Annotated in this window: 50 protein-coding genes and 1 pseudogene (1 of these 51 running past the window's edge); 22 read left to right on the top strand and 29 right to left on the bottom strand. The window is 58.7% G+C overall.

Annotated features, from left to right (window positions below):
• The 5 genes from potE to K0F75_RS01220 all read left to right on the top strand — a co-directional run.
• Window positions 1–1,083: the 3' portion of a putrescine-ornithine antiporter gene (potE, locus tag K0F75_RS01240; protein ID WP_219059946.1), read on the top strand. The gene continues 258 nt to the left of window position 1, outside the view; only the last 1,083 of its 1,341 coding nucleotides appear in the window; the start codon falls outside the window, past its left edge; it ends in the stop codon at window positions 1,081–1,083.
• 131 nt (window positions 1,084–1,214) lie between these two features.
• Window positions 1,215–3,716, top strand: a complete 2,502-nt coding sequence (locus K0F75_RS01235) for a phosphoketolase (RefSeq protein WP_219059945.1) — start codon at window positions 1,215–1,217, stop codon at window positions 3,714–3,716.
• A 74-nt stretch (window positions 3,717–3,790) separates the two neighbouring features.
• A complete protein-coding gene (gene glgP, locus K0F75_RS01230) occupies window positions 3,791–6,307 on the top strand; it encodes an alpha-glucan family phosphorylase (RefSeq protein WP_219059944.1) in 2,517 nt (838 codons plus the stop codon).
• A gap of 99 nt (window positions 6,308–6,406) precedes the next feature.
• Window positions 6,407–8,701: an Orn/Lys/Arg decarboxylase N-terminal domain-containing protein gene (locus K0F75_RS01225; RefSeq protein ID WP_219059943.1), complete on the top strand. Its 2,295-nt coding sequence runs from the start codon at window positions 6,407–6,409 to the stop codon at window positions 8,699–8,701.
• A gap of 127 nt (window positions 8,702–8,828) precedes the next feature.
• Window positions 8,829–9,164 (top strand): DUF190 domain-containing protein, encoded by a 336-nt coding sequence (locus K0F75_RS01220; RefSeq protein ID WP_219059942.1) that lies wholly within the window; start codon window positions 8,829–8,831, stop codon window positions 9,162–9,164.
• Here the strand turns inward: K0F75_RS01220 and K0F75_RS01215 are convergent.
• The 7 genes from K0F75_RS01215 to K0F75_RS01185 are packed head-to-tail and all read right to left on the bottom strand — an operon-like array spanning window position 9,157 to window position 15,458.
• Window positions 9,157–10,524: an ATP-binding protein gene (locus K0F75_RS01215; protein WP_219059941.1), complete on the bottom strand. Its 1,368-nt coding sequence runs from the start codon at window positions 10,522–10,524 to the stop codon at window positions 9,157–9,159. The two genes, K0F75_RS01220 and K0F75_RS01215, sit on opposite strands and share 8 nt — an antisense overlap.
• Window positions 10,521–11,183 (bottom strand): response regulator, encoded by a 663-nt coding sequence (locus tag K0F75_RS01210; protein ID WP_219059940.1) that lies wholly within the window; start codon window positions 11,181–11,183, stop codon window positions 10,521–10,523. Before K0F75_RS01210 ends, K0F75_RS01215 begins: the two co-directional genes overlap by 4 nt.
• A gap of 12 nt (window positions 11,184–11,195) precedes the next feature.
• Entirely contained in the window at window positions 11,196–11,840 is a 645-nt protein-coding gene (locus K0F75_RS01205; protein ID WP_219059939.1) for a tetratricopeptide repeat protein, read from the bottom strand.
• A complete protein-coding gene (locus K0F75_RS01200) occupies window positions 11,837–12,646 on the bottom strand; it encodes an SDR family oxidoreductase (RefSeq protein WP_219059938.1) in 810 nt (269 codons plus the stop codon). Before K0F75_RS01200 ends, K0F75_RS01205 begins: the two co-directional genes overlap by 4 nt.
• Complete coding sequence (locus tag K0F75_RS01195; RefSeq protein WP_219059937.1) at window positions 12,633–13,313, bottom strand: TenA family transcriptional regulator; 681 nt, start codon at window positions 13,311–13,313, stop codon at window positions 12,633–12,635. The genes K0F75_RS01200 and K0F75_RS01195 overlap by 14 nt, the downstream gene beginning before the upstream one ends.
• Complete coding sequence (locus K0F75_RS01190) at window positions 13,310–14,791, bottom strand: AMP-binding protein (protein ID WP_219059936.1); 1,482 nt, start codon at window positions 14,789–14,791, stop codon at window positions 13,310–13,312. Before K0F75_RS01190 ends, K0F75_RS01195 begins: the two co-directional genes overlap by 4 nt.
• Window positions 14,781–15,458: a thermostable hemolysin gene (locus K0F75_RS01185; RefSeq protein WP_219059935.1), complete on the bottom strand. Its 678-nt coding sequence runs from the start codon at window positions 15,456–15,458 to the stop codon at window positions 14,781–14,783. The genes K0F75_RS01190 and K0F75_RS01185 overlap by 11 nt, the downstream gene beginning before the upstream one ends.
• A gap of 191 nt (window positions 15,459–15,649) precedes the next feature.
• On the opposite strand from K0F75_RS01185, the gene K0F75_RS01180 reads away from it, so the two are divergent.
• Window positions 15,650–16,201: a cytochrome b gene (locus K0F75_RS01180; RefSeq protein WP_219059934.1), complete on the top strand. Its 552-nt coding sequence runs from the start codon at window positions 15,650–15,652 to the stop codon at window positions 16,199–16,201.
• Window positions 16,202–16,232: 31 nt separating this feature from the next.
• Here the strand turns inward: K0F75_RS01180 and K0F75_RS01175 are convergent, their stop codons facing one another.
• Together K0F75_RS01175 and K0F75_RS01170 are read right to left on the bottom strand one after the other, a co-directional pair.
• On the bottom strand, window positions 16,233–17,495 hold the full coding sequence (locus K0F75_RS01175; protein ID WP_219059933.1) for an arsenic transporter: 1,263 nt from the start codon (window positions 17,493–17,495) through the stop codon (window positions 16,233–16,235).
• Between the two features lie 46 nt (window positions 17,496–17,541).
• Entirely contained in the window at window positions 17,542–18,804 is a 1,263-nt protein-coding gene (locus K0F75_RS01170) for an MFS transporter (RefSeq protein ID WP_219059932.1), read from the bottom strand.
• A 297-nt stretch (window positions 18,805–19,101) separates the two neighbouring features.
• Here K0F75_RS01170 and K0F75_RS01165 point away from each other — a divergent pair, with 297 nt between their 5' ends.
• The 3 genes from K0F75_RS01165 (at window position 19,102) to nahK (ending at window position 24,264) form a co-directional block, all read left to right on the top strand.
• Window positions 19,102–20,286 (top strand): porin, encoded by a 1,185-nt coding sequence (locus tag K0F75_RS01165; RefSeq protein WP_219059931.1) that lies wholly within the window; start codon window positions 19,102–19,104, stop codon window positions 20,284–20,286.
• Between the two features lie 242 nt (window positions 20,287–20,528).
• Entirely contained in the window at window positions 20,529–21,695 is a 1,167-nt protein-coding gene (nosP, locus tag K0F75_RS01160) for a nitric oxide-sensing protein NosP (RefSeq protein WP_219059930.1), read from the top strand.
• On the top strand, window positions 21,622–24,264 hold the full coding sequence (gene nahK / locus K0F75_RS01155; RefSeq protein WP_219059929.1) for a hybrid sensor histidine kinase/response regulator NahK/ErcS': 2,643 nt from the start codon (window positions 21,622–21,624) through the stop codon (window positions 24,262–24,264). The genes nosP and nahK overlap by 74 nt, the downstream gene beginning before the upstream one ends.
• Here the strand turns inward: nahK and K0F75_RS01150 are convergent, their stop codons facing one another.
• The 8 genes and pseudogenes from K0F75_RS01150 to K0F75_RS01115 form a co-directional block, all read right to left on the bottom strand.
• Window positions 24,265–24,930 carry a response regulator transcription factor gene (locus K0F75_RS01150; RefSeq protein WP_219059928.1) on the bottom strand — a complete coding sequence of 222 codons (666 nt, stop codon included), beginning with the start codon at window positions 24,928–24,930 and terminating at the stop codon, window positions 24,265–24,267.
• A 54-nt stretch (window positions 24,931–24,984) separates the two neighbouring features.
• Window positions 24,985–25,548 carry a PQQ-dependent catabolism-associated CXXCW motif protein gene (locus tag K0F75_RS01145; protein WP_219059927.1) on the bottom strand — a complete coding sequence of 188 codons (564 nt, stop codon included), beginning with the start codon at window positions 25,546–25,548 and terminating at the stop codon, window positions 24,985–24,987.
• A 121-nt stretch (window positions 25,549–25,669) separates the two neighbouring features.
• Complete coding sequence (locus K0F75_RS01140; RefSeq protein WP_219059926.1) at window positions 25,670–26,461, bottom strand: ABC transporter permease; 792 nt, start codon at window positions 26,459–26,461, stop codon at window positions 25,670–25,672.
• The gene (locus tag K0F75_RS01135) at window positions 26,458–27,225 is read right to left on the bottom strand and encodes an ABC transporter ATP-binding protein (RefSeq protein ID WP_219059925.1); all 768 of its coding nucleotides are present in this window, start codon (window positions 27,223–27,225) and stop codon (window positions 26,458–26,460) included. Before K0F75_RS01135 ends, K0F75_RS01140 begins: the two co-directional genes overlap by 4 nt.
• Window positions 27,222–28,181 (bottom strand): YVTN family beta-propeller repeat protein, encoded by a 960-nt coding sequence (locus K0F75_RS01130; RefSeq protein WP_219059924.1) that lies wholly within the window; start codon window positions 28,179–28,181, stop codon window positions 27,222–27,224. The genes K0F75_RS01135 and K0F75_RS01130 overlap by 4 nt, the downstream gene beginning before the upstream one ends.
• Before the next feature lie 35 nt (window positions 28,182–28,216).
• Entirely contained in the window at window positions 28,217–29,401 is a 1,185-nt protein-coding gene (locus K0F75_RS01125) for an ABC transporter substrate-binding protein (RefSeq protein WP_219059923.1), read from the bottom strand.
• 404 nt (window positions 29,402–29,805) lie between these two features.
• The gene (locus K0F75_RS01120) at window positions 29,806–31,401 is read right to left on the bottom strand and encodes a methyl-accepting chemotaxis protein (protein WP_219059922.1); all 1,596 of its coding nucleotides are present in this window, start codon (window positions 31,399–31,401) and stop codon (window positions 29,806–29,808) included.
• 600 nt (window positions 31,402–32,001) lie between these two features.
• Window positions 32,002–32,478, bottom strand: a pseudogene (locus K0F75_RS01115) (DUF932 domain-containing protein); the annotation flags it as partial.
• Window positions 32,479–32,914: 436 nt separating this feature from the next.
• Here K0F75_RS01115 and pedF point away from each other — a divergent pair.
• From pedF to K0F75_RS01055, 12 genes are all read left to right on the top strand, one after another.
• Entirely contained in the window at window positions 32,915–33,352 is a 438-nt protein-coding gene (gene pedF / locus K0F75_RS01110; protein WP_219059921.1) for a cytochrome c-550 PedF, read from the top strand.
• A gap of 5 nt (window positions 33,353–33,357) precedes the next feature.
• Window positions 33,358–34,233 (top strand): ABC transporter substrate-binding protein, encoded by an 876-nt coding sequence (locus K0F75_RS01105; protein ID WP_219059920.1) that lies wholly within the window; start codon window positions 33,358–33,360, stop codon window positions 34,231–34,233.
• A 40-nt stretch (window positions 34,234–34,273) separates the two neighbouring features.
• Window positions 34,274–35,059: a quinoprotein dehydrogenase-associated SoxYZ-like carrier gene (locus K0F75_RS01100; RefSeq protein WP_219059919.1), complete on the top strand. Its 786-nt coding sequence runs from the start codon at window positions 34,274–34,276 to the stop codon at window positions 35,057–35,059.
• Window positions 35,060–35,088: 29 nt separating this feature from the next.
• On the top strand, window positions 35,089–36,027 hold the full coding sequence (locus tag K0F75_RS01095; RefSeq protein WP_219059918.1) for a quinoprotein relay system zinc metallohydrolase 1: 939 nt from the start codon (window positions 35,089–35,091) through the stop codon (window positions 36,025–36,027).
• Window positions 36,028–36,159: 132 nt separating this feature from the next.
• On the top strand, window positions 36,160–37,935 hold the full coding sequence (locus tag K0F75_RS01090) for a PQQ-dependent methanol/ethanol family dehydrogenase (protein WP_219059917.1): 1,776 nt from the start codon (window positions 36,160–36,162) through the stop codon (window positions 37,933–37,935).
• A gap of 210 nt (window positions 37,936–38,145) precedes the next feature.
• Window positions 38,146–39,666 carry an aldehyde dehydrogenase family protein gene (locus K0F75_RS01085; RefSeq protein ID WP_219059916.1) on the top strand — a complete coding sequence of 507 codons (1,521 nt, stop codon included), beginning with the start codon at window positions 38,146–38,148 and terminating at the stop codon, window positions 39,664–39,666.
• A gap of 229 nt (window positions 39,667–39,895) precedes the next feature.
• The gene (gene pqqA / locus K0F75_RS01080) at window positions 39,896–39,967 is read left to right on the top strand and encodes a pyrroloquinoline quinone precursor peptide PqqA (RefSeq protein ID WP_010209364.1); all 72 of its coding nucleotides are present in this window, start codon (window positions 39,896–39,898) and stop codon (window positions 39,965–39,967) included.
• A 160-nt stretch (window positions 39,968–40,127) separates the two neighbouring features.
• Window positions 40,128–40,406: a pyrroloquinoline quinone biosynthesis peptide chaperone PqqD gene (gene pqqD / locus K0F75_RS01075; protein WP_219060334.1), complete on the top strand. Its 279-nt coding sequence runs from the start codon at window positions 40,128–40,130 to the stop codon at window positions 40,404–40,406.
• Between the two features lie 175 nt (window positions 40,407–40,581).
• On the top strand, window positions 40,582–41,745 hold the full coding sequence (ercA, locus tag K0F75_RS01070; protein ID WP_219059915.1) for an alcohol dehydrogenase-like regulatory protein ErcA: 1,164 nt from the start codon (window positions 40,582–40,584) through the stop codon (window positions 41,743–41,745).
• Entirely contained in the window at window positions 41,729–43,459 is a 1,731-nt protein-coding gene (locus tag K0F75_RS01065; protein WP_219059914.1) for a NahK/ErcS family hybrid sensor histidine kinase/response regulator, read from the top strand. Before ercA ends, K0F75_RS01065 begins: the two co-directional genes overlap by 17 nt.
• 195 nt (window positions 43,460–43,654) lie before the next feature.
• Complete coding sequence (locus tag K0F75_RS01060; protein WP_219059913.1) at window positions 43,655–44,653, top strand: response regulator; 999 nt, start codon at window positions 43,655–43,657, stop codon at window positions 44,651–44,653.
• 3 nt (window positions 44,654–44,656) lie between these two features.
• Window positions 44,657–45,610, top strand: a complete 954-nt coding sequence (locus tag K0F75_RS01055; protein WP_219059912.1) for a sensor domain-containing diguanylate cyclase — start codon at window positions 44,657–44,659, stop codon at window positions 45,608–45,610.
• Between the two features lie 82 nt (window positions 45,611–45,692).
• Here the strand turns inward: K0F75_RS01055 and K0F75_RS01050 are convergent, their stop codons facing one another.
• The 7 genes from K0F75_RS01050 to ribBA all read right to left on the bottom strand — a co-directional run bounded on the left by K0F75_RS01050 (window position 45,693) and on the right by ribBA (window position 52,790).
• Window positions 45,693–46,736, bottom strand: a complete 1,044-nt coding sequence (locus K0F75_RS01050) for an LLM class flavin-dependent oxidoreductase (RefSeq protein WP_219059911.1) — start codon at window positions 46,734–46,736, stop codon at window positions 45,693–45,695.
• A gap of 60 nt (window positions 46,737–46,796) precedes the next feature.
• A complete protein-coding gene (locus K0F75_RS01045) occupies window positions 46,797–47,282 on the bottom strand; it encodes a flavin reductase family protein (protein WP_219059910.1) in 486 nt (161 codons plus the stop codon).
• 172 nt (window positions 47,283–47,454) lie between these two features.
• Window positions 47,455–48,609 carry an ABC transporter ATP-binding protein gene (locus K0F75_RS01040; RefSeq protein WP_219059909.1) on the bottom strand — a complete coding sequence of 385 codons (1,155 nt, stop codon included), beginning with the start codon at window positions 48,607–48,609 and terminating at the stop codon, window positions 47,455–47,457.
• Window positions 48,610–48,626: 17 nt separating this feature from the next.
• Entirely contained in the window at window positions 48,627–49,436 is an 810-nt protein-coding gene (locus K0F75_RS01035; protein ID WP_219059908.1) for an ABC transporter permease, read from the bottom strand.
• Window positions 49,437–49,442: 6 nt separating this feature from the next.
• Window positions 49,443–50,387, bottom strand: coding sequence for an ABC transporter permease (locus K0F75_RS01030; RefSeq protein ID WP_219060332.1), 945 nt, complete (start codon window positions 50,385–50,387; stop codon window positions 49,443–49,445).
• On the bottom strand, window positions 50,384–51,409 hold the full coding sequence (locus tag K0F75_RS01025) for an ABC transporter substrate-binding protein (protein WP_219059907.1): 1,026 nt from the start codon (window positions 51,407–51,409) through the stop codon (window positions 50,384–50,386). The genes K0F75_RS01030 and K0F75_RS01025 overlap by 4 nt, the downstream gene beginning before the upstream one ends.
• 271 nt (window positions 51,410–51,680) lie before the next feature.
• Complete coding sequence (gene ribBA / locus K0F75_RS01020) at window positions 51,681–52,790, bottom strand: bifunctional 3,4-dihydroxy-2-butanone-4-phosphate synthase/GTP cyclohydrolase II (protein WP_219059906.1); 1,110 nt, start codon at window positions 52,788–52,790, stop codon at window positions 51,681–51,683.
• Window positions 52,791–52,877: 87 nt separating this feature from the next.
• Here ribBA and K0F75_RS01015 point away from each other — a divergent pair, with 87 nt between their 5' ends.
• Window positions 52,878–53,171: a DUF1330 domain-containing protein gene (locus tag K0F75_RS01015; RefSeq protein WP_219059905.1), complete on the top strand. Its 294-nt coding sequence runs from the start codon at window positions 52,878–52,880 to the stop codon at window positions 53,169–53,171.
• A 16-nt stretch (window positions 53,172–53,187) separates the two neighbouring features.
• Here K0F75_RS01015 and K0F75_RS01010 read toward each other — a convergent pair whose 3' ends face one another.
• From K0F75_RS01010 to K0F75_RS00990, 5 genes are all read right to left on the bottom strand, one after another.
• Window positions 53,188–53,751: an NUDIX hydrolase gene (locus K0F75_RS01010; RefSeq protein ID WP_219059904.1), complete on the bottom strand. Its 564-nt coding sequence runs from the start codon at window positions 53,749–53,751 to the stop codon at window positions 53,188–53,190.
• A 2-nt stretch (window positions 53,752–53,753) separates the two neighbouring features.
• Window positions 53,754–54,506, bottom strand: coding sequence for a GntR family transcriptional regulator (locus K0F75_RS01005; protein ID WP_219059903.1), 753 nt, complete (start codon window positions 54,504–54,506; stop codon window positions 53,754–53,756).
• A 125-nt stretch (window positions 54,507–54,631) separates the two neighbouring features.
• Window positions 54,632–56,083: an NAD-dependent succinate-semialdehyde dehydrogenase gene (locus K0F75_RS01000; protein WP_219059902.1), complete on the bottom strand. Its 1,452-nt coding sequence runs from the start codon at window positions 56,081–56,083 to the stop codon at window positions 54,632–54,634.
• A 68-nt stretch (window positions 56,084–56,151) separates the two neighbouring features.
• Window positions 56,152–56,637: a flavin reductase family protein gene (locus K0F75_RS00995; protein ID WP_219059901.1), complete on the bottom strand. Its 486-nt coding sequence runs from the start codon at window positions 56,635–56,637 to the stop codon at window positions 56,152–56,154.
• Between the two features lie 11 nt (window positions 56,638–56,648).
• Window positions 56,649–57,671: aldehyde dehydrogenase family protein (locus K0F75_RS00990; protein ID WP_219059900.1), on the bottom strand; the 1,023-nt coding region annotated here is incomplete at its 5' end.

Raw genomic sequence — 57,671 nt, 5'->3', positions numbered from 1 at the left:
TCCAACTACACCTATGGCGTGTCGCTGCTTATCGCCAACATTGCAATCGCTATTACGGCGGTGGGTTACTCGGTCGTTCTGTTCAAAACATCGCTGTCACCCGTTGCCACTGCAATAGCCGCTATCGCGCTGCTCTGGGTGACGATGTTTGCCAACTTCGGGGGGGCAAGGATCACCGGTCGGATTGGTAATATCACCATTTGGGGGGTCATCCTGCCGGTTGTCGTTCTTTCGATAATTGGCTGGTTCTGGTTCGACTTCTCAACCTATCGCGCGGCCTGGAACCCCCACAACATGCCGTTTATGGAGGCAGTAGGGGCCTCGATCTCGATCACCTTGTGGGCTTTCCTGGGGCTCGAGTCGGCGTGTGCCAACACCGATGCCGTCGAGAACCCGGAGCGTAATGTGCCGATTGCCGTGCTGGGGGGAACCTTGGCTTCAGCGGTGATCTACATCGTCTCGACCAACGTGATTGCCGGGATGATTCCCAATGCCGAGCTGGTCAGTTCGACTGCGCCCTTTGGTCTGGCGTTCGCCACGATGTTCACGCCCCTGGTGGGCAACATTGTCATGGGCCTGATGATTGTGGCCTGTATCGGTTCGTTGCTGGGGTGGCAGTTCACCATTGGCCAAGTGTTCAAGAGCTCGGCGGATGTCGGGTACTTCATGAAAATCTTCGGCAAGGTGACCAAAACCGACACGCCTGTCGCCGGCATGCTCGTATTGCTGGCATGCCAGACAGCGTTGTCGTTCATGACGATCAGCCCGGACCTGAGTGGGCAGTTCGACCGACTGGTCAACCTGGCGGTGGTGACCAATCTGGTCCCCTATCTGATGTCCATGGCGGCCTTGATGACAATTCAACAAGCCGCAAACGTAACCCCGCGCCAGGCGTTACTGGCTAATATTGTCGCTTACATTGCCGCAGCCTACAGTTACTACGCACTCTTCAGCGCCGGTGCAGACGCGATGATGCTGGGTGGCATTGTGACAATGTTGGGTTGGACATTGTACGGTACTGTTTCCCGACGTTTTATGAAGGACGGGAACCCTCAGCCAGTCGGCGAAAAGCTACCGGTTTGATAATCAAGGAACACTGAAGGGCAGTAGACAGTGTGCAACTGTCTTCTACAGTCAGGCTGCTCTCGGGCAGTCTGTTTGCAATCGACCTGCTGTTGCGGAAAACGTCTACAACGCCGTCCTATGGAGTCGTCATGTATATTTTCAACCCGCTGCTGTCCAGCGCTGATAACCCGTCAGCCGTACCGATCGCGTCGCCTGAACTTAACGACGTCGGTCCACTCTCAGCCGACCTGCTTGATCGCATGCACCGTTACTGGCTCGCCGCCAATTACCTGTGTGTCGGGCAGATTTACCTCAAGGCCAACGCGCTGTTGCGCGAGCCCCTGACTGCCGAGCACATCAAGCCGCGCCTGCTGGGACACTGGGGAACATCGGCGGGTCAGAACTTCATCTACGTGCACTTGAACAGGCTCATCAGTGAGCAGCATGTCGAGATGGTTTATATCTCTGGGCCCGGACATGGCGGCCCTACGCTCAATGCCTGCGCCTGGCTGGAGGGCACTTACAGCGAGGTGCATGCTGAGATAACGCCGGACGAGGCGGGCATGTTGCGGTTTTTCCGCAGCTTCTCCACGCCGGGCGGCGTGCCCAGCCACTGTGGTCCGCACACGCCCAATTCCCTGCATGAGGGCGGCGAACTGGGTTATTCGCTGGTGCATGCCTTCGGCGCTGCGTTTGACAATCCCGAGTTGCTGGTGACCTGCGTGATTGGTGATGGCGAGGCCGAGACCTGTCCACTTGAGGGCAGCTGGAAGAGCATCCGTTTTCTCAATCCTCGCAACGATGGTGCGGTGTTGCCGATTTTGCACCTCAATGGTTACAAAATCTCAGGCCCTACCGTGGAAGCGCGCACGGACGATGCCGACCTTGTCGAGCTGTACCGTGGACGCGGTTATGAACCGATTATTGTCGCGGGCGACGATTTGCCAGGCATGCACCAACGTTTCGCGGCGGCCCTGGACGCGTCCTACGCCAGCATACGTAACATCCAGCGCCGTGCTCGGAGCGAGGGGCTGGCCCAGCGCTTGCGTTGGCCGATGATTATTTTGCGCAGCCCCAAAGGCTGGACCGGGCCGAAGGTGGTCGATGGTCTGCCGGTCGAAGGCACGTTCCGCGCGCATCAGGTGCCACTGGCCAATGTGATCCAGAACCCACAACACCTGGCCCAGCTCGAGGCCTGGATGCGCAGCTATTCGCCACAGACGCTGTTTGATGACAACGGTGCGTTGGTGCCTGAGCTGCAAGCACTGACCCCGCCAGCCGCGTTGCGTATGGGCGCTGTTCCTCACGTCAACGGCGGGCGGGTGCTTACGGCGCTGGACCTGCCAAACTTTGCCGACTATGGCCTGGAAGTGCCAGGGCCAGGCGAGGTGATTGCTGAGGCGCCGCGCAAGCTGGGCGAATACCTGCGTGACGTGATTCGCTTCAACCCTGCCAACTTTCGCGTGTTCGGGCCGGATGAAACCAACTCCAACCGACTCAATGCGGTGTTTGAAGCCACCAACCGAACCGCTGCGGGACCGGTACTCGAAATCGACGATCACCTCGCGCCCAATGGCCGGGTGATGGAGGTGCTCAGTGAGCATTTGTGCGAGGGCTGGCTGGAGGGTTATCTGCTCACGGGGCGCCACGGCATGTGGTCGACCTATGAGGCCTTCGCCCAGGTCGTCGACTCAATGGTGACGCAACATGCCAAATGGTTGCAGCAAAGTCGCGAGTTTCAGTGGCGCCGCCCGTTGGCCTCGCTCAATGTGCTGCTCACCAGCCATGCCTGGCGCAACGACCATAATGGTTTCAGTCATCAGTCCACGGGCTTTGTCGACAATGTGTTGCAACGTCGTTCCGACGTGGTGCGGGTGTACTACCCGCCGGACTCCAACTGCCTGGTCAACGTGTTCGACCACTGCTTGCGCAGCCGTAATTACGTGAACGTGGTGACCTGCGGCAAGCAGCCGGACTTCCAGTGGCTGGATTTCGACGCCGCGCTGAAGCATTGCTCTCAAGGCGCATCGATCTGGAATTTCGCCAGCAGCGATGAGGGTGATGATCCTGATGTGGTGTTAGCGTGTGCGGGCGATGTACCGACCACCGAGGCGGTGGCGGCCGCATGGTTGCTGCAAAAGCATGTGCCCGGCATTCGCGTACGGCTGGTCAATGTCGTGGACCTGTGCATCCTCAGCAACCCGGAAACGCGCCCTCACGGTATGGACCATGGGTCGTTTGAAGCGTTGTTCACCCGCGATGCGCCGGTGATGTTCGCCTTCCACGGTTCTACCTGGGTCATCCACTCCATGGTGCATGGCCGGGCCAACGAAGCCCGCTTCCATGTTCGCGGTTTTTCTGACCGGGGCACCACGACTACGCCGTTTGACATGGTGGTGCTTAACCAGATGAGTCGCTACCAACTGGCTATCGACGCATTGAGTCATGTGCCGCGCCTGCGTGCTCATAGCCAGGACGCAGTGAGTTACTTCGAAAGCCAATTGCGCAAGCATCACACGTACATTCGCGAGCACTTCGAGGACCTTCCCGAGATTCGCAATTGGCACTGGACCGCTGACTTCAGCCAGCCGGACAGCCCGCCGCCATTAGCCAAGGGGCATGTCAGAGGCCAGCTCTTTACCGATGCCTGAGCGGTTTCGACATCCGGTCACGCTTGAGGTGTGGCCGAACCCCAGTTGTCCCCAGTTCGTATAAGGGCCAGTCCATGCAGTCTCCTTGCAACGATCTTGATCCGAGCTTTCAAACCCTGCGCCAACTGGCGTTTGATCAGTCCATCCGTTGGTCGTGTCTGAATGATGATATCTGGCGCAGTCTCGACCATGAATTATGGGAACTGACCCACAACCCTTGTGTGGTGCTCAACGCGGTTTCCGACCAGAAGATCAACGTCCTGCTGGGCAACAGTCATTTTCATGCGCGGGTTACCCGCATCGCCGAGATCCATCGGGATATCCTCGCTCAGCCCTCATGGTTCGAGCGCGAACACCCAGACGCTGATTTGCATCAAGTGGCCTACTTCTCCATGGAGTACATGCTCAGCGAGGCACTGCCGATTTACTCGGGGGGGCTGGGCAATGTCGCGGGCGACCAGTTGAAAGCCGCCAGCGACCTGGGTGTTCCGGTGGTGGCTGTCGGCATGCTTTGGCAGCAAGGGTATTTCCGCCAGGAAATCGGTTTTCAGGGTGACCAACAAGCCTTGTACCCGGTCAATGACACGCGCCAATTGCCGGTGGAGCCCTTGTTGCGCCCGGATGGCAGCTTGTTACGTCTGTCCGTGCAATTGCCAGGTCTGACGGTCTGGGTACGGGGTTGGCAGGCAACGGTGGGGCGTAATAAATTATTGCTGCTCGACAGTAACGACCCGGCCAATCCACCCCCGTTCCGGCTGATCACCGGTGAGCTGTATGGCGGCGATGTGGAGATGCGTCTTCGCCAGGAGGTGGTGCTGGGTATTGGTGGATGGCGTTTGCTGGAGGCCGCAGGCTACACGCCGGATGTCTGTCATCTAAACGATGGCCACGCCGCTTTCGCTGCGCTTGAACGGGCCCGCAGCTACATGCAAGCGAACAACGTCGGGTTCGATGTCGCGATGACCGCCACCCGTGCCGGTAATGTGTTCACCACCCATACACCGGTCGAGGCTGGTTTTGACCGTTTCCCCCCGGAGTTGATCGGCAAATACCTGGGGCGCTATGTCGAAACTGAACTGGGCCAGCCGTTGTCGGCCATTCTGGCGCTGGGACGGCAGAACGCTGGCGATGCGCAAGAACACTTCAATATGGCGTTCCTGGCGACGCGTTGTGCGGGTGCGGTCAATGCAGTGAGCCGCCTGCATGGGGTAACCAGCCGGCACATTTTCCAGGGTCTGTTTCCACGCTGGCCCCGTGATGCCGTACCGATCGGGCACGTGACCAATGGCGTTCACTTGCCGACATGGGTATCACTCGAAGCCGAGTCGCATTGGCAAGCCTTGCACGGGGGGGATTTGCCTTGGCGCGGCACCAGTGAGTCGCGGGTCAGCGAGTTGCTGGAGCAGGTCGATGATGGGCATATCTGGCGTTTGCGCGAGCAGGCCAGGACGCTGTTGTTCGAGTTCGTTCGCACCAATCTGGCACGCAGCGAGGCCATTCACGGTGCCTCACTGGAGGCCATCGAGTCGGCGGGTGCCTTGTTCAATCCGCAGGTATTGACGCTGGGCTTTGCCAGGCGCTTTGCCTCGTACAAACGGCCTAACCTGTTGTTGCAGGACCCCGACCGGCTGCTGCGCATTCTCAACCATCCAACCCGGCCGGTGCAGTTGCTCATCGCCGGCAAGGCGCATCCGGCTGACATCGTCGGGCAGCAGATGATTCGTGACTGGTACGCGTTCATTCGCCGTCCGGAGGTCAACGGGCGTGTGGCTTTCCTCGAAGACTACGATATGCGCGTGGCACGCCATTTGGTGCAGGGGGTCGACGTTTGGGTCAACACCCCACGCCGTCCGTGGGAGGCCAGCGGCACCAGCGGGATGAAAGTCCTCGCCAACGGTGGATTGAACCTGTCCCAGCTCGATGGCTGGTGGGCCGAAGCATGCTCAGAGGAGGTGGGCTGGGGGGTTGGCGATGGCGCCGAGCATACTGACGATTACGACAGTGTCGACGCTACCCAGCTCTATTCGTTGCTTGAGGATGAGGTGGTGCCTGCCTTTTATGAGCGCGATGCAGAGGGCATTCCCAGGCAATGGATCCGGCGCATGCGCTGCAGCATGGGAGCGCTGGTGACACAGTTTTCCGCTGATCGGGCCGTACGCGACTATACCCAATATTATTATTTGCCCGCCGCAACGGCCTACCGGGCGCGCGCGGCGGACGAAGGCCGACTGGCCGTGCAACTCACTCGTGGGCGCGAGGATCTGAGTGTTCGTTGGGCTCATATCCGCTTTCTGCACCTGGACATGCACCAGCAGGAGGGTCATTACGCTGCAGCGTTACACATGGACCTTGACGGACTGTCCCCGGACCAGTTGCGCGTGCAACTGTATGCCGAAGGCCTGGCGGGTGCGCCCGCTGATGTTCAGGACATGGTGGTCGACCCGATGGCACTGCCTGGAGGTGTTTTGATCTATCGCGCCGAGGTGCCTGATGATCGTCCCGCGCTGGCTTACACCGCGCGCGTGATCGTCAATGACGCCACTGGGCTGGCGGTCCCGCTGGAGGTCGGGCTCATCGCCTGGCAGCGTTAACGTGCTGTTCACCGCGCCAGCCTACAGGCGCTGAACGTCCCATACCGAGGCCTGCGCTTGCAGGCTTCGAGTCACCTTTTTATCTGTCTGGAAGACGCTATGTCCCTTGATCAGCAAAATCGCCTTGGCATGAAAGCACTGCTTATCCATGAAGATCTTGCGGCCAATACGGCGGCGGGCCGCGCCGTCAGGCAGCTGGCGCAAGAGCTGGAAAAACGCCAGGTTGAGGTCCTGCTGGCACAGTCGGCGCTGGATGCCGCGATCCTGATTCACTCAGACCCGATGGTGCAATGCGTGTTGCTTGATTGGGAGTTGGCCCTCGACGACAGCCATGCAATCGCCAACAGCGTATTGGATGCTGTGCGTGAGCGCAGCGAGACGCTGCCGATTTTTCTGTTGGCTGATCGCAACAGTGCCGCGACCATCCCGCTTGACGCCATGCAGAAATCAGATGACTTCATCTGGCTGCTGGAAGACACCACCGCGTTTATCAGCGGGCGCATCGTCGCCGCGATTCAGCGTTACCGTGAGGCCGTGCTGCCACCGATGTTTGGTGCGCTGGTGCGCTTCTCGCAAGTGTACGAATACTCTTGGCACACGCCGGGACATACCGGCGGTACAGCGTTCCTGAGGTCGACGGTAGGTCGGGCTTTTTTCGATTTTTTTGGCGAGAACCTGTTCCGTTCGGACTTGTCGATTTCAGTGGGCGAACTGGGCTCATTACTTGATCATTCTGGTCCCATCGGCGCCAGCGAAGTGTACGCAGCGAAGGTCTTCGGCGCTCATCGCACGTATCACGTCACCAATGGTTCATCGACCTCCAATCGGGTGATCCTGATGGCCAGCGTCACGCGTGACCAGGTGGCGTTGTGTGATCGCAACTGCCACAAGTCGGTCGAGCACGCCATGACCATGTCCGGGGCGATTCCGACCTACCTGATTCCCTTGCGAAATCACTACGGTCTGATCGGGCCGATACCTCCCCAGCGCCTGAGCCCCGAGGCCGTGCGCGACGCCGTGGCGAGCAATCCACTGGTGCGTGACGGGGTGGACCCGACACCGATGCACGCGATTGTCACCAACTCCACCTACGACGGCCTTTGTTACAACGTGACCCGGGTCGAGGCGTTGCTCGGCCAAAGCGTCGACCGTTTGCATTTCGACGAAGCCTGGTTCGGTTATGCGCGCTTCAACCCGATCTACCGCGAGCGTTTCGCCATGCACGGCGAGCCAGCCGACTACAGCGCGGACAGGCCGACAGTGTTTGCGACCCAATCCACACACAAGTTGCTGGCGGCGCTGTCCCAGGCCTCGATGATCCACGTTCGCGATGGTCGTCGGCCTATCGAACATGCGCGGTTCAACGAGGCGTTCATGATGCATGCCTCGACCTCGCCGAATTACGCAATCATCGCCTCCAACGATGTCAGTGCGGCAATGATGGACGGCCCTGGTGGCAAAGCCCTGACGGGCGATGCGATTCGCGAGGCGATTGCTTTTCGACGCATGGTGCCTCGACTCAACGAAGAGTTCCAGGCCCGGGGCGAGTGGTTTTTCAATGTCTGGCAGCCGGACACCGTCATCGATCCCGAGAGTGGCGAAGTGGTGCCTTTCCATACTGCCGATGAGGCCTTGCTGGCGAGTGACCCTGAGTGCTGGGTGCTAAAACCCAATGCAGCCTGGCATGGTTTCGGTGACATCGAAGACGGCTACTGCATGCTTGACCCGATCAAAGTGTCGATCACCACACCCGGGATATTGCCCGGTGGCGGCATGAGCCAGCAGGGCGTTCCTGCGGTGGTGCTCAGCGCCTACCTGGACCGGCAGGGCATCGTGGTGGAGAAAACCACCGACTTCACCATTCTGTTCCTGTTCTCCATCGGTGTGACCAAAGGCAAGTGGGGTACATTGGTCAGCACCTTGCTGGACTTCAAACGTGACTACGACGCCAACGCGCCACTGGACAATGTGTTGCCAACGCTGATCGCCGCGCACCCGCAACGCTACCGTGGCATGGGGCTGCGCACACTGTGCGACACCATGTTCCAGGCCATGTCCGAACTGCGCACCACTGAATCGATGTCTCGGGCATTCTCTACCTTGCCTGTGCCTCAATTCAGTCCGGTCGCGGCGTATGAGCAACTGGTGCGTGGCAATATCGAAGTCCTTACCCTCGAACAAATGGCGGGCCGCACCGCGGCGACCGGGGTAGTGCCATATCCGCCTGGCATCCCGCTGCTGATGCCTGGCGAGAGCGCAGGGGCGGCGGATGGTCCGATTCTCGGCTACCTCAAGGCGCTGCAAGAATATGACCTGCGCTTCCCGGGTTTCACCCATGACACCCACGGCGTCGAGGTGGAGGATGGGCGTTATTTAGTCCGATGCATTAAATAAACCCCAGAACGGACCGGGCGACAGGGAGGGCGGCTATGCTGAAATCATGGCTGCCAATCGCTATAGGCGCGCCGCTCGGTGCCGGCCTTGTTTCAGCTGATTAGCGCACGCTAAAAGGGGTTGGATCATGAAAGGTTTTCTGGTGATTTTCTTCACTCAGCAGAATCGTCGCTATCGCGGAAAAATGCTCGGTGACTGGGTCGTCGACCTGGCCAAGGAGCTGGGGCTGCGCGGCGCCACGTTGTCGACGGGCATAGAGGGGTTTGGCCATACAGGCCAGTTGCATTCAACGCACGTTTTTGAACTTGCCGATCAACCTATCGAAATTCGTCTGGCGATTAGCGAAGACGAGTGCGCGCGTCTTTTCGAGCGTCTGGAGGCCGAGGACATCTCCTTGTTCTACATAAAAGCGCCGATCGAGCTGGGGACTGTCGGCAAAAAATCCGACAAGCCCCTTAGTTGACGGGGAGTTCCAGCGTTGCGCAGAGACCGCCGCCCGTAAGGTTATCCAGACTTATCCGACCTCTCAGACGAACCGCAATCGTTTGTACAATCGTCAGTCCAAGCCCTGCGCCCTGGTCGTTACCTCGACTGTAAAAGCGCTCAAAGAGCCGCTCACGCTCCGCCTCGTTGATACCCGGACCCTGATCTTCGACAGCCAGCTGGAAGTGTCCATCGACTTTTGTCAGGCGGACGGTGATCAGGCCATGTTCCGGAGAAAAGTTCGCGGCGTTGGTCACCAGGTTATTAAGCGCGATGTTAATCGCCACTGGATCGGTGTGGGTGATGTAGGGGACATCGCTGACATCGAAAGACAGCTCAAGGCCCTTGCTCAGCAACCAGGGCGTCAGTTGAACCAGTCCCTCTCGCACAGTCGCCGTCAGGTCAACGGTTTGCAGGGGCGGTGCTATCGACTGGGGTTCAAGCCTGGCCATGGTCAGCAACTGGTTAACCAAACGGCTGGTGCGGTCTACACCGACGATCAGGTATTCGAGTGACTCTCGTTTTTCTTCCTCAGTGCCCGCTTCCAGCAAATTCTGCGCATGCACCCGAAGTACCGCCAACGGTGTACGCATTTCATGGGCCGCATCGGCAATGAAGCGTCGCTCTCGTCCCAACACCTCCTGGATTTGCGAAAGCATTCGATTCAGCGCTGCCTGCATGGGTTCGAGTTCGCTGGGCAGCGGCTCGATTTGCAGGGGCTCCAGGGAGCCGGAGTGTCGAGCGCGCAGGGTCGCGGCCAAATCAGCCAAGGGCTTGAGCCCCCAACCAATCGCCAGCCACATCACCGAGACGAGGATCAGGCTGCCCAACAGATTTGGCCAAAGGGTGTGCTGAACGATACGGTCGACCAGATCCGTTCGCACATCGTTACGCTCGCCGACCCAGATGTGCAGCCCGTACTGCACATCGTCGAGAATAAATGTTCGCCATTGATGATTTTTCAGGTCAACGACATCGCTGAACCCTGCCTGGGAAGGCGGGTGAGTAAAGGTGGGGGCGCTGGCAGTGTGTACCAACAGTTCGCCTTGATGATTCCATACCTGAAAAGCAATCTTGCTCTCATAGGGATGGCCATCGAGTTTGGGCGAGGCTTGACTGAGTGCCTGGTTAAAAGCCTGGTACAGCGCTGAGTGGTCCTTGCTGGCCATTGGCATGCGCATGACGCCTTGCAGCAGGCGAGCGTTCTGGGCTAGCTGCGCGTCATAGACTTCGGCAATTTCATGATTGCTGTCATGCAGGTTGAAGAAACTCATGATCAACAGGCCGACAAGCAACAGGCCAAGAATCAAGGTCATGGTGCGCTTTCTGATTGAGGTCATCGGCGCTCTTCAACCAGGTAGCCGACACCGCGAATGGTCCGGATTAAATCAGAACTGAATTTTTTCCGCAGATTGTGGATATGCACCTCAAGGGTGTTGCTTTCCGCTTCTTCGTTCCAGCCGTAAAGCAACTGGATCAATCGTTCGCGGGTCATTACCCGTCCTGGGGGAGACAGCAGTTCATAGAGCAACTGGTACTCCTTGGGTGTCAGCGCAACCGGTGCGCCATGGTAGGTCACCTGCTGGGTGCTTGGGTCCAGGCTGATGTCGGCATGCTCGATCAGCACCCGGGCGCGTCCCGCACTTCGGCGCAGCAGCGCGCGCAGGCGGGCTTTCAGTTCGGCAAGGTCAAAAGGCTTGACCAGGTAGTCATCGGCGCCTGCATCCAGACCGGCAATCCGGTCTTCGGTGGCATCGCGCGCGGTGAGGATCAGCACGGGCAGCGTGGAGCCGCTCTGGCGTAACTGGCGCAGCACTTCGAGGCCGTCCATGCGGGGCAGCCCCAGGTCGAGCACGGCCAGATCAAAGGTTTCGGTGAGCAGCGAATGCAGAGCGCTGCTACCGTCTTTAAGCCAGTCAACGGTGTAACCCTCTCGGGTCAAGGCCTGATGAACACCTTCGCCCAGAGCGACGTCATCTTCGATAAGCAGTAGACGCACAGCTGACTCCTGTCAGTTAATTTTCTTGTTTACCTCCCCAAGCAATGCCTGGATCTCCTGGCGGCGACCCGTATCGGCGGTTTCCCGGCCGGGACGTGGGGGCGCTTGCAAGGCTTTGAGCAAGGCTGCCTTGGCTTCGGCATAACGACCTTGACGATAAAGGTGGTCACCCCAAAAGTACAGGCTGTCTATGCCTGTCGGATTGAGTTGCAGGCCTTGTTTCAAGAGCTGTTCGGCTTTTTCCGCGTCACCGAAGCCGACGGGCCAGCCGGGAACGCGATCATAGAGTGCTGCGAGGCTGGTATAGGCGGAGCCTTGCAGCGCATTCGGGTCCAGTGCCATGGCTTTTTCGAGATCGGTGCGCGCGACCTTGACCTTGCCCAGTGCCCCCAGTCCGCCTTGAGCACCGGCCCAACTGCTGGTAACGATGCCGGACCAGATCCAGGCCTCGGCAACGGACTGCCGAGACTGAGTGAACGCCGACGCTTGTGCTGCAAGCTTTTCAAACGCAGCAGCACGTTGCTCGGCTGGCAGTTCGTACTGGATATGGGCCCAGCTTTGCTGGATGGCAGTCAGGCGCTCCTGATCTGCGCTTTCCAAGGCCCACGCCGGGCTGCTCAATACGCCGAAAAGTAGGTAGATACAGAGCTTTTTCATGGTTTTGATTTCTCTTTTTCTTGCCGGACACTGAGTCGCCGGATCAAGGGCAGTTGTTTACGCAGGCTGCGGTCCACAAGGTTCGGCAGCAGGCTGTTCAAGCGGACGAAGAAGCGTTCAGGCCAGCCCAGGTAGAGCTCGCGACGATCACCGGCAATCGCATGGACAACCGCCTGAGCGACGATGTGTGGGTCGTCGACGTTTGATTTCAGTGCATCGGTCAAGGCTTGTGCGGCGGGGCTGTTCATGGAGGTGCGCGTCGCACGGGGCGCCACGTACAGCACGCCAACCCGGGTATCGGCCAGCTCGCGACGCAGGGCTTCGGAGAACCCGCGCAGCGCGAACTTACTCGCGCAATAGCTGGCGTAACCCGGGAAACCAATGGAGCCATAGGTGGACCCCACATTGACGACCATGGCGCTTTCAGCGTCTTTCAACAGAGGCAGAAACGTGCGTGTCAGGCAGATGGGGACGCTGATGTTCAACGCCAGCATGGCGTTGATTTCTGCATCGTCCAACTGTTCAAGCATGGCGAAGTGGTTGACCCCGGCAGCATTGATCAGCATGTTCACACCGCCCATTTCCTCGGCCGTGGTGAATACCTTTCTACGGTCAGTGGTCGTTGTGAGGTCGGCTGATACCCAGCGCAGATTGTGCGGATAAAGCGCGAGTAACCGCTCAAGTGGCGCTTTATGTCGAGCCACCGCCAATACCAGAGCGCCTTTTGCGCACAGAGCATCGACGATGGCCAGGCCGATCCCGCCGCTGGCACCGGTCAGGACGACCCTGGCCTCAGAGAGTTGCATGCACATTCTCCTCGGCCGCTGCGCTCGGCAGGGCACGGAACATGTCGGCGTACAGTTTGTAGACGACTTTCGAGGCGTGGATGACGGCGGCCTGGTCGGCCGGGTCTTCCAGGCGATCCATCAACCGGCGATAGGTCTGCATGTGCGCCACGTCCAATGAACCGTGAGAACTCAAATAGCTGAAGGCAGTGGCGGGAAGCTCAAGGTGTTCGCGAATACTGTCGGCGGCATGTGTGGCCAGCGCGATGCTGGTGCCCTCGAGTACGTTGACCATCCCGAACAGGCCGACGGGATTGTCCCGCGCGATCAAGTCATAGAGGAAACTGACCATCAACTCGATCGGCAGCTCTGGACGTCCTTCGCGGACAGCATCGGCGTCGCCGCCGCAGGCCGAAATGTCATTCAGAATCCATTGTTCATGGCCGTACTCTTCGTCGATGTACTCACAGACGGCCCCACGCAGCCATTCCAGGCGGATCGGCAGGCGGGCACCACACGCCATAAGCAACGGGACCGTGTGTCGAACGTGGTAATAGGCTTGGGTCAGAAAAGCGCGATAGCTTTCCAGGCTGACCTGACCAGCAAGGGCTTGGCGAATGATGGGTAAGCTAAATAATTCCTGGCGTTCGCGCTGGGTGGCTTCTTGCAGTGTGTCGAAGAAACTCATGATGCTGATACCTCAGGGTAAACCGATGAAATGAGTTGATGCCGGTAGCGTTCGAGAATGGCTTCGCGCCGTGGACGACCATTGGCGGTGAGCAGGCCGTTGGCCGGGGTAAAGGGTTGTTCCAGACGCGTCCATTGATGAACCTGGGCGTAGTCGGGCAAGTTTTCGTTGGCCTGGGCGACGGCGGCGGTGATTTCCTCGTCGGTGCAGTCCGGTTTGTGCGGCCACAGCAGCGCGTGGTTACGCGGCATTGCTTCGCCATACACAAAAGCCTGGGCGATATGACTGCGTTGTGTCAGCTCGGCCTCGACCCATTCGGGATTGACGTTGCGACCAAAACTGGTCACGAATTGATGCTTCTTGCGGCCGTTGAGGTAGAGATAACCCTCCGCGTCAAATTCGCCCAGGTCACCGCTGTGCCACCAACCCGTGGCCTCAGGCGCTTCGCCCAGATAACCGAGCATCGGAGCGCCGCCAATCAGCACTTCCCCGTCCTCAGCAAGGCGGACCTTCACATGGGGCAAGGGCTTGCCGACACTGCCCAGGCGGTTGGCGCCGGGATGGTTCAGGCACACCACCGAAGCGCATTCCGACAAGCCATAGCCCTCAAAGACCGGCAGGCCGATCCGTTGTGCGCGCCGCAACAATTCAACCGACACCTTGGCCCCGCCCACCGCTGCGAAGCGCAGTGTCGAGGCGTTGAATGCGCCGAGCTCAGCCGCGTTGACCAATAGCAGAAGCAGTTGCGGCACCAGGATCAGACTTTCGGGACGCCGTTCGGCAAGAGTGCCGAGCAGGCGGGGGATATCCACGCCACTGGCGCCCTGAATCCCGAGTTTTTTCTGACTCGGCAAGCTTAGCGTGGCGCCCGCATAGAGCGCGGCATAGCACCCCAGGTTTTCCAGGAGAATGGCCAGGGGAAGCAGGGCGAGGTGATGGCGGGACTCGGTAGCGCGGCTGGCCAGGTCCAGTTCCCTGGCCACCCTTAGCAGGCTGTCGGCACTCAGGCATACGCCTTTTGGGGTTCCGGTGGTGCCTGAGGTGAACGTCAGCTTCGCGGTGCCTTGGGGCATGCGCGTTGTGCCGGAAAACGATCGGCGCCAGAATTCTCCGACCTGTGTATAGCCAGCCGTTGTCAGTTCAGTAGCCTGATCGGTGTCGGCGATGACCAGCTCGGCCTGGCTTTGCTCCAGGCAGTGGTGACGTTGTGCGGGGCTGAAAAAAGGCGGCAACGTCAGGCAGGTGAGCCCTTCGAACAGTGCTGCAAGATCCCAAAGCAGGGCATTAGGGCCGTTCTCCAGGGCCAGGGCAACCACGCTGACGCGTTCTTCGCTCAGGCGCTGTTGCCGATAGACGACTTCTGCGTACAGGGTGGCGTAATCCAGCCGCTGCTCATCCCCCCATAACGCCAAGGCGTCAGGTTTTTTTTCGGCATGGTGGCGAAGAATCTGTTTGAACCCTTCCAGTTCAGGCGACATGGCTGATCATCTCGGACGTCGATGGCAAACCGAGGCGATTGAATAGCCCCACATTGCGCAAATGAATGAAGCCAGCGCGAATATTGCCGACATGCACAGACGGCTGGCTTTGGTAATAACTGCCCCAGGCATGTTGCTCTTCACCCAGTCGCTGCGGGTCGGCGGCACAGAGGGTCACGGGGCGTAATCCCAGGCGATGGAAGCTATTGACCAGTCCAACGTTGCCGGTAAACGCCACCCACTCCAGTCCGCCCATGGCCAGTAGCCAGGTGAGGGTGATGATGCTCAGGCGTGCACTGCCGGTATCGCTTGCGGCGAGATTGCCGACCTCGACAATACCTATTCGGTCAACCGGGCGGTCGGCGGCGGCACAGATCAATGGTTCGATGGGTTCATCCAGATAATGCTCGAGAAACAGCGGTCCTGAAGCTGCCAGACGCACCCCGGCAACGGCGCTCAGCCCGCCCGCTGAATTGCTCAACCCGAACAGCTCAGGCATGAATTGGCGGATCTCGGCCCCGTGGGCCAGGTGGAAGCGTTGTTGAATATAAGCTTCGAATTCTGAGCGTTTTGGTTCACCTGGCAGGGCCCTGACCAAGCTCATGTCAGGTGCGTCGGTGTTGCCGAAATGCAGGGGTAACCGGATGTTCCAGTCGAAACCTGGCATTGAAAGAACTCCTCCCGTGGGTAGTCAGGTTCAGAGTATCGGCGCCAATTCTTAGCGAAGTCTGAAGGTTCGCCCACGTACGTCTAAGGTCGTATCCGGTCAGTCTTCAGACTGGCTTAAGACTCGTCAGCCAAGGTGCTGAAAGCCCAAATGACTGGGGCAGCACACCACGACACTCGAGAGGTCCGCTCATGAACAACCGCGCAGTGCCGCAACGTTATGGAAAACTATCGATCACCCTGCACTGGCTGATGCTGGCGCTGTTCGTCGGTGTCTACGGTTGTATTGAAATCAAGGGGCTCTTGCCGCGAGGGCATGCGCTGAAGGGGATGTTTCTCGGGCTGCATTCACTGTTCGGGTTGGCGATCTTCGCGCTGGTCTGGGTCCGGTTGCTGGCCCGTTTGAAACCCAGTCCGCCCATTTTGCCGCGTCCACCGGGCTGGCAGATCGGCATGTCACACCTGACGCACCTGGCGCTTTACGGGCTGATGATCGCTACGCCGATACTCGCTTGGCTGATGTTAGGTGCAGGGGACAAACCGATCCCTTATTTCGGTTTCGTGCTGCCTGCGCCAGTCAGCGTCGATCCCGCATTAGCCCGCCAGTTCAAGGACTGGCATGAGTTGATCGGCAGTGCCGGTTACTGGCTGATCGGGTTGCATGCGGCGGCAGGGCTTTTTCACCATTACTGGGTGGGCGACAACACCCTGAAGCGGATCTTGCCAGGACAGCGGCCTGAATAGTTGCCGCGTCCTGGATAGAGCTTGCCGGGCCTCAGACTCCGCTGAGTGACAACGCCGCCAGTGCGCCGATCAATGCGGGCGGCATCACCAGAATGCCCAGGCGCAGGAAGTCGATAGCACTGACGTGTTCGCCTTCGCGGCGCACGGCAATAAGCCACAGCAGCGTAGCCAGCGAGCCGGTAATTGACAGGTTTGGCCCCAGGTCGACACCGATCAATAGCGCACTCGTGATGGCCGTGGGCAGATGATCGATCTCGCCCACCGACCCGGCGATCAGGCCTGCTGGAAGGTTGTTGACCATGTTGCTGGCGATGGCCACGATGATCCCGGCACCCCAGGTCGCCTGGAGGGTGGAGTGTTCGGCCAACGACGCCAATGCATGCGCCAGGGTATTGATCACGCCTGTCTGCGCCAACCCCTCGACCAACACAAACAAGCCTGCCACCAGCGGCAGCACGCCCCAGGACACGCCCTTGAGCACCGGTAGCGGGTTCAGACGCTGGCGCACGTGGATAAGGCTCGCGGTCGCGAGCCCGGCACAGAAGGTCGGCAGGCCCAATTGCAGGTCAAGCGCCGACGCCAACAGCAACAGCACCGCAGTCAGTACGATGCCGAATGCGGTCAGACGTGCGCCGCTCGACAGCGGTTGAAGGGTAATGACGGTTTCCAACGGCTTGCGCAGATGATTGCGCTGAGTGAAGCGCAGCACGATATAGGTCAGGCCAATCGCTGCGATGGAGGGCAGGGTGAACTGCCACAGCCAGGTCATCAGTGGTGGCATGTGGCTGCCGAAAACCACCAGGTTGGCGGGGTTGGAGATGGGCAGTACAAAGCTTGCTGCGTTAGCGATGAAGGCGCAGACAAACAGGTAGGGCAGAGGCTCTGCCTTGGCCGCTTTGGCCGCGGCGTAAACGGCAGGGGTCAGTACCACGGCGGTGGCGTCGTTAGAGAGAAATATCGTCACCAGCGTGCCGACCAGGAACACCAGGTCGAACAGTCGTTGCCCCGAACCCCGGGCATGTTGCGCTGCATACATGGCCAACCAGTCGAAGAGCCCCTCCTGACGCGCCAGTTCAGCCAGCACCATCATGCCAATCAGAAACAGATAAACATCGCTGCCCTTGGCCATCGCCGCCAGAGCCGAGTGGAGCGGAATAAACCCCAGACTTGTGAGTAACACGGCGGCACACACCGCCCAGACATACTCAGGCACCCGCCATGGGCGCAGGATAATCCCGCAGGTTGCCAGGGCCGCCACTGTCCAGATGACCATAGTTGGATCGAATGCAGGCATTGTTTTTACTCAGGCGTGAGGCTAAAGGCGAGATAACGGGAATCGATCATCGCGAGGCAATCGGGATGATTTTAACGGCAGATCGGAGGGGGGTGTTCCGAGCCCAATGCAACGTTTCGGGCATGGCCAGCCATAGTAAAAGAAATGCCACTGCGGCAATAGCGGCGAGTGTCAGGAAAGCAGCGCTGTAACCCGCTTGCTGCACCACCAGCCCTGCCAGCCCCGTGCTCAGTGCTGCGCCCAGACCAAACACGGTCGAGAGCGCGCCGAGGCTGACGTTGAAGCGGCCGGTGCCATGCGTGAGGTCCTTCACGACCAAGGGAAAAAGTGCGCCAAAGATGCCTGCGCCAACACCGTCGAGCATCTGCACGGCGACCAGCCAATAGGGATCATCGGACAGGGTGTAGAGCACCCCGCGCAATGGCAGGATCAGGAAACCAGCGAGTAGTAGCGGTTTGCGTCCCCATTGATCGGCCTTGGCACCGACCAGCAACGCGGCAGGGACCATGACCAATTGGGCAGCGACAATGCAGGCGGAGGTCAGCGGAGTGGCCATCAGCAAATTGACCAGCGCCAGCTTCTGGCTCACCAGCGGCAACATCGCGGCATTCGCTAGGTGGAACAGCGCACAGCAAATGGCGAACAGCAGCAAAGGTTTGTTGGTCAGCAACACGGCCAGGCCCAAGGGATGGTCCGTCTGCGCGGTGTGACCGGGGTCGAAGCCTCTGGCGATGTCATGGTCGATAGCCCGCGCCGAGACGAAACTGACCGCAATCACACTGCCAAGTGCCATGGCGGCCATCAGGTAGAACACGGCAACAGGGCCGAACAGATAAGCAAACCCACCTGCGAGCAGTGCCGCACAGGCGTTGCCGGCATGGTTGAAGGTCTCGTTACGCCCGGTTCGACGGGTGAACGCTCTTGGTCCGGTAATGCCCAGTGAAATCGCAGCAATTGCAGGGGCGAACACCGATGCTGCTATTGCGCTGATGGCTTGGGTCAGCGCCACCAGGCTGAACGAGCTCAGGAAAGGCAGCACCAGACAGCTGGCAGTGACCAGCAGGGCTGCAATTACGATGACCGCACGTTTGCTATGGGTTCTATCGATCAACGCTCCGGCCGGTGTCTGAGTCACCAGCGCGGCAATCCCGGCCAGGGTCATCACCAAGCCAATGCTGGCCGGGTCCCAATGGTGTACGGCCAGCAGGTAAATCGCCAGATAGGGTCCTAGTCCGTCGCGTACATCCGCAAGAAAGAAGTTGAGTCCATCCAGAGAAAATCGGTTTCTGCGGTCTGAGGGAGTGGCCAAGGATGTTCTCTTTAAAAAGGGCAACGCACGACAGCGTGAGCAGTGCCCTGCCAATGACCTGTCGAGCCCCGGTTTAGTTTCACCGAACCGCACTTATAACCGAGAACCGGGCGGGTGGGGCGCGAGGTGCAGTACTTAAGTTTCGATCCATGTTGTAACGGTAGTCTTACACCTTGCTTGGCGGGTTATACCCGCCAACCTAAAGCACTGACACATTGCGGCCAAGGCAGCGTATGGCTGAGGGCCAGACCTTTTGATAATCGCCTCCGACATCTCGTCCCTGTTGCGGAGCGCGCCATGCACAACAATAAGAATTTTCAACGTCGATTCCTGCCTGTGCTTATTGCCGGCCTGTCCACCCTCAGTTTGAGCCAACTGGCCAATGCCGAGATCATGCTATATGACAAGGACCAGACGACATTTTCCACCGACGGTTACGTCAACACCTTCTACGTGAACAGCAAAGTTGACCGGGCGGGCGATCAATATGATCGTAACCAGGCACGGGTGAAAATGGGCTTCTTGCCCAACTACATCGGCTTCAACATGGGCAAGCAAGTCGATGATCTGAAGCTGGGCGCTCGTGCGTCGCTCTGGGTCACCATCAACGATAGCCAGACTGATGGCACGGCTACCGCCATCGATGTCCGCCAGTTCTACGGCACCGTCGCCAAACCCGAGTGGGGTGAGGTGCTGATCGGTAAGGACTTTGGCCTGTTTGCACGCTCCAACATCCTGCTCGACGAAATGCTTTCCGGCTATGGTCAGGTCAGCGATAGCCTGGGCCTGGTAGACGGTGGCGGGGTGTCGTTCGGCAACATCGGTACCGGTTATCCGTACCCGTTTCCCACCTCGCAGATCACTTACCGCACGCCGGTCATGGACGGTCTGCGGGTCGCAGTGGGCATCATGGACCCTGTTGACACCAATGACAGCAGCGCACTGGGCAAGGCATACCAGAAGAATCCACGGACCGAGAGCGAGGTTACTTACCAGTTCGATGTGGCCGGGGCGAAGATCTACAGCTGGGTCAACGGCAGCTATCAAACCTCGGACAACACCGATTCGAGTGTGAATTCGGTCACGTCAAAAGGGCTGGGTTATGGGGTTCAGGCGAAGATGGGCGGCTTGTCTCTGACCGGTTCGGGTTTCCAGGCCAAGGGTATCAACCCGTTCTTCACCAACAATGCCGGCAAGGCGACGCTGCGTGAGGTAGACAGCGTTGGTTACCTGATGCAGGGCTCCTACAAGCTGGGCAAGAACCGCCTGGCGCTGTCGTACGGCAAAACCAATGACGATGGCAACGGGGTGGTCGGCAGCGGCGCCGATTACGATACGCGTGGTATCGCGCTGTTCCATGACGTCAACGACAGCCTCAAATTGGTGGTCGAGTACAACCAGTTCAAAATCCGTGGGCATGACACCGTCGCCCAGAACGAAGACACCAATACCTTTGCCGTGGGTGCTGTCCTGACCTGGTAATCAGGCGGGATTCACACGCGACGCCTGGTCAAAGGCCTGCTTCCACAGGGAATATGCACTCCACTGTGGACGCGGGCTTTTTTGCGCAAGCGTTATGCCAGGCACCCTGAGTCTGTTTAAGCGCCTCAATGTGGCGGTCTCATCCTATCGGAGTGGCTACCCACTACCCAAGTAGGATACGGGGCCGGGTCCAGTCTTCGTAGACTGGCCTATCAGACAACGCACTTTCGGGAGGCGACTATATGCAGCAAGCCCAAACCGACGGCGTAGTGAGCGCGATGTCGATGGCAACCGGGGCGCAAGAGGTGGCGCAGGAACTGGCGCGGCAACTGTTGCATCCGCACTTGGGCTTCGTGCTGTTCTTCTGCTCGGCTGAATACGATTTACAGGCCTTGGGTGTCGCCTTGCAGCAAAGCTTTGGAGGCATTCGCGTGGTCGGCTGTACCAGCGCCGGCGAAATTACTCCCGAGGGTTACGGCCGTGGTTGTGTGACGGCGGTGGGCTTTGATCATCGGCATTTCTCTATTGCCGCTGAACTGATTGATGAAATGGAACGCTTCAGCCTGATCGACGCCCAGCAAATGGTCGAACGACTGGTTGGAGATTGTCGGAGCAATACCCTGGCGCCGATCAAAGGCAACAGTTTCGCCCTGACGTTGCTCGACGGCCTGTCCAGCCGCGAGGAGATGGTCCTCGCCGCGCTGAGTGCAGCCCTGGGCGATATCCCGCACTTCGGTGGTTCTGCCGGAGACGATAATTACCTGACCCACACTCACGTGTATTTTGGCGGCGAATTCCACAGTGGCGCCGCGGTGGTGCTGTTGGTCAATACCTGGCTGGACTTCGAAGTTTTCACCACGCACCACATTCTGCCGCGTGCGGAAAAACTCGTGGTCACCCGTGCCGACAGCACCATGCGCCGGGTTTACGAGCTTAATGCCGAGCCTGCAGCCGAGGAATATGCGCAGATCATCGGGGTGCCGGTGGCCGAACTCAATCACCGGGTTTTTGCTGCGCACCCGTTAGCCGTTCGCATCAACGATCAGTACTACGTCAGGGCTATTCAACAGGTCAACCATGACCTGAGCCTGAGTTTTTACTGCGCGGTGGAGAACGGCATTGTGCTGACTGCCATGACCCCGGGTCCGTTGCTGCCCAACCTGCAGGGCCTGTTCGACGGCTTGCAGGAGCGTTTGGGCTCGTTGTTGCTGACCATAGGCTGCGACTGCTTTCTGCGGCGCATGGAGCTGGAAGCCGATGGCAGCGTCCAACAGATTGGCGACTTTCTGCGCGAGCATCGGGTGATAGGTTTCAACACCTACGGAGAACAGTTCAATGGCATGCACATCAACCAGACCTTCACCGGCGTTGCCATTGGACGAAACCGTGCAGCCTCCTTCCCCCGCTGAATTGCTCGAGCACATCGCACAACTGCAACGGGATAATCAAAAGCTGCGGCGGATCAACACGGCCCTGATTGAGCGGGTCGAGTCCGGTACCGCGCGTGGCAATGATTCTTATGCGGCCTTTCAGCATTCGGTGGTCCTGGCCGAACAGGTCAGGGAGCGCACCGATGCGTTGAACCATGCGATGGCCGAACTCAAGGCCAGCAATCACCTGCTCAGCGAGGCCCGCCTGCGCGCTGAAACGGCGCACCAGCATCTGGTGGATGCCATCGAAAGTATTTCCGATGCGTTCGTGCTGTTTGATGAGGACCAGCGCATCGTCCTGTTCAACAGCCGATTCAAAGCGTTCTGGGCCAACAGCCGGGTGCGGATTATCGGTGGTATGCGTTTGGCGGAGGTCAAGCGTCTGATGGCCAGCACCGGGCTGTTTATCGAAGAACCACGGCACAGCGCTGACGAGCACCTGTTGTATCGTCTGAACGACGGCCGCTGGTTGCAGGTCAGTGAGCGACCGACCCGAGAGGGCGGCCGGGTGATCCTGTTTACCGACATCACCGAAGTCAAAGTCAACGAAACCGTGCGCCGCGAACAGGCCGTCGCGCAGAAGTCGCACCTGCTGCAGAGGGCTGTCGATAACCTGTCCCAGGGTGTGGCGATGGTTAATGCCGATGGCATTCTGGAACTGTGGAATCGGCGCTTTCTGGAGTTGAGCGGGCTGGCCCCGGTCGCCGCGCACCGGCCTTTTGCCGAGGTGATCGCTGACAGCGAGCTGGATCTGCTGACACCGGCCAGCCGCGACGCCAACGGTCGAGTGATCCATGAGCGGGAACAGCGGTTGTTCGACGGGCGGGTCCTTGAAATCCGCACGCATCCATTGCCGACCGGCGGTTTCGTCAACACCTTCACCGACATCACCGAACGCTATCAGCATGCTGAAGCCCTCAGCGAAAGCGAGCGCTGGATTCGCCTGATTACTGACCACGTACCTGCGCTGATTGCTTACCTGAACGCCGACCTGGTCTATGAGTTCACCAACAAGGTGTACGAGGAATGGTACTGCTGGCCGCGCGGCGTGATGCTCGGGCAGAGCCTGCGCGAGGTTCACAGCGAAGAGCATTATCAGCGTCTGGAAACCTATGTTGAACGCGCCCTTGCCGGGGAAAGCGTGACCTTTGAATGCCCCGAGATCAACATCAACAATCAGGAGCGATACATGCTGCGCTCCTACGTGCCCAACCGTTTGGCCAGTGGCGAAGTGGTCGGCATTTTTGTGTTGATCCGGGATATCACCGAGCGCCGCCGTACCGCCGAAGCCTTGCACCAGGCCTATCAGAACCTTGAGCTGCGCGTCCGCGAACGCACGGCCGAGCTGACCACCCTCAACAGTCAGCTCCTGCGCGAGATCGACGAACGCAGTCGCGTAGAGTCGCGCCTGCGTGAAGCCAAGCTCGAAGCCGAACAGGCCAACCTGTCGAAAACCAAGTTTCTGGCCGCTGTCAGTCATGATCTGCTTCAGCCGCTAAACGCCGCACGCCTGTTTACCAGTGCCTTGCTGGAGCGACGCGAGCCGGTGGCCAATGCGATTCTGGTGCGTAATGTCAGCAATTCGCTGGAAGACGTGGAAAATTTACTCTGCACGCTGGTGGACATCTCAAAGCTTGATGCCGGTGTGATCAAAGCCGATATCGCGCCGTTTGCCCTGAGCGAACTGCTGGAAAACCTGGCCGTCGAGTATGCGCAAATTGCCAGCAGCGAGGGCCTGGTTCTGAAGTTCGTGCCGTGCTCGGTGCTGGTACGCAGCGATATTCAATTGCTGGCGCGTATTCTGCGCAACCTGCTGAGCAACGCCATCCGATACACCACCACCGGCCGCGTGGTGTTGGGGTGCCGTCGGCATCGTCAGCGTCTGTCTATCGAGGTCTGGGACACGGGCATCGGTATTGCCGAGAACAAGCTGGAGGAGATTTTCCAGGAGTTCAAACGCGGCGATGTGCAACGGCCGAATCAGGATCGCGGGCTCGGGCTCGGGCTGGCGATTGTCGAAAAAATCGCAGGCATACTGGGGCACAAGGTCAGCGTACGTTCCTGGCCCGGCAAGGGCTCGATGTTTTCCATTGAGGTGCCGGTGACCCTCAGCGCGCCCAAGGCGCTCGTGCAGTCGTGCATTACCGAACCGATGATGGAACGCTTGCGGGGTGCGCGTATCTGGGTGCTGGACAACGATGCGGCAATTTGCGCCGGCATGCGCACCTTGCTCGAAAGCTGGGGCTGCCAGGTGGTGACCGCACTCTCTGAGCAGGACCTGGCGCGGCAGGTAGAGAATTACCATGCCGACGCGGACTTGCTGATTGCCGATTACCACCTGGACGATGACAAGAATGGCGTCGATGCGGTGGCAACGATCAACGCCCGACGCGGCTCACCCTTGCCGGCGCTGATGATCACGGCCAATTACAGTAACGAACTGAAGCTGCAAATGCGTGAGCTGGGCCACACCCTGATGCACAAGCCGGTGCGGCCGATGAAGCTCAAAACCGCGATCAGCCATTTACTGGGCCGATCGGCAGTCTGATCAACGCCGCAGGTACGCAGCGAAATCGATATCCCCGGCGCTGAGAATCGCCTGCACGCGGTTATGCACGTTGAGTTTGCGCAGGATTGCCGAGACATGGGCCTTGACCGTGGTTTCGGCAATTTCCAGGGTGTAGGCGATCTGTTTGTTCGATTCGCCCTTGGTCATCCGTTCCAGCACCAGCAATTGCTTGCGGGTCAGGGCTTGCAGCAACTCAGGTGGGAAGTTCGGTGCGTTGTTCATGCTGCGCCGGGTGCCGGGCCTCTGTGCCCGAATGATGTCCGAAGGCAGGTAGACATTTCCGTTGAGGATCTGCTCGATCGCTTCGGTCATTTGCGCCCGTGGCGAAGACTTGGTGATAAAGCCCACCGCACCGTAAGTAATGGCTTGCAGCACAATTTGTTTGTCTTGTTCGGCGGACACGATCACCACAGGAATAGTGGGGGCCTCGTTGCGCAGATTGATCAGGCCATTAAGACCGTGCATGCCAGGCATATTCAAATCGAGCAGAATCAGGTCGAGGTCGTCATGGGTCTGGGTCAGTGCCAGCGCGCTGTCCAGATCTGCCGTTTCCATCACTTCGCTGCCCGGAAATCCGTCGCTGATGACGTTGGCGATGGCTTCGCGAAACAGAGGGTGATCGTCTGCGATCAGAATTTTATACATAGCCTTTCACCTCGTTATTTTGATTATGGTGTGGCGCGGGGGCGGGCCTGTTGCTCAGGGAAAGGGTTCGGGTTGGGCCGGCTGTACGGGTAAATTGGCCGCCTGCCAGGCATCGAGGCCATCGCGGTACCAATAGAGATCGCTGTAGCCCAATGCAGAAGCTCGTTTTACCGCGTTCCAGCTCAGCCAGCAATCGGCGCGGCAATAGAACACCAAAGGTTGATCCTTGCGTCCAGCCGTTGCTTTTTGCAAATTTCGCGAAAAATAGTCCTGCCATTGCGGAGTGAGCTCGCCGTCGCCGCTGTTGGCCAGCCAATGGCTGCCGGGGAGGTTGGCGTGGGGTTCGTCTTCGATAAAACGACCCTCCAGCCATTGCCTGCGATAAACGTCGATCAACACCGGCCTGGAGGCTTGTTTCAGTAGTGTCTGTAAGTGCTCGGTGTCGATGATATGAGCACCTTCCACGTGGTCCGGGGTAGGGCTGCGATACAAGGTGAGACGATACCCGTCGGCGGAAAACAACGGGGTCTGTGCTTGGGCGACACTCAGACCCAGGCTTAACGTCAAAATAAGCGCCGCCAGGGAAGGGCGGAGTACGGGGCGTAGAGCGCACGGCATAGGGCGTTTCCTTTCTTGTTATCGCGGCATTACATGTCACCGACGGTGCTTTGTGAATGCGACGATAGACAGGTAAACCAGTACTAAAGTACTGGTTTACCTGTATTTGAGCGCTAGCGGCTCAGGTCGCCCGACGCAATGCCGCGTGCTGCGGATTGAAGGTCAGCACTGCCAGCAGCGAAAACAGCAGGCAAAGACCTACGCAGACCCCGAACGCCAGCGGGTTGAAGCGCTCATACAGGGCAAAGCGCACCAGCTCTACCGCATGGGTGAACGGGTTGAGCGCGCACAGCCAATACAGCCACTCGCTGGCTTCGCGCATTTTCCACAGCGGGTAGAGGGCCGAGGACAGGAAAAACAGCGGGAATATCACGAAATTCATGACCCCGGCGAAGTTCTCCAGTTGGCGGATCGCGTTGGACAGCAGCAGCCCCAGTGCGCTGAGCATCAACGCCACCAGCAACATCGCCGGCAAGGCAGCCAACAAGCCCCAGGCTGGCGGGTGCACGCCATAGACCCAGGCGATGGCGAGAAAGGCATAGACCTGGAGCAAGGAGATCAATGAGGTCGCGAGCAGCTTGCTGGCCAGCAGAAAGGCGCGCGGCAGTGGGCTGGTCAACAGCACGCGCATGCTCCCCATTTCCCGATCATAGACCATCGACAGCGAACCTTGCATGCCATTGAACAGCAGGATCATGCAGGACAGCCCCGGAACGATGTACACCTCGTACGGGATGTAGGTGTCATAGGGTTCGATGATCGCGATACCCAGCGCGGCGCGGAAACCCGCAGCGAACACCAGCAACCAGAGCAGGGGGCGTACCAGCGCACTGAGAAAACGCGTGCGTTGCAGAATGAACCGCAGCCATTCGCGCAGAACGATGCCGCTGAAACAGTGCCAGTAAACGCTCATCGATTCGCTCCTGTATGGGGGGCGGTTTGTAACGAAGGTAACGAAGGTCCCGTGGTCAGGCGGTGAAACGCGTCGCCAAGATCGCCGCCATGCTCCGCGCTTATCGCCGCAGCCTGTCCTGACGCGACCAGATGCCCTTGGTGCAGAATCAGCAAGTCATCCTCTTCTTGCACCTCATCGAGCAAATGCGTGGTCCAGAGCACGCTGATCCCGTGTTCGCGGCACAGGCTGCGCACATGGCGATTGAGTGCCAGACGACTGGCCGGATCGAGGCCGACGCTGGCTTCATCAAGCAATAGCAGGCGCGGTTCATGCAACAGCGCGCGGGCGATTTCTATCCGGCGGCGGTGACCGCCATTGAGCTCACGAACCCGCTCGCCACGCCGTTCAGTCAGCTGTTGGCGGGTCAGTTCCTCTTCGATCCGACTGTTTGCCTGACGCCGGGACATCCCGTGTAGTGCAGCGTGGTAGCGCAGGTTCTGTTCGACGCTCAAGTCCAGATCCAGGGTGCTCTGTTGAAACACAACCCCCAACTGGCGCAAAGCCGGGCGCGGGGTCTGACGAAGCGAGCAGCCGCCCACGCGGATTTCGCCGCGTTGCAGGTCGTAGAGCCGGGTCAGTAACGCGATCAAGGTCGACTTGCCAGCCCCGTTGGGGCCAAGCAGCGCCGCGAAACGTCCGGGCGCGAGACTGAACCCTACATGCCGCAGTGCTTCTCGGGCGCCATAGGCGAAGCTGACATCCTCCACTTCAAGGGCATTCATGGGGCGACAACCACGCCCCAAGGATAACGGCCGACCTTGATCGACTTGGTCACCTTGAGGCTGTTCACATCGATGACCGACACGTCGCCGCTTACGCCATTGGTGGCGAGCAATTGGCTCTGGTCTGGCGTAAAGGCCAACTGCCAGACCCTGCGGCCCACCAGCAAGTAATCGAGAATCTCAAGCGTCTTGGCATCGACCACGGCGATGTGGTTGGCCGGGCCCAGTGCGACGAAGGCATAGCGGCCATCGGCACTGAGCTTGATGCCCACAGGTTGAACCTTGTCCGGATGCACGCCCTTGATCTGGAAGGTCAGCGTCTTGAGGATCTTGCGGGTGGACACATCAATCACACTGACCGTGCCGCCGACTTCCGCCGAAGCCCACAGGCGGGAACCGTCTTTGTTGAACTCGACGAACCGTGGTCGCTGATCCACCAGGGTACTGTCCTTCAGAGTCTGGGTGCTGGTGTCGATCCAGTGCAGCATGTTCGTGGTTTCGCTGGTGTTGACCGCCCACTTGCCGTCAGGGCTGACGGCCATGCCTTCGGGCTCGACGCCAACATCGACCTGGGCCAGAACCTTGGAGGTTTCGGTGTCAATGACGGTAACCAAGGCATCGTCTTCGTTGGAGACATACAGCCAGCGGTCATTGGGGTGCAGGGCGAATTGCTCGGGGTCTTTGCCGGAGGGCAGTTCTTTGATGATCTTGTGCGTGGCGACGTCCATGACTTGCACGCGGTCCGAGTCGCTGGCGCAGATATACAGCAGCTTATTGTCATGGGACAGCAGCAACCCTCTGGGGCGCAGGCCCACGGGGAGTGTGTCGGTGACCTGCAGGGTCTGCATATCGATCAGGCTCAGGGTGTTGTCTTTTTCGTTGGAGACATAGGCAGTGGCCGCCAGGCTTTGCCCTATGACAAGCAGCAGGGCGGAGGCAATCAGGGTGCGACGCATGGCGTGGTCCTTTTTTTGGAATTATTAGAGGCAAGTCACTGGAAGTGGCAGGTTACTTCGGGCTTGTCGTAACCCAAGGTGTCGAGTTCGGTGACGGGGTGCAGAAAGCCGTCCTGGGGTGAAGTGCTGACCAGCGCCCGGGGTTGAACAATCGGGATTGGCTGCCGCAACTGGCCGTTCCAGGCGCGATAGCTGAGTTTGCGGCCCTTGAAACCGTCCAGCGGCAACTGGTCGCTCAGTTCTGCCTGGCGAATGACCATCGGGTCGGTCTGACGCAGTTTGGTCACTGCGCTGGCGATACTGCGGACGGCCATCCATGCGGCGAAATCCCGATCATTCATCCAGCGCCCGGCGAGGGCCTCGAAGCGTTTTTGCAGCTGCGCGGCACCGTAGGTTTCCACAGACTTGTGCCAGCCGACGGGAGTCAGTCCCTGAGTGCCCGCCACAGGTCGCGGATACCAGGTTTGATAAGGCACGTACTCACCAAAGTCGCCACGCTCATCCGCGACCAAAACCACATCGTATTCGGTGGTCTGGGTGAACAGCGGCATGTCGGCCTGGGCGCTGCGGCGCTGGTCGTTGTCAAAGCTCCAGGCTTTTTCGGCGACGATGGTGTGGCCGAAGCGTTTGGCGGCGCGGCGCAGGGCGGCCGCATACGCCTGGTCGTCCGGAGTCTGGCCGACGATCAACAGCCAGCGGTTCCAGCGCCTCACGGTCAGAAACTGGGCCAGGGCATCGGCGAGCATGGCCCGGCTCGGCAAGGTGTGCAGCACGTTGTTCAGGCACGCAGTGCTGCGCAGGCTGTCATCGGCGCTGCCAGCGTTAAACAGAAGGCTGTCGGGCAGGGCGGCACTGAGCTGGCGCAGGGTGTCGACGGGGGCGTTGACGACAAACAGCCGCAAGCCTTGCTGGTGAAGCGCCTGCGCGGCATCGAGCAAGGCTTGCGGGCTGTCGGCGTTGGCGGTTTGCAGGGTGTAGCTGTGATTGAGAAAGCGCCCGGTGCTATTGCTGTCGATGATCGCCAGTTCAGCGCCGCGCAGTCCGGCGTCACGGGGTTCGGGAATGATGTTTGACAGCACGGGGCCTGGGTCGGGGATAAAAGCCAGGTAGCCGATTTGAACCTTCATCTCCTCATTGGCGGCCTGGCTTTGGGTCGCCAACAAGGTCGCTGCGGCAAGGGTTAGCAGATAGATCAATCCGTAACGGACACGCTGACGCATAAGGCACTCCATACAGGTAGTGCCAGCATAGAAACCGATCGGAGGGAGGGGAATATGTAGAAAGTACCAGTCTGCCAGTACCAAGGTAGTAGGTTTACGGGGCGCCTTGGCCTGGCGGGGCGCTACTCTGTTTGGTACAGGACATATTCTGTGTTGCGGAAATCCTCGACTGCGCCGCCACCTCCTACGAATCGACCAGTTTCGGGCCGGAAGGGCTGAAGGGAGAGCGAGTTAGAGCGCTGTGTCTACCGGGTTCCACTGCCTCGCTATCGAATGCCAGTGCCGCCGAACATGCCTTGGACAGCTATGACTGGTGTCGTAGTTTCGGGCAAGGAGTTCGCAATCGTTTCCAATGATCAGGTCATCGATCAAGCTGACGCACTAAAAAAGTTATAGGCGCCTGTTCAAATAGAGAATCTCGACACCAGTCGACTCAGGTCAGTTGCGAGTTTGGACAACTCGCCACTGGCCACAGAGGTCTGGTTGGCTGCAGATGAGCTCTGGACGGAGAGGTCGCGGATGCTGACCAAGTTCTGATCCACGGAGCGAGCGACATGAGCCTGTTCTTCTGATGCGGTGGCGATCAACAGATTACGCTCATTGATGTCGGAGATGGCTGACGCTATCTCTGCAATAGCGACTCCAGCCTCATGGGCGATCGAGAGGGTCGCATTGGCTTCTCCGCTGCTTTGCTTCATCGACTGTACAGCTTTATGTGACCCGGCCTGAATCCCTTGGATCATCTGCTCGATCTCTTGGGTCGAAGTCTGGGTACGATGTGCAAGTGCCCGGACCTCGTCAGCGACGACGGCAAATCCACGGCCTTGTTCACCCGCGCGAGCGGCTTCAATGGCGGCATTCAAGGCCAGCAGGTTAGTTTGCTCCGCGATGGAGCGAATGACATCGAGGACCTTGGCGATGTCTTGGGTTTTTTGGGCCAAGTCTTCCATCTCATAACTGGTCTGATCGACAGTAATACTGAGTTTTTCAATCGAACCAATGGTCTGGCGAACCCGTTCCTGCCCTGTATTAGCGGCGCGTTCAGACTCCTGGGTCGAATGCGATGCCGAAACGGCATTGCGTGCGACCTCTTCGACGGCGGCTGTCATTTGGTTGACAGCGGTTGCCGCCTGTTCGGTCTCCATGCTTTGTTGCTGGATTCCTGCGCTGGACTCTCGTGTTACGGCGCTCATTTCTTCAGCAGCAGAGGCCAGTTGACTGGATGAGTCGGCGATGTGCCGGATCGTTGTCTGAAGGCTTAACAGCATCGTTGCCGTTGCTGTTTGAAGGTCGGTCAACTCGTCCGATCCTGAGATATCTACAGAGGTCCGAAGGTCCCCATCGGCGATTTTTTTGGTGGTGTTAAGCAGTGCCTGAATAGGCTGACTGATGCTTCGAGTGAACACCGTTGCAAGCAATATAGTGAGAATGATCGCAGTAACAATAAGGGCAATCGTTATGACCAGTCCGCTTTCAAAACTATCACGGGCTACCTGGCCGGAGTGTTCTGCGCCTTTTTCATTGATACGCAACAGTTCGCCAATTACGACTTGCAACGCTTTCGCTAAAGGGCTGGTGACGTCGCGGATAAAAATCATGCCCTCTGCCGCTGACTGATTTTTGCTAAGCACTATCAGTTCGTCGATTTTTGCTTCATATGCGAAAACGTAGGTTTTAACCTGCTTATATTTCTCGGCCTCCTCCGGACTTGAAATGAAGGGCGCGTAGGCTTCAGTGACTTGAGTCAGATCTGTTTTGAATTTTAGTAAGGGTTCGATAGATTCGTTACTTGTTCTGTCTTCTTCCATCGCAAAACGGCGGGCATCAAGACGAAGCAGTAACGTAGCCGCTTCGATTTTATCAGCGTGCTCGATGCTGGGTAGCCAGTTTTTCTCAAGCTCAAGCGCTGAAGAGTGCACCTCGTTCATTTTGTAAAGCACGGTGCCGCCCAGCGCGATGAGCAGCAGGCAAATAATGCCGAAGCTGAGCAGAGCCCTCATGGTTAGTCTAATGTTTCTTATCGACACGATGAGCACCTAGGGTGAGCCAGACGGTGTTGTCTGGGAATGGGCTTAAAGGACAGGCTGGTAATAGGAAATTATGTTGATGAATGATTTCAGTTACGGCTGTAAGTACATAAATATATCCCGTTGATGATAATTTGTTCGCTGCTGTTCATTCGCGGAACCCGTCCAGTGTTCAAGTAAAATCTGAAAGGTAATTTCATCAGCTTAGGAAAGGAGCCGTGTGGCTATGATGTACCTAATAGATATCAATGGGCAATCATAATTAAGGGTGGTGGGGCAGGTGTGCAATATTAAATTTCCGCAGTGGGTGCGTGGCGTGTTGCGCCGTCACTGAGTTTATACAAAAAAGAACAAGTTCGTTCAAGTTGGTGCGTATTCGCACATGTTAGTGCAGTCGCTTTCATGAATGGGCTCATGCCCAATAGTTTTTTGACGCAGAAATTTTAAGCATTGCTATTTCACCATTACCTTCAATAAATTCGAATTTATTTAGCACAGGACTATGAGCACCTTTTCAAGATCGATGAGTAATAGCGAGCAATCACTCAGTGAGACCGAAAGCCAAAAAAGCTTTTAGAGTCTAAAGGCCGCACAAATCGTAGTTGTTACAAGGTGTTTTTGCAGTGCTGCATGGCGTGCGCGTTGTTTGATCACCGCACCTTGGCTGAACCAAGCTGAGTCCATCCGATACTTATTACTCCTGGCTCGCCGCTCGTGATCGACCTATTCCGTGACCGCGTTGAGCAAGCCCCAGGCTGTTCCTTGAGCTGACTCCTGCGTCGATCCGCGACCCTGGCCTTCATATAGACTTTGTACTTTTCGCAGTGCCAGCTCGTTGGGCAGCACCTCCGGCAGCGGGCTGTTCGGGTTAGAGTCACAAAGCACGCTCATGAAGAAACCCATAGCCTCATGCCACTGGACTCAACGCTCGGCCAGATGGCGCATCCGATATATGAACTCGTCCCATTGCGAGACAGCGATCCCCAGTTTTTTCTTCACCGCCTGCGGATCGAAGCGGGTGTTGTGCGGCACCTTAATCGCGCGGGTGGATCAGGTGAAGTAGCAGGGTAAGTTGATGACCGCTTACCAGCAAGCCTGCTCCCGCAATGGAACGCAATCGTCCGGAGCGGCCTTGTCTGCGAACGCCATGCGGCGCGGCGTGCCTGCCTGACGGACCGCATCGTACCCGTTCAACGCAAACATATCTGCTCATTGCCTAGACCCGCTGAGCGTCAATCACTTAACAAGAATCTTCGCTACATGACTGCTAACCCAATTCGAATATTGCTTTTCTGCCGCTTGGTTGTCCCGCTGTTGAGCGGTTGTGGTCGCTACAAGGTTCTTTTTACCCCTGACATCAAGGCAATCGCCACATGCCCTACTACCAAGGGAGGAGATGGCGGCCACCAAAGCAGCATTCGGTTGCGCTGACTTGGTTCCTAAGATGGCTGCATAGCTTTTTGCGTGCAATCTCGAGGGCATAACAATGACAACAAAACGCAACGCCTTACTGATAGTAGGTTTAATGGCTGGCTTGGCCGCCAGTGGTCTGGTATCGGCTCACGGCAACGTGGTCCCGCAAGCGGTGGCTACCGACGGTCTGACTCCGGTAGGCACTGAATGGCTGACTGAAAACCCCTATCGCAATTCCAAGGATCATGACCGGGCGCTGGAAATCGGTGCATCCGCCTATAACCAGAACTGCGCGGCCTGCCATGGCCTGGAGGTCATCTCCGGCGGTATCGCCCCAGACCTTCGCATGCTGGAACCTGGTGCTGCTGGCGACGAATGGTTCGTTGAGCGGGTGAGAAACGGGGCGGTGCGTGATGGTCGGGTTTATATGCCGAAAATGGCTGACTACCTGAGCCAGGAAGCACTCTGGGCCGTCCGCACCTATCTGGATAGCGTGCACGTCGAGGAGTGACGGCTATGCGTTTCTATGCGCTGTTGTTGAGCGGCTTGCTGTTGTGTTGCCAGGCAGTGCAGGCGCAAGTTCGTAGCTACGACACCATGATCGAATCCGGAGTGCTCAAGGTCGCGGTCTACGAAGACTTCGCGCCTTACAGCTTCAAAGACCATGATCAGCCGCGGGGTGTCGATGTCGACCTCGCTGCTGCGTTGGCCAAGGCCCTCGGCGTGCGCATGGAATTGCTCTGGGCGCCGCCGGGGGAAAAGCTCGACGATGATTTGCGCGACTCCATCTGGCGTGGCAGCAACTTGCGGCATCAGCAGTTGGCCGATGTGATGATGCGAGTGCCCTATGATCGGGATTACTCGCTCAAGCGCAACGATCAGGGTGAGCTGGCAAACGGTCATGTGGTGATGTTCGGACCCTACCAGACTGAATGTTGGCAGGTCGCCTTCGACCGTCGACGAATGGATGCCGTGCCCAGCGTTGCGGTGTTTCAGGAACATCCTGTCGGTGTCGAAGTCGACAGCGTCCCGTCGTTCTATATGACGTCCGTGTTCAACGGCATGCTCAGCGCCAAGACCCATCACTACCCAAGTGTGCAGCAGGCTTTTGTTGCGATGAAGGGCGCCGAGGTCGATGCGGTAATGGGCATGCGCGGTGAAATCGATTGGCAAGTGCACCAGGCCAATGATTCGAACCTGGCCCTGGCGGAAAACGCGTACCCGAACATGGGACGGCAACGCTGGGAAATCGGCATGGCGGTGCATGAAAGTAACCACCAGATGGCCTATGCCCTGGAGGAAGCGCTGGAAGCCCTGATTCGTGACGGCAGCGTGCAAAAGATCTATGCCAGTTACGGTCTGCGTTACGACATCCCGGAGATGTATCAATAGGGGTGACTGATCAACAGTACGTCATCAGGAGCGATGCGCGATGAACTGGCGAGTGACCTGTTTGCTGGCGGCCTGCCTGCCGATGTGGGTGCTGGCGGCGGGCGCCGATCCGGACACATCGCTGGAGAGGGCGCCGGGCAAGGATCCAGTCACCTCGGTGATGTGGGACTTCTATCACCATAAAATGCTCAAGGGTGCGCCCTACGTTTTCGATCAGCAGGTGATCCTGCGGGCGCCACCGTTCGCCGAGGATTCGCGTCAGGTACCTATCGAAATCGATGCCAGGGCCTTCAAAGGCCAAGTGGTGCGCATTCTGGCCTGGGCTGAACTCAATCCGTTGCCACAGATCGTTGACTTCCAGCCGGGGGATCAGGTCTTGCCGTGGCTGGCGATTCGCATCCGCATCGAGCAGTCAACGCCCCTGCGGGCGGCGGTGCTGACCCGCGATGGCGTATGGCACGTCGGCTCTACCGAGATCTCCGCTGCCGGAGGCGGGTGCACGGCGCCCAGCGTGGTGCGTACTCAGGCAGGCTGGGAAGAACATATCGGCGAGGTCCTGGGCGGACGTTATCCCCGTAACGATTTCAGTCGTTTGAGGCTGCAGATTGCCCATCCGATGGATAACGGGATGGTCAGTGGCATTCCCGAGTTTTACCTCAATCACGCCGAATTACGTGACGCCAACGATAAGACCCTGGCGACGCTTGAGCTGTTTCCGGCGGTCAGTGAAAACCCGACCTTGGGGTTCGACATACAAGGTGCCGGGCAAACCCGACTGTTGCTGCGCGACAACAGCGGTAACGAATTTAATGCGGTCGTCAATTAACGGCTGCGGGCTGCCGTGCGGAGAGCGCCATGCGTGTGTTGATCTTGTTATGCCTGTGCCTGAGCCTGAGTCAGCCGGTACTGGCCGATCTGGACTATGCGCTGCAACCTCGGCAGATCGCCGAAGGTACCTGGTTGCTGGAAGGCAGCACCGATAACTTCGCCAAGGCCAACGGCGGCAATATCGTCAATACGGCGTTCATCGTCACCGACAGCGGGGTGGTGGTGATCGACACGGGACCCTCGCGACGCTACGGCGAAGCGCTGCGCAAGGTGATTGCCGCCACCACCGACAAACCAGTGATTCAGGTGCTGCTGACTCATCATCATCCCGATCATGTGCTGGGCAACCAGGCGTTTGCCGATGTGCCTATTGGCGCGTTGGCAGGGACCACCGAGTTGATGCGTCAGCACGGCGATGCATTGGCTGAAAACATGTACCGCATGGTCGGTGACTGGATGCGCGGCACCGAGCTGCACCTGCCGACCCAGGTTCTGGAGAGCGGTACGCTGACGATTGGGGGTCATCCTTTGCGTTTGCTGGCCCTCAGCGGGCACACCGGTGCTGACCTGGCGATTCTCGATGAGAAAACCGGTGTGCTGTTTGCCGGCGATCTGGTTTTTTATCAGCGGGCCCTGACCACGCCCAATACACCGGGCCTTGGCGTATGGCTGGCGGATGTCGACCGCCTGGAAGCCTTGGCGTGGAAAGTCATCGTGCCCGGTCATGGTCCATTGGCTGAGGATCACCGGCCGTTCGTCCAGATGCGCGACTATCTCGGTTGGCTGGACACCTTGATGGCGCAGGGTGCAGCCAGTGGCGCTGACATGTCCGAACTGATCCGCAGCCCGATTCCGGAACGCTTTGCCGGCATCAGCCTGAGCCGCTACGAATTGATTCGCAGCGTCAGCCATCTGTACCCGCGCTACGAAAAACAGGGGATGAAACGCCTCGATGACCGTCAATAAACCGGTCTACCTACTAAGGAACTAGAAAACTCCATATTGCGGGCAATTGTTGGCGGGGCCCCCGCGACCAAGAATCCGTATCAGACCGGGAAGATTTCCCGAGCACAACAAAAAACCGCAAAGGTAGCCGTCATGACCCAAACCGCACGTCGCCAACCCTTCGCTCTGAGCCTGCTCTTGAGTGCCATGCTGATGTCAGGCGCCGCCCTGGCCGGGGTAACCGATCAGGAGATTCTCAACGACCCCAAGAACCCGGAACAGATCGTTACTAACGGTCTGGGCGTTCAAGGCCAGCGCTACAGCCCGCTGGACATGATCACCACCGACAACATCAAGGATCTGCGCCCGGTCTGGGCCTTCTCCTTTGGCGGTGAAAAGCAGCGCGGTCAGCAAGCGCAGCCGTTGATCAAAGACGGCGTCATGTACCTGACCGGCTCCTATTCGCGGGTGTTCGCGGTAGATGCACGCACCGGCAAGAAACTGTGGCAATACGATGCACGCCTGCCCGATGACATCCGTCCCTGCTGTGATGTGATCAACCGTGGTGTTGCGCTGTATGGCGACCTGGTTTACTTCGGCACCCTTGACGCCAAGCTGGTCGCTCTGAACAAGACCACCGGCAAAGTGGTCTGGAGCAAGCAAGTCGCCGATCATAAAGCCGGCTATTCGATCAGCGCCGCGCCGCTGGTGATTAACGGCAAATTGATTACCGGGGTCGCCGGTGGCGAGTTCGGCGTGGTTGGCAAAATCGAGGCTTACGATCCGAAGAACGGCGATCTGCTGTGGACCCGACCTACCGTGGAAGGTCACATGGGTTACGTCTACAAAGACGGTAAGGCAGTCGAGAACGGTATTTCCGGTGGCGAGGCGGGCAAGACCTGGCCTGGCGATCTGTGGAAAACCGGCGGTGCGGCGCCTTGGCTGGGCGGTTACTACGACCCGGAAACCAATCAATTGTTCTTCGGTACCGGTAACCCGGCGCCCTGGAACTCGCACCTGCGTCCTGGCGATAACCTGTACTCCTCCTCGCGTCTGTCGCTCAACCCGGACGACGGCACCATCAACTGGCACTTCCAGAGCACGCCTCATGATGGCTGGGACTATGACGGCGTTAACGAGCTGATCTCGTTCAACTATCAGGAAAACGGCAAAACCATCAAGGCCGCAGCCACTGCTGACCGTAACGGCTTTTTCTACGTGCTGAACCGTACCAACGGCGAGTTCATCCGCGGCTTCCCGTTCGTCGACAAAATTACCTGGGCAACCGGCCTGGATAAAAAAGGCCGTCCGCTCTACAACGAGGCCAGCCGTCCAGGCGCCCCGGGTGGCGAAACCAAAGGCACTTCAGTTTTCGTAGCGCCAGCCTTCCTCGGTGCTAAAAACTGGATGCCGATGGCCTACAGCCAGGACACCAAGCTGTTCTATGTGCCGTCCAACGAGTGGGGCATGGAAATCTGGAACGAAGACATCACCTACAAGAAGGGCGCAGCGTTCCTCGGTGCAGGCTTCACCATCAAGCCGCTTAACGAGGATTACATCGGCGTACTGCGTGCGATCGACCCGGTTACCGGCAAGGAAGTCTGGCGCCACAAGAACTACGCGCCGCTGTGGGGTGGCGTAATGACCACCAAAGGTAACCTGGTGTTTACCGGCACACCTGAAGGCTTCCTCCAGGCGTTCAACGCCAAGACGGGCGAGAAGGTTTGGGAGTTCCAGACCGGTTCCGGCGTATTGGGCTCTCCTGTCACATGGGAAATGGATGGCGAGCAATACGTCTCCGTGTTGTCCGGCTGGGGCGGTGCGGTGCCATTGTGGGGCGGCGAAGTAGCCAAGCGAGTCAAAGACTTCAACCAGGGTGGCATGCTCTGGACGTTCAAGTTGCCTAAAGAGTTAGTGGCCAAGCACTGACTTTAATCAGGGGTAGCTGACCCGTCTGAGGAGGGGCGTGATGCGGTGTATCCGGTCACGCGCCTTCGCAGGGTTCCAGCGCCCTCTAATTACGACCAAAGAACGAGACTCCCCCTGCCAACGGCGCATTCGTTTGGCGCCTGCGGCTGTCTACCATCGGATCATCGCTTGTTCGACCGACAGGCTACGACCCGTACAGAGGCCACAATAATGATCTACGCACAACCCGGAACCCCAGGCGCTGTTGTTACGTTCAAGCCGCGCTATGGCAATTACATTGGCGGTGAGTTCGTGGCACCGATTAACGGCGAATACTTCACCAACACATCGCCTGTCAACGGTGAAGTCATCGCCGAATTCCCGCGTTCCACCGCCGCTGATGTTGAACGCGCGCTGGATGCCGCTCACGCCGCTGCCGATGCCTGGGGCAAGACCTCGGCTCAGGATCGTTCGCTGGTGCTGCTGAAAATTGCCGATCGCATCGAACAGAACCTTGAAATACTCGCCGTTACCGAAACCTGGGACAATGGCAAGGCCGTACGCGAAACACTGAACGCCGACGTCCCGCTGGCTGCTGACCATTTCCGTTATTTCGCCGGGTGCATCCGGGCTCAGGAAGGCGGCGCCGCAGAGATCAACGAGCTGACCACTGCTTACCACTTCCACGAGCCGCTGGGCGTGGTCGGGCAAATCATTCCCTGGAACTTCCCGCTGCTGATGGCCGCCTGGAAACTGGCGCCCGCGTTGGCCGCAGGCAACTGCGTAGTGCTCAAGCCTGCCGAGCAAACGCCGCTGTCCATCATGGTGTTTGCCGAGCTGATCAACGACCTGCTGCCGCCGGGCGTTTTGAACATCGTTCAAGGCTTTGGCCGTGAAGCCGGTGAAGCCCTCGCCACCAGCAAGCGTATCGCCAAGATCGCTTTCACCGGTTCGACTCCAGTGGGCGCGCACATCATGAAATGTGCGGCCGAGAACATCATTCCGAGCACCGTGGAACTGGGTGGCAAGTCGCCTAATATCTTCTTCGAAGACATCATGCAGGCCGAACCGCAGTTTATCGAGAAGGCCGCTGAAGGCCTGGTGTTGGCGTTTTTCAACCAGGGCGAAGTCTGCACCTGCCCATCGCGTGCCCTGGTTCAGGAATCGATCTACGACGCGTTCATGGTCGAAGTGATGAAAAAAGTCGTCAAGATCAAACGCGGCGACCCACTGGACACCGAGACCATGGTCGGCGCTCAGGCGTCCGAGCAGCAATATGACAAGATCCTTTCGTACCTGAAAATTGCCCAGGAAGAGGGTGCTGAGCTGTTGACCGGCGGCGCGGCGGAACGTCTGGAAGGCGATCTGTCCACGGGCTACTACATTCAGCCGACGCTGCTTAAAGGCAACAATAAAATGCGCGTGTTCCAGGAGGAGATCTTCGGCCCAGTGGTCGGTATCACCACCTTCAAGGACGAAGCCGAAGCCCTGGCGATTGCCAACGACAGCGAGTTTGGCCTGGGTGCCGGTCTCTGGACCCGCGACATCAACCGTGCGTACCGCATGGGCCGGGCGATCAAGGCCGGTCGCGTCTGGACCAACTGCTATCACCTGTACCCGGCGCACGCCGCGTTCGGTGGTTACAAGAAGTCCGGTGTCGGCCGTGAAAACCACAAGATGATGCTCGATCACTACCAGCAGACGAAGAACCTGCTGGTCAGCTACGACATCAATCCGATGGGCTTTTTCTAATCTAAAGCTTCGAAGCGGGACGCGTAATTGCACGCCTGCTGCCACGGAACCCGCAAGGATCCGTGGCAGCAGGTTTGCCTGGGAAAAACCATGGCGGTGTCTCTGACAGCGTCATGACCCCCTACCAACGCACCCCACAAACACCCCCCAAAGTAGCATTCGAACCTACACCCCTCACGTGTATTAATTGACCTACCGGAATTGACCGGCCCAAGAAGAGGATTGACCTATGTGGACCAAACCCGCGTTTACCGATCTGCGCATTGGCTTTGAAGTGACGATGTATTTCGCCAGCCGTTGATCAATCAAGTCCCGGCCTATCGTTGCGTTGGCCGGGGCGTTTCTTGTTCGCTGGAGCACTCAGTATGCTCATCCAGAATTTCGGGTCTGCCGCCGGTGGCGGTTGCCCTCCAATGACACCGCACTCCTGCAACGGCGCGAGCGTCCTGCTCGACAACACGATGAGTGCCAGCAAGCGTGAGCGCATACCAGCCCTCAGGCACGGTTTTCGTCTGCAATGGGAGCCTCACCAGCGCTGTCGCGTTCTGCTTTACCCTGACGGCATGGTCAAACTCAGCGACAGTGCCGGGGTCATTCTTCGCAAGGTCGATGGGCTGCGAAGCACGAATGTGATTATTGAGCAGCTGTGCGAAGGATTTCCCGTCACACCGGGGGTCGATGACGACATCCTGGTCTTTTTAGAAGTCGCCCATGCCCAGCAATGGATTGAGTTCCATTAACCGGTCTGGCGCGCTGCTCTGGCTGTTGGTGGGTTGACGTATCGTTGCCCGGCCGTGTTCGCGAACGAAAGGCTTCTCGACTGTTCTTCAAGGTGTGAGCAATGGTCTGATTGCATTCGCCCCGAGATGGTTTAGGCTGGCGCCCATCTCCGATAACAACAAAAACAGGCTTTGTATGAGCCCTAGCATCAGTCAATTGCGCAAATTCGTTTCTCCAGAAATAATTTTCGGTGCCGGTAGTCGGCACAATGCGGGCAACTACGCCAAAACCTTCGGTGCCCGTAAGGTATTAGTGGTGACTGATCCCGGCGTAATCGCTGCGGGTTGGGTCGCTGACATCGAGGCCAGCCTGCGAGCGCTGGACATCGACTACTGCCTGTACAGCGATGTATCCCCTAACCCGCGGGTTGAGGAAGTGATGCGCGGTGCCGACCTTTACCGTGAAAATCACTGCGACGTGATTATCGCTGTAGGGGGCGGCAGCCCGATGGACTGCGGCAAGGCCATCGGCATCGTTGTCGCCCATGGGCGGAGCATCCTCGAATTCGAAGGGGTGGACATGATTCGGGTGCCAAGCCCGCCACTGATCCTGATCCCGACCACCGCAGGCACCTCCGCTGACGTCTCGCAATTCGTGATCATCTCCAACCAGCAGGAACGGATGAAGTTCTCCATCGTCAGTAAGGCGGTGGTGCCGGACGTCTCGCTTATCGACCCGGAAACAACACTGAGCATGGATCCGTTCCTCTCGGCCTGTACGGGTATCGATGCGTTGGTGCATGCCATTGAAGCCTTCGTTTCTACCGGCCACGGGCCGCTGACCGATCCCCACGCGTTGGAAGCCATGCGTCTGATCAATGGCAATCTGGTGCAGATGATTGCCAATCCAGGCGACATTGCATTGCGTGAAAAAATCATGCTCGGCAGCATGCAGGCCGGGCTGGCGTTCTCTAACGCGATCCTCGGTGCAGTGCATGCGATGTCGCACAGCCTGGGCGGTTTCCTCGATCTGCCTCATGGCCTGTGTAACGCCGTGCTGGTCGAGCACGTGGTGGCGTTCAACTACAATTCAGCGCCGGATCGCTTCAAGGTGATTGCCGAGACCTTCGGCATTGACTGCCGGGGTCTAAATCACCGGCAGATCTGCCAGCGTCTGGTGGAGCATCTGATCGCCCTCAAGCGTTCTATCGGCTTCCATGAAACCCTTGGCCTGCATGGCGTCAGCATGGCGGACATTCCGTTTCTTTCGCAGCACGCGATGGATGATCCCTGCATTCTCACCAACCCGCGGGCGTCCAGCCAGCGCGATGTTGAGGTGGTCTATGGCGAAGCCCTCTGAGGACCAGCAACGAGCCCTCGCGGGGTTGCTGGGTCTGGGCAATCATTCGGCGCGCAAGAGCCACTACCCGGAGCTGGCCGTACGTCTGGATGAACTCGAAAAAGAGCGTAATCGCTACAAATGGCTGTTCGAGCATGCGGTGCACGGGATTTTTCAGGCAAGCCTGAAAGAAGGCCTGCGTGCGGCGAACCCCGCTTTGGCGAGAATGCTGGGCTACGACGATCCGCAAGAGGTGTTGTTTTCCCTGGCCGACCTTGCCGGCAACTTGTTTGCGGGCGGTGCAGCGGAGTTGGAGACCATCGGCGACATACTGCTGCGCGAGCGCAGCCTGCTGGGCTATGAAACCCAGTTGCGACGCAAAGACGGTAGCCATGTCGATGTGCTGATGAACCTGCTGCTCAAACCGGATCAGGATGGCCTGGTCGAAGGCTTTGTCGCTGACATCACTGAACGCAAGTTGGCCCAGCAGCACTTGCAGCAGCTTAACGATGAGCTGGAGCAACGGGTGACTGCCCGCACCAATGAATTGCTGGAAGTGAACCGCAACCTGCAACAGCAGATCGTCCAGCGGGCGGAAATCGAGCGGGCATTGCGCGAAGCCCGTGACGCCGCTCAGGCCGCCAATCGCAGTAAAGACAAATACCTCGCGGCTGCCAGCCATGATCTGTTGCAGCCGCTTAACGCTGCCCGGTTGCTGATCTCGACCTTGCGCGAGCGGCAATTGCCTACGGCTGAGCAGGTATTGGTGGAGCGGACCCATCAGGCGCTGGAAGGCGCTGAAGACCTGCTGACGGATCTGCTGGATATTTCCAGGCTGGATCAGGCCGCGATCAAGCCCGACATCGAATTGTATCGACTCGACGAGCTGCTGGCGCCGCTGGCCTCGGAGTTCCAATTGGTGGCCGAAGCGGCAGGATTGAATCTGCGCGTGCGCATAGGGGACTTTGCGGTAAGTACCGATCTGCGTTTGCTGACGCGGATTATGCGTAATTTTCTCAGCAACGCCTGCCGTTATACCGCGCAGGGCAACATTTTGCTGGGCGCACGGCGACGGGGCGATTACCTGCGCCTTGAAGTCTGGGACACCGGGCGCGGCATTGCCGAAGACCGCCTCGATTCGATTTTCCTGGAGTTCAATCAACTGGATGTCGGCCGTGCGGCTGACCGCAAAGGGGTGGGCCTGGGACTGGCAATCGTCGAACGCATCGCGAAAATTCTGGGTTATCGGGTCCTGGTGCATTCACGACCGGGGCGGGGATCGATGTTCGCTATCGAAGTGCCTCTGTCGCACGAGGTTCCGCTACCAGCCAATGTCGTGGTGCAGCAGCATCCGGTTGCGGGTAACCCTCTGCCGGGTCGCCGCCTGTTGGTGGTGGACAACGAACTGAGCATTCTCGAAAGCATGGCTGCGTTATTGGGCCAGTGGGGCTGTGAGGTCCTGACGGCCACCGATCAGGACAGCGCGCTGGCGGTATTGCAAGGGCAACCACCGGAGCTGATTCTGGTGGACTTCCACCTGGATCACGGGGTGATTGGTTGCGATGTGGTCACGCACCTGCGCGAGCATTTCGGGCAATCCATTCCTGCCGTCATGATCACCGCTGACCGCAGTGATCAATGTCGTCGTTCGCTGCGAAAGCTGGGTGCACCGCTGCTGAATAAACCGGTAAAACCTGGAAAACTGCGGGCAGTGTTAAGTCAATTGCTGGGTTAGGTACCTTAATACGGCATGAGCACAAAGATTGCATAAGCCAGTCGCGCGGGTTAATAAGGTGGTCTTTATACCCATTGGCTCTAAGAACGCCTCAGACATTTTGGCGGCGGCGCTCTGATTGGTTTTCTTGCGTAACAAATAGCATCCGTACTCGGGGCTAACCCCTGAAACTCTTTTGCAGTGAGAAAGAACACAATGCCCATGATTCCCCTGCTGATATGCGACGACTCCAATATGGCGCGCAAGCAGCTATTGAGGGCTTTACCCGCCGATTGGGGCGTCTCGGTCACGATGGCGACCAATGGCCGAGAGGGACTTGAGGCCATTCGTCAGGGGCTGGGGCAGGTGGTGTTGCTCGATCTGACGATGCCGGAAATGGACGGGTATCAGGTCCTGGCCGCTGTCCGGGCGGAAAATCTGCAAGCGAAGATCATTGTGGTTTCCGGCGATGTGCAGACGGAAGCGATACGGCGTGTGCTCGAATTGGGCGCCTTGGCCTTCCTGAAAAAGCCGGCCGATCCGGACGAACTCAAAAAAACGCTCGAAAGCCTTGGTCTGTTGGGCGAGCCTCAAACGGCTACCGCCATCGCGCGGGAAGTCCCCGAGACGCAGACCAGTTTTCAGGATGCGTTTCGCGAAACCATCAACGTCGCCATGGGGCGTGCCGGGGCGTTGCTGGCCCGAGTGCTGGGTGTGTTCGTCCAGTTGCCAGTGCCGAATGTGAACATGCTGGAAGTGGGTGAACTGCACATGGCGTTGGCCGACGCGCAGAACGGTGACCGGCTGACAGCAGTCTGTCAGGGGTATATCGGCTGTGGTATCGCTGGCGAAGCGTTGCTGATTTTTCACGGCTCCGAAATCGCTGATATGGCGAAATTGATGCAGCGGGACTCGGTCGAGTATTCGGACATGGAAATGCTCCTGGACTTGTCGACGATTCTGATTGGAGCCTGTTTGAGCGGGATCGCCGAGCAAATTGACGTGGTGTTTTCCCAGGGCCACCCGCAAGTACTCGGTGAGCAGGGAGGCATCGAAGAGTTGATCCGGGTTAATAAGCAGCGCTGGAAGAAAACCCTCGCAGTGGAAATCAGCTACAGCCTGGAGGGCCACAATATTCATTTCGATCTGTTGATGTTGTTCACCGAAGACTCGGTAGAGCGGCTTTCAAAAAAACTCGCCTACGTGATGAGCTGAACCATGAACGATCACATCGATATCAAAGAGCTTCACTGGTTGCTGACCATCGTGCAGAGCATCGACGTGGGTGTCGTAGTCTTCGACCGGGATTTCCGGGTGCAGGTCTGGAACACTTTTATGGAGAACCGTTCCGGCGTGGTGCCGAACGAGGCCAGCGGCCAATCTTTTTTCACTCTGTTTCCCGAAATCAATGAGGCATGGTTCCGCAAGAAGGTCGACAACGTAGTCACTCTTGGTACGCCTGCGTTCACCATCTGGGAGCAGCGACCTTATCTGGTGCATTTCAAGAACTACCAGCCGATTACCGGCCAGGAGGACTTCATGTACCAGAACACCACCCTGTTTCCGTTGCGTTCGATCAACAGCGAGATTGGGCACATCTGCCTGGTGATCTATGACGTGACCGACGTGGCTACCCACGCGCACCAATTGCAGGCGGCCAATAGTCAGTTACAGACGCTGTCCAGCACTGACCGGCTGACCGGTTTGTACAACCGTGGTCACTGGGAAGAGGCCCTCAAGCTCGAATACGCACGCTACCTTCGGTACGACACGGCGACAACGTTGGTCATGTTTGATATCGATCACTTCAAGCGCGTCAATGACACCTACGGCCATCAAGCGGGCGACAAAGTGATTCAGCTCGTTGCCGAAACCGTGCGTCAGCATATCCGCGATGTTGATATTGCCGGTCGTTATGGCGGTGAGGAGTTCGCAGTGTTGTTGCCTGACACCCATAAAGCCGGTGGGGTTGTGTTTGCCGAACGTCTGCGCAAGGCGATCGAAGCACAAGAGGTCATTCACGACGGCCATTCAATCCGCTGCACCATCAGCCTTGGCGTGGCAGACATGAGCCAGCCGACGTCCGACTACAAACACCTGATCGAATGGGCCGACCAGGCGCTGTATGTTTCCAAGACCAATGGCCGCAACCTGGTGTCGGTGCACGACTAAGGGGTGAGGGGTGTGAGGGGGGAGTCGCTGATAGTACACAGTCGGGCTCCCTACAGGCCCGACTGTGTACAGAACTGCCAGTTTATTCGAACGCCGGCATGACCTGCTTGATGAACAGTTCCAGCGATTTCTTCTTCTCGGCGTGGGGCAAGCTGTTGTCACACCAGAAGCTGAACTCATCAACGCCCAGTTCCTGGTAGTACTTGATCCGGGCAATGACCTCTTCCGGGGTGCCGATCATGGTGTTCTTGTGGATGTTTTCCAGTTCGAACTCCGGACGATCCGCAAATTTCTCTTCCGGGCTCGGCGCAAGGAAGCCATTGACGGGCACTTGCTTGTTGCCGAACCAGGCGTCGAACGTGCGGTAGAAGCGCGAGATTGCCTTGGCGCCGACTTTCCAGCCTTCGGGGTCGTCGACACTGTGGACGTGGGTGTGGCGCAGTACCATCAATTGAGGGCGCGGAACCTCTGGATTATTGGCCAGCGCGGTTTCGAACTTGTTCTTCAAGTCGAGCACTTCTTCGTCGCCTTTCATCAGCGGCGTGACCATGACGTTGCAGCCGTTCTTCACTGCGAAGTTATGCGAGTCCGGATCGCGGGCGGCAATCCACATGGGCGGATGCGGTTTCTGGATTGGCTTTGGCACGCTGGTGGAGGTGGGGAATTTCCAGATATCACCGTCATGGGCATAGTCGCCTTCCCACAGCTTGCGCACCACCGGGACCATTTCACGCAGGTGATTACCCCCTGAAGCAGCGGGCATGCCATCGGCCATACGGTCGAACTCGATCTGATAAGCGCCACGCGCGAGCCCGACTTCCATCCGTCCATTGCTGATCACGTCAAGCAGGGCGCATTCACCCGCGACGCGTAATGGATGCCAGAACGGCGCAATGATTGTGCCGGCGCCCAAGTGGATGGTGGTCGTGCGCGCGGCGAGGTAGGCCAGCAGCGGCATCGGGCTTGGGGAAATAGTGTATTCCATGGCGTGGTGTTCGCCGATCCAGACGGTGCGGAATCCGCCCGCTTCGGCCATCAGGGTCAACTCGGTCAGGTCTTCGAACAATTGGCGATGGCTGACGTCCTCATCCCAGCGTTCCATGTGCACGAATAAAGAAAATTTCATGACGCATTCCTCGAATCTTTTTAGTTAGCCCGTCAGGTGCAGGTGCGCGACGGTTTTGGATCAAGCAAAGGCTGGCAGTGCGCCCATCTTGCCGAGGCAGTACACCAACGGGCTGGTCTGTTGCTGAGGGACGATAAGGTTTTTCACCGCACCCACCATGATGGCGTGATCGCCGCCTTCGTACTCACGCCACAGCTCACACTCAATGATCGCGGTGGCGTTGTTCAGTAGCGGATTACCCAGTTCGCTGAGCGTCCACTCGATACCTAGCGCCTTGTCTTTGCCTTTGCGGGCAAAGGCATAGGCTTCAGTCTGCTGTTCGCCGGAGAGAAAATGGATAGCGAAGCGTTTGTTCTTGATCAGTACCGGGTAAGAGTCCGAACTGTAGTTGGGGCAGAACAGCACCAAGGCCGGTTCCATCGACAGCGAACTGAAAGCGCTGGCCGTCAAGCCGACGATTTCGCCATCGTCATCCAGCGTGGTGATCACCGTCACGCCGGAGGGAAAAGAGCCCATGACTAGTTTGTAGACACTTGCATCGATCATTGGATTTTCCTCAGGTGACGGTGGCGCCAGGCCTAATTGGATGGTTTGTATGTCTGATGGTATACCGTAATACCTTCTTTGCAAGTGGTATTTTTCCCCTGCAACGAAGACGATATTTCAGGCAAAAAAAAGCCGACGCCTCGATAGAAACGTCGGCTTGGCGGGGAGGGGATCAGTGTGCGCCAGCCGCCTTGTTCAGGTCGCTTTCGGTCCATTGGGTATAGATGCAGGCATCGGCGGCTGCCCAACGCACGCGCACCGGGTCCCCCTCTTTGAGAGGCATTCCGGCGGCAGACAACGCCTTGACGGTCATCGCTGTGCCGCCTGCGGTAACGACGCTGCAGGTCTGGCTCTCGCCTAGAAACAGCACTTCACCCACCTTGGCTGCCACTTCGTTCCAGCCTGCCGCGAGCGGCTCGTTCCGGGCCTGTTCTACGCTCAGGGCCTGGGCTTTTTCCGGGCGTACCATCAGCAGCACGTCCTGATCGCTCTGGAGCCCGGAGGTCAGGCGGATCGACAGGGGTTGGCCCTCAAAGACACCCACGGCATTGCCCTGGGCCTTGAGCTTGAGGAAGTTCGAGTTGCCGAGGAATGACGCAACGAACGCATTTGGCGGGTTCTGGTACAGGTCATAACCGCTGCCCAGGCCGACAATCTTGCCATGGCTGAAAATTGCGATGCGCTGTGACAGGCGCATGGCTTCCTCTTGGTCATGGGTCACGTAAACGATGGTGATACCCAGCCGGCGATGCAACTGACGCAGTTCATCCTGCAAATCCTCCCGCAACTTTTTATCCAGCGCGCCGAGGGGTTCGTCCATCAGCAGGATGCGCGGCTCGTAGACCAGCGCCCGGGCAATCGCCACGCGTTGCTGCTGCCCGCCTGACAGTTGCGAAGGGCGGCGATGGGCGAACTGCTCGAGCTGCACCAGCTTGAGCATGGCGTCGACCCGGCGTTCGCGCTCAGCGCTGGCGAGTTTGCGGATGACCAGCGGGAAACCGATGTTGTCGCGTACCGACAGGTGCGGAAACAATGAGTAGCGCTGGAACACCATGCCAATGTCGCGCTTGTGTGGCGGTACGTTGACCAGAGACTGACCGTTGACCAGGATCTCCCCGGAGCTGGGCGTCTCGAAACCGGCCAGCATCGACAGGGTGGTACTTTTGCCGGAGCCGCTGGAGCCGAGGAAGGTCAGGAATTCACCGTCCTGGATATCCAGCGAGATGTTGTCCACGGCGGCGAAGTCGCCGTAATGCTTGTTCAGGTTGCGCAGGCTGACCAGGGTCTTGTTGGCCTGCTGCGCAGGGTCTTTGATCACAGCACTCATGTCGTACTCCTAGGCGCTCAGGCGCTGACTTCGTTGCGCCGGCGCACAGCGGCGGCGATCACCATGACCAGCACCGACAGCGCGATCAGCAGCGTCGAGGCGACGGCGATCACAGGTGTCAGGTCCTGACGCAGGGTGGTCCACATTTTTACCGGCAAGGTTTGCAGGGTCGGGCTGGCCATCATCACGCTCAGCACCACCTCGTCCCACGACACCAGAAAGGCGAACAGGGCGCCCGCCACCATGCCGGGGCGAATCGCCGGGAATGTCACCCGGAACACCGCCTGCAGGCGCGAAGCACCACAGATCACGGCAGCGTCTTCGATGGACTGGTCGAACAGTTTCAGTGAGTTGATGATCGAGATAATGGTGAACGGCAACGCGACGATCACGTGGCTGACCACAAACGCAAACATCGTCCCGGTGTAACCCAGTTTGAGGAACAACGCGTACACGGCCACGGCGATGATCACCAGCGGTACGATCATTGGCAGGGTGAACAGGCCGTAGAGCATTTCCCGGCCCCGGAAGCGCCCGCGCACCAGGGCAAAGGCGGTCGGCAAGCCCAGAGCTACAGCAAAGACCGTGGTCAGGACCGCGACCTTGAGGCTGGCGAAGGCGGCGTCCATCCAGTCGGGATTGGAGAAAAACTGGCTGTACCACTTCAATGTCCAGCCTGGCGGCGGGAACACCAGCCACTGAGAGGAACCGAACGACAGCAGTACGATGAACACGATGGGCAGCAGCAGAAACAGCGCAATAGCTCCGGTGGTGAGGTACAGGCCCAAACGCATGCGTCGGCTCATCGCATTGGCGGTCAATAACATGATGGTTTACCTCGAGTTGCTGGAGCCGACCGGGGATTCCGGTTGCAGCTTCAGGTAGAAGTAGAACAGCACCAGCGTGATCAGGATCAGCAATGCTGCACCTGCACTGGCCAGACCCCAATTGAGGAAGGACTGCACCTGCTGGATGATGAATTCCGGCAGCATCATGTTCTGTGCGCCACCCAGCAGGGCCGGGGTGACGTAGTAGCCCAGAGACATGACGAACACCATCAACCCGCCGGAGAACAACCCCGGACGGCACAATGGCAGGAACACCCGGAAAAAATTGCTCCATGGGCTGGCACCACAAATGGAGCCGGCCTGCAGGACCATGGGGTCAATCGCTTGCATGGTGGCCTGCAGCGGCAGAACGATGAACGGGATCATGATGTAGCTCATGCCAATCACCACCCCGGTCAGGTTGTGCACCATTTCCAGGGGTTGATCGATGATGCCCATGGCCATCAAGGCCTTATTGATCACCCCGGAAGCCTGGAGCAGCACGAGCCAGGAATAGGTCCGCGCCAACAGACTGGTCCACATCGACAGCAAGACGATATTGAGTATCCAGCGCCCCCAGCCACGAGGGACCAGGGTGATCGCCCATGCCAGAGGAAAGCCCAGCAGCAGACTGAATACTGTTACCAGACCCGCCACGGCGAAGGTGTTGAACAGCACGCGGGCGTATGCGGAGTTGGCGAACAACTCGGCATAGTTTCCCAGCCCCGGCGTGGGCTCAAGCACGCCACGCAGTAACAGGCTGACCAGCGGTGCGAAGAAAAACAAGCCGAGGAACAACAGCGCCGGGATCAGGTTGCTGGCACCGCGCCAACGCTGCATCAGTGGAGTGGAATGCTTCATGACCGCAGCCTTGTCTGGAGCCGGGTCGGCAGCGCCAGAGGCGCTCCCGACCGGGTTGGATTGACGGAGCGCGGTGGCCGTCATTTTCATTTGAGAAGCCATTCGTTCCACCGTGTCGCGATGGTCTGACCATTCTTGGCCCAGTACGCGAAGTCGAGAGTGATCTGATCCTTAGCGTAGGCAGTCGGCAGGTTAGGTGCCAGTACTGAGTCCAGACGTTGCACGCTGTCGGTGTTGACCGGTGCATAGGCGGTCAGGTTAGAGAAATCGGCCTGGCCTTTGGCTGAGCTGGAGTTGGCCAGGAAACGCATGGCCGCCTCCTTGTTTTTTGAGCCTTTAGGGATGACCAGGAAGTCAGCCATGACCAGGTTCTGTTTCCAGCTCACACCGACCGGTGCGCCATCTTCTTGCAATGCGTGGATCCGGCCGTTCCAGAACTGACCGAGGCTGGCTTCGCCGGAGGCCAGCAGTTGTTGGGATTGCGCGCCGCCACCCCACCAGACGATGTCTTTCTTGATGGTGTCGAGTTTCTTGAACGCGCGATCCAGATCCAGCGGGTAGAGCTTGTCGGCGGGCACGCCGTCGGCCAGCAGCGCCAATTCAAGCACGCCTGGGCTCGGCCACTTGTACAGCGCGCGTTTGCCTGGGAAGGTCTTGGTGTCGAATAACGCTGTCCAGTCTTGCGGGGCTTTGCCGCCGAGCTTGCCTTCGTTGTAGCCGAGGACGAAGGAGAAGAAGAACGAGCCAACGCCATAATCGGAGACGAAGCGCGGGTCGATCTTGTCGCGCTGGATAACCTTGAAGTCCAGCGGTTCGAGCAGGCCTTCAGCCGCTGCGCGCAGGGCGAAGTCAGCCTCTACATCGACTACGTCCCATTGCACGTTGCCGCTTTCGACCATCGCCTTGAGTTTGCCATAGTCGGTAGGACCGTCCTGGACCACCTTGATGCCACTGGCTTTGCTGAAAGGGTCGGCCCAGGCCTGCTTCTGCGCGTCCTGAGTCGAGCCGCCCCAGCTGACGAAGCTGATGCTTTCAGCCGCGATGGCTGCGTTGCAAGTGATTGCCAACAAGCTTGCAGCAAGTACCGCAGCTGCGCGTTTATTCAACACCATTTTTACGCCCTCATTTGTTGTGTTTTGAGCGGGCTGTTGACGCCCGCCTATCGGGAGCAGTAGGTCCATCGGGGCCTTGAACATTGACCGTGCCAGGGGCTGTTGTTGTGTGCTGTCCCTTTCGGGCGCACCTGGAAAACTATCCGGTCGATGGAATATCATATTATGGTATTCCAAACTTTCTGCAAGGGTTTCGCCTCACCGATTGTCTGTCTTTATCTTGTTTTTTGTTCTGTGCGGTTCGTCAGCTGTAGGGAATCGTTTGACGCCATCAGCCTACAAACGGAATGCTTTCCACCACTTCCAGGTTGTACCCGGTCAGCCCTGCATATTTCAGTGGCGGCCCGAGATGGCGTAGTTTTCCAACACCGATGTCTTGCAGAATCTGTGCCCCGGTGCCGACTTCTGAATAGATGCGCGATTGTGAGCGGGTGTATTGCCGTGGTGGCTGGGTCAGTTGCGGAATCCGCTCAAGCAGCGCCTGCGAAGATTCGTGGTTGGCCAATACCACCACCACGCCGCAGCCTTCTTCGGCTACTTTTTGCAACGCGGCCCACAGCGTCCAGTTCGACGGTCCGGTGTATTCGGCACCCACCAGATCGCGCAGTGGGTCGATCACATGCACGCGAACCAGGGTCGGGTCTTCGCGACGAATATTGCCCATGACCATGGCCATGTGGACGCCACCTTCGATCCTGTTTTCGTAGGTGATCAGCCGGAAAGTACCGTGAACGGTAGGAAGTTCGCGCTCGCCGATGCGCGTTACAGTGCGTTCGGTGCTAAGTCGGTAATGGATCAGGTCGGCGATGGTGCCGATTTTGATGCCGTGTCTGGCGGCGAACACTTCCAGGTCAGGACGACGGGCCATGGTGCCGTCATCGTTCATCACCTCAACGATCACCGACGCCGGAGTAAAACCGGCCAGCCGCGCCAGGTCGCAACCGGCCTCGGTGTGCCCGGCGCGTGTCAGCACACCGCCTTCCTTGGCCCGCAACGGGAAGATATGCCCTGGTTGCACCAGGTCTTCTGCGCGGGCATTGGCGGCGACAGCGGCTTCGACAGTGCGTGCGCGGTCAGCCGCGGAGATCCCGGTAGTGACTCCGCTTGCGGCTTCGATGGACACCGTGAACGCCGTGCTGAACGCACTGCCATTACTCGGCACCATCTGTTCCAGCCCAAGGCGCTGGCAATGTTCGTCGGTCAGGGTAAGGCAGATCAGGCCGCGTGCTTCCCGCGCCATGAAACTGATCGCCTGAGCCGTGCAGCGGTCAGCGGCGAGCAGCAGGTCACCTTCGTTTTCTCTGTCCTCATCGTCGACCAGCAGGACCATTTTGCCTTGGCGGTAATCTTCGATGATGTCTTCTATGCGGTTGAAGGCCATGCTCTGGGCTCTCTGCGTAGCGGATGATGATGGGTTCGTTTTTATGGTATACCATAATACAAAATAAACAGGAATAACGAGGTCGTTATGAAGGCTTACTGGATCGCTCACGTCGATGTCGCCGACCCGGATCAATACGCGCAATACACCCAGCGCGCGCCAGCAGCGTTCGCGCTGTTTGGCGGCAAACTGCTGGCCAGGGGCGGGCGTTCCGAAGCGATGGAGGGCAGGGCGACGCCGCAACGCAGCGTGGTGATCGAGTTCGAGTCGTATGAGCAGGCGCTGGCGTGCTACCACTCGGAGCAGTATCAGCAGGCGTGCGAGTATCGCCAGGGCGCGGCCAAGGCGGAGGTGATCATTGTCGAGGGGTATGAACCTTGAGCGTTAGCCGGAGGATTCAGCGGATGAAATGGATTTTTCCGCTGTCGTCATTGCCCATATAGATGCCGTAGACCCCGGCCTGGCGTTCTTCTATGTAGCGTTCGAGGATCTGCCGGATGGCCGGGTAGTAGATGCTGTCCCAGGGAATGTCTTCGGGTGCGAAAAAGCGGCAGTCGAGGGTTTCCGGGCCATATTGCCCCGTGTTCTCCACGGCGATGGCGCGGAAAATGATGTAGACCTCGCTGATCTGCGGCACGCTGAAAATCGAGTAGGGCGAGACGATTTCCGCGCGGACGCCCGTTTCTTCCCAGACCTCGCGCAGGGCTCCCTGCTCAGTGGTTTCACCACTTTCCATGAAGCCTGCGGGGAGGGTCCAGGTGCCGGGACGTGGCGGGATCGCACGTTGGCACAGCAGGTACTTGCCGTCCTGCTCGATGATGCAGCCGGCAATGATCTTCGGGTTGATGTAATGAATGTAACCGCAGCCGCTGCACATCAAGCGCTCATGGGTGTCGCCAGGCGGGAGTTGATGACGGAGGTCACCGCTGCCGCATTGCGGGCAAAAGCGCGGGCTGGGCATGTTCAGCGACCTATGCGCGGTTCTTTGAGGGCGATGGGTGAGACGATTTCACGCACCTTGCCGGTTTCGTTCTGTTTCAGCTTGAGATAGTCCAGCGCCACTTTGGCGGCTGCCCGCACGTGGTCGACCGAGGCCTGATGCGCGGCCAATGGGTCGCCGCTCTTGATCGCCTCGACGATGTGTTCCATTTCCAGATTACTGACGCCGCGGCGGTTTTCCTGGGACACGGAAGTGGCGCGCAGGTAGCTGATGCGTGCCTGCAACTGGCGCAATTGAGTGGCCGCGACGTGGTTGCCCGAGCCTTCGAGCAGAACGTCGTAGAAGCCTTGCACCGAGTCGAGTACTTGCTGCAGTTCGCCGTCCTTGAGCGCCTTGCGGTTCTCTTCAAGGGCTTTTTCCAGGGCGCGTATGTCCTTGGCTTTGGCTCTCAGGGTGAACAGCTGGACGATCAGGCCTTCGAGCACGCAGCGTAGCTCATAGATATCGCAGGCATCTTCAAGGGTGATGATGGCGACACTCGGACCTTTGGCGTCGGCGAATTCCACCAACCCTTCGGACTCCAGGTGGCGCAGGGCTTCACGAACCGACGTACGGCTGACGCCGAGGCGCTCGCAGAGATCTCGCTCGACCAGACGGTCTCCCGGCAAAAGCTGGAAGTTCATGATGGCGCTTCGCAGTTTATCCAGCACGATTTCGCGCAGGGTAATGGGGTTGCGATTGACTTTGAAGCTGTCGTCAAGTGGCAGGCGTTTCATTGGGGCCGCTCTGAGTGGGGCTGTCCATGCAAAAGGAGCACCTTGATCGAGGATCTGCGGTGCTCCAGTCATTATTCAAAACAATGGCCGAGTTTATCATGTCGGGTTCTTTAAGCGACAAGCCCTCAAAGCCCACCCATCAAGGTGTATTTGAGCTCCAGGTAATCTTCGATGCCGTATTTCGACCCTTCGCGGCCCAGTCCTGAGGACTTGATTCCGCCGAAGGGCGCGACTTCTGTGGAAATCAGCCCCTCGTTGATCCCGACCATGCCGTACTCCAGGCCTTCGCTCATGCGCCATGCACGCCCCAGATCGCGGGTGTAGCAATAGGCCGCGAGGCCAAACTCAGTGTCGTTGGCCATGCGCAACGCCTCGCTTTCGCTGTCAAAGCGGAACACGGCGGCCAGCGGACCGAAGGTCTCTTCACGGGCGACTTTCATCCCGAGTGTCACCTCTGCAAGCACCGTCGGCTGGAAGAAACCATGGCCCAGCGCATGACGTTCGCCGCCGCAGACCAGGCGAGCGCCTTTAGCCAGGGCATCCTGCACATGGTCCTCGACCTTGGCCACTGCCCGCTCATTGATCAATGGGCCCTGGCTGACGCCGTCGTCGAAACCGTTGCCGACCTTCAGCTCGCGGACACGCTCCTCAAGCCGGGCGACGAACGCGTCGTGGATGCCGTTCTGCACCAGGAAACGGTTGACGCAGACGCAAGTTTGTCCGGCATTTCGAAATTTTGCGATCAAGGCGCCTTCGATCGCGCGTTCCAGGTCTGCATCGTCGAACACAATGAAGGGGGCATTACCGCCGAGTTCCAGAGAGACCTTTTTCAGCGTCGGGGCACACTGGGCCATCAGCAACTTGCCAATGGCCGTGGAGCCGGTGAAGGACAGTTTGCGCACCTCGGCACTGCTGGTCAGCTCGGCGCCGATGGCAATAGCATCGCCCGTAATAACGTTGAAAATCCCGGCGGGAATACCCGCCTGCTCCGCCAGCACGGCCATGGCCAATGCCGAGAACGGTGTTTCCGGGGCCGGTTTGACGATGCACGGGCAACCAGCAGCCAGTGCCGGACCGGCTTTGCGGGTAATCATCGCTGCCGGGAAGTTCCACGGAGTGATCGCCGCGACGACGCCAATCGGCTCCTTGCTGACGACGATCCGTGCGTCGCCCTTATGGCTTGGAATGGTGTCGCCATAGATGCGTTTGGCTTCTTCGGCGAACCACTCGATGAAACTGGCTGCGTAGAGTACTTCACCCTTGGCTTCGGCCAATGGTTTGCCTTGTTCCAGGGTGAGGATCTCGGCTAGGGCGTCGGCGTTTTCCAGCATCAACGCGTGCCAGCGCTTGAGCACCGTGCTGCGGTCCTTGGCCGTGCGTGCGCGCCAGGCTGGCCACGCGGCATGGGCGGCGGCGATGGCATCGCGCGCTTGCACAGCGCCGAGGTTCGGCACGTGACCGATGACGTCACCCGTGGCCGGGTTGTAGATGGCGTGGCGAGTACCGTCTTGGGCGTCACACCATTGGCCATCGATAAAGGCCTGCTGTCGGAACAGTTGCGAGGCTGCTGGGGTCATGCCGGCTCCCGGAAATAAAAAGGGGCCGCGACCGAAAGTAAGGTGGCGTGCGGCCCTGAAAAATTCGCTCAGGCGAGGGTGGGCAGGGGGCCCAGCTTGCCGCGGTGATAGATCATCGGCGTCACCGGCTGATCAGGCAGGATCAGGTTTTTTACGGCCCCAACGATGATTGCGTGGTCGCCGCCATCGTACTCGCGCCACAGCTCGCACTCGATGATCGCGGTGGCCTGGGCCAGCAGCGGGTTGCCGAGTTCGCTCAGGTGCCACTCGATGCCTTTGGCTTTGTCCTTGCCTTTACCGGCGAAGGCGTAGGCGACCGCCTGCTGGTCCGCCGACAGCAAATGAATGGCGAAGCGTTTGCTGTCGCGCAGGATCGGGTAGGTGTCGGAGGCGTAGTTGGGGCAAAACAGCACCAGTGCAGGGTCAATCGACAGCGCACTGAAGGCGCTGGCCGTGATGCCGACGATGCCGCCTTGAGGGTCCAGGGTGGTGACTACCGTGACCCCGGAGGGGAAGGAGGCCATGACCTCCTTGTAAATGCCAGGTTCGATCATTTCAGGTCACCTCAACGCATGACAAAGGGGTCGGGCATCGGTGCCGACGACAGGTTGATCCACACGGTTTTCAGTTCGGTATAAGCCAGCACCGAATCGATGCCGCTTTCGCGACCATAGCCACTGTTCTTGAATCCACCGATGGGCGCCATGGCTGAAACAGCACGGTAGGTGTTGACCCAGATGATCCCGGAGCGCACATCCCGTGCCATGCGGTGAGCGCGGCCCAGATCGCGGGTCCAGATGCCTGCGGCAAGACCAAACTGCGAGTCGTTGGCAATGGCCAGTGCCTCTGCTTCGTCCTTGAAACGGATCACTGACGCGACCGGTCCGAAGACTTCTTCTTGCATGATCTTCATCGAATTGCGGTCACATTCGAATAGGGTCGGCTCGTAATACCAGCCGTCATTGTCCATCTGCGGGCGCTTGCCACCCAGGCGCAGATGAGCACCTTCGGCGATGGCGTCGGCCACCAGACCTTCGACAACGGCCAATTGCTGAGCGGTGGCCATCGGGCCCATCTCGCTGGCGTCGTCCTGCGGATTGCCGATACGGATGCGCTTGGCCCGTTCAACCAGACGCTCGACGAATTCGTCGTAGATCTCATCCTGGACCAACAGGCGTGAACCAGATACACAGCTCTGTCCGGACGCGGCATAAATACCGGCGATGGCACCGTTGATCGCGCTGTCGAGGTCGGCGTCGGCGAAGATTATATTCGGTGATTTGCCGCCCAGTTCCAGCGACAATTTGGCAAAATTCTCGGCACTGCTGCGCACCACATGACGGGCCGTTGCCGCGCCGCCGGTAAAGGCAATTTTGCGCACCAGAGGGTGGCGGGTCAGGGCTGCACCGGTGCTGGGGCCATAGCCGGTAACAACGTTGACTACACCGGGCGGGATACCCGCTTCCAGGGCCAGACGGGCCAGCTCGAGAACCGTTGCGGACGCGTGTTCCGAGGGCTTGAGCACGATGGTGTTGCCCGCCGCGAGGGCTGGCGCCAGCTTGATCGCGGTCAGGTACAGCGGGCTGTT

Source organism: Pseudomonas sp. UMAB-08 (assembly GCF_900095225.1).
Classification (GTDB): domain Bacteria; phylum Pseudomonadota; class Gammaproteobacteria; order Pseudomonadales; family Pseudomonadaceae; genus Aquipseudomonas.
The sequence above is the reverse complement of the archived record's forward strand: the minus strand, read 5'-3'. Positions and strand labels throughout refer to the sequence as shown.

What these genes read in the sequence shown, in the direction of transcription:
- K0F75_RS01055 (WP_219059912.1), top strand. Translation starts at nt 44,657, where the DNA reads ATGAACGATCACATCGATATCAAAGAGCTTCACTGGTTGCTGACCATC.
- ercA (WP_219059915.1), top strand. Translation starts at nt 40,582, where the DNA reads ATGAGCCCTAGCATCAGTCAATTGCGCAAATTCGTTTCTCCAGAAATA.
- K0F75_RS01185 (WP_219059935.1), bottom strand. Translation starts at nt 15,458, where the DNA reads ATGCCAGGTTTCGACTGGAACATCCGGTTACCCCTGCATTTCGGCAAC.
- K0F75_RS01105 (WP_219059920.1), top strand. Translation starts at nt 33,358, where the DNA reads ATGCGTTTCTATGCGCTGTTGTTGAGCGGCTTGCTGTTGTGTTGCCAG.
- K0F75_RS01090 (WP_219059917.1), top strand. Translation starts at nt 36,160, where the DNA reads ATGACCCAAACCGCACGTCGCCAACCCTTCGCTCTGAGCCTGCTCTTG.
- nahK (WP_219059929.1), top strand. Translation starts at nt 21,622, where the DNA reads ATGGCATGCACATCAACCAGACCTTCACCGGCGTTGCCATTGGACGAA.
- K0F75_RS01235 (WP_219059945.1), top strand. Translation starts at nt 1,215, where the DNA reads ATGTATATTTTCAACCCGCTGCTGTCCAGCGCTGATAACCCGTCAGCC.
- K0F75_RS01035 (WP_219059908.1), bottom strand. Translation starts at nt 49,436, where the DNA reads ATGTTATTGACCGCCAATGCGATGAGCCGACGCATGCGTTTGGGCCTG.
- K0F75_RS01095 (WP_219059918.1), top strand. Translation starts at nt 35,089, where the DNA reads ATGCGTGTGTTGATCTTGTTATGCCTGTGCCTGAGCCTGAGTCAGCCG.
- K0F75_RS01220 (WP_219059942.1), top strand. Translation starts at nt 8,829, where the DNA reads ATGAAAGGTTTTCTGGTGATTTTCTTCACTCAGCAGAATCGTCGCTAT.
- K0F75_RS01045 (WP_219059910.1), bottom strand. Translation starts at nt 47,282, where the DNA reads ATGATCGATGCAAGTGTCTACAAACTAGTCATGGGCTCTTTTCCCTCC.
- K0F75_RS00995 (WP_219059901.1), bottom strand. Translation starts at nt 56,637, where the DNA reads ATGATCGAACCTGGCATTTACAAGGAGGTCATGGCCTCCTTCCCCTCC.
- K0F75_RS01135 (WP_219059925.1), bottom strand. Translation starts at nt 27,225, where the DNA reads ATGAATGCCCTTGAAGTGGAGGATGTCAGCTTCGCCTATGGCGCCCGA.
- K0F75_RS01180 (WP_219059934.1), top strand. Translation starts at nt 15,650, where the DNA reads ATGAACAACCGCGCAGTGCCGCAACGTTATGGAAAACTATCGATCACC.
- K0F75_RS01140 (WP_219059926.1), bottom strand. Translation starts at nt 26,461, where the DNA reads ATGAGCGTTTACTGGCACTGTTTCAGCGGCATCGTTCTGCGCGAATGG.
- K0F75_RS01190 (WP_219059936.1), bottom strand. Translation starts at nt 14,791, where the DNA reads ATGTCGCCTGAACTGGAAGGGTTCAAACAGATTCTTCGCCACCATGCC.
- K0F75_RS01015 (WP_219059905.1), top strand. Translation starts at nt 52,878, where the DNA reads ATGAAGGCTTACTGGATCGCTCACGTCGATGTCGCCGACCCGGATCAA.
- K0F75_RS01040 (WP_219059909.1), bottom strand. Translation starts at nt 48,609, where the DNA reads ATGAGTGCTGTGATCAAAGACCCTGCGCAGCAGGCCAACAAGACCCTG.
- K0F75_RS01025 (WP_219059907.1), bottom strand. Translation starts at nt 51,409, where the DNA reads ATGGTGTTGAATAAACGCGCAGCTGCGGTACTTGCTGCAAGCTTGTTG.
- K0F75_RS01000 (WP_219059902.1), bottom strand. Translation starts at nt 56,083, where the DNA reads ATGACCCCAGCAGCCTCGCAACTGTTCCGACAGCAGGCCTTTATCGAT.
- K0F75_RS01130 (WP_219059924.1), bottom strand. Translation starts at nt 28,181, where the DNA reads ATGCGTCGCACCCTGATTGCCTCCGCCCTGCTGCTTGTCATAGGGCAA.
- K0F75_RS01030 (WP_219060332.1), bottom strand. Translation starts at nt 50,387, where the DNA reads ATGAAAATGACGGCCACCGCGCTCCGTCAATCCAACCCGGTCGGGAGC.
- K0F75_RS01205 (WP_219059939.1), bottom strand. Translation starts at nt 11,840, where the DNA reads ATGAAAAAGCTCTGTATCTACCTACTTTTCGGCGTATTGAGCAGCCCG.
- K0F75_RS01050 (WP_219059911.1), bottom strand. Translation starts at nt 46,736, where the DNA reads ATGAAATTTTCTTTATTCGTGCACATGGAACGCTGGGATGAGGACGTC.
- pqqD (WP_219060334.1), top strand. Translation starts at nt 40,128, where the DNA reads ATGAGTGCCAGCAAGCGTGAGCGCATACCAGCCCTCAGGCACGGTTTT.
- K0F75_RS01005 (WP_219059903.1), bottom strand. Translation starts at nt 54,506, where the DNA reads ATGAAACGCCTGCCACTTGACGACAGCTTCAAAGTCAATCGCAACCCC.
- K0F75_RS01125 (WP_219059923.1), bottom strand. Translation starts at nt 29,401, where the DNA reads ATGCGTCAGCGTGTCCGTTACGGATTGATCTATCTGCTAACCCTTGCC.
- K0F75_RS01215 (WP_219059941.1), bottom strand. Translation starts at nt 10,524, where the DNA reads ATGACCTCAATCAGAAAGCGCACCATGACCTTGATTCTTGGCCTGTTG.
- K0F75_RS01195 (WP_219059937.1), bottom strand. Translation starts at nt 13,313, where the DNA reads ATGAGTTTCTTCGACACACTGCAAGAAGCCACCCAGCGCGAACGCCAG.
- K0F75_RS01060 (WP_219059913.1), top strand. Translation starts at nt 43,655, where the DNA reads ATGCCCATGATTCCCCTGCTGATATGCGACGACTCCAATATGGCGCGC.
- ribBA (WP_219059906.1), bottom strand. Translation starts at nt 52,790, where the DNA reads ATGGCCTTCAACCGCATAGAAGACATCATCGAAGATTACCGCCAAGGC.
- K0F75_RS01065 (WP_219059914.1), top strand. Translation starts at nt 41,729, where the DNA reads ATGGCGAAGCCCTCTGAGGACCAGCAACGAGCCCTCGCGGGGTTGCTG.
- glgP (WP_219059944.1), top strand. Translation starts at nt 3,791, where the DNA reads ATGCAGTCTCCTTGCAACGATCTTGATCCGAGCTTTCAAACCCTGCGC.
- K0F75_RS01145 (WP_219059927.1), bottom strand. Translation starts at nt 25,548, where the DNA reads ATGCCGTGCGCTCTACGCCCCGTACTCCGCCCTTCCCTGGCGGCGCTT.
- K0F75_RS01225 (WP_219059943.1), top strand. Translation starts at nt 6,407, where the DNA reads ATGTCCCTTGATCAGCAAAATCGCCTTGGCATGAAAGCACTGCTTATC.
- K0F75_RS01150 (WP_219059928.1), bottom strand. Translation starts at nt 24,930, where the DNA reads ATGTATAAAATTCTGATCGCAGACGATCACCCTCTGTTTCGCGAAGCC.
- pedF (WP_219059921.1), top strand. Translation starts at nt 32,915, where the DNA reads ATGACAACAAAACGCAACGCCTTACTGATAGTAGGTTTAATGGCTGGC.
- K0F75_RS01085 (WP_219059916.1), top strand. Translation starts at nt 38,146, where the DNA reads ATGATCTACGCACAACCCGGAACCCCAGGCGCTGTTGTTACGTTCAAG.
- K0F75_RS01120 (WP_219059922.1), bottom strand. Translation starts at nt 31,401, where the DNA reads ATGAGGGCTCTGCTCAGCTTCGGCATTATTTGCCTGCTGCTCATCGCG.
- K0F75_RS01175 (WP_219059933.1), bottom strand. Translation starts at nt 17,495, where the DNA reads ATGCCTGCATTCGATCCAACTATGGTCATCTGGACAGTGGCGGCCCTG.
- K0F75_RS01200 (WP_219059938.1), bottom strand. Translation starts at nt 12,646, where the DNA reads ATGCAACTCTCTGAGGCCAGGGTCGTCCTGACCGGTGCCAGCGGCGGG.
- K0F75_RS01165 (WP_219059931.1), top strand. Translation starts at nt 19,102, where the DNA reads ATGCACAACAATAAGAATTTTCAACGTCGATTCCTGCCTGTGCTTATT.
- nosP (WP_219059930.1), top strand. Translation starts at nt 20,529, where the DNA reads ATGCAGCAAGCCCAAACCGACGGCGTAGTGAGCGCGATGTCGATGGCA.
- K0F75_RS01010 (WP_219059904.1), bottom strand. Translation starts at nt 53,751, where the DNA reads ATGCCCAGCCCGCGCTTTTGCCCGCAATGCGGCAGCGGTGACCTCCGT.
- K0F75_RS01100 (WP_219059919.1), top strand. Translation starts at nt 34,274, where the DNA reads ATGAACTGGCGAGTGACCTGTTTGCTGGCGGCCTGCCTGCCGATGTGG.